This is a genomic window from Clostridium sp. CM039 (assembly GCF_055081075.1).
The window spans coordinates 980,415-1,038,085 of record NZ_CM143649.1 but is presented as its reverse complement, the minus strand read 5'-3'; the positions used below and the strand labels follow the sequence as shown (position 1 = coordinate 1,038,085).

At 30.8% G+C, this 57,671-nt stretch carries 62 protein-coding genes, 1 rRNA gene, 1 riboswitch and 1 other annotated feature (1 of these 65 only partly in view); of the genes, 43 read left to right on the top strand and 20 right to left on the bottom strand.

Going from position 1 to position 57,671, the window contains the following annotated elements; genetic code table 11:
- Positions 1-27 precede the first annotated feature (27 nt).
- From ACWJJ2_RS04950 to ACWJJ2_RS04940, 3 genes are all read left to right on the top strand, one after another.
- The gene (locus ACWJJ2_RS04950) at positions 28-312 is read left to right on the top strand and encodes a putative quinol monooxygenase (protein ID WP_216304033.1); all 285 of its coding nucleotides are present in this window, start codon (positions 28-30) and stop codon (positions 310-312) included.
- A 42-nt stretch (positions 313-354) separates the two neighbouring features.
- Positions 355-990: a flavodoxin family protein gene (locus ACWJJ2_RS04945; RefSeq protein WP_216304032.1), complete on the top strand. Its 636-nt coding sequence runs from the start codon at positions 355-357 to the stop codon at positions 988-990.
- Between the two features lie 197 nt (positions 991-1,187).
- The gene (locus ACWJJ2_RS04940; RefSeq protein ID WP_258280693.1) at positions 1,188-1,322 is read left to right on the top strand and encodes a hypothetical protein; all 135 of its coding nucleotides are present in this window, start codon (positions 1,188-1,190) and stop codon (positions 1,320-1,322) included.
- A gap of 34 nt (positions 1,323-1,356) precedes the next feature.
- Here ACWJJ2_RS04940 and hydE read toward each other — a convergent pair whose 3' ends face one another.
- Positions 1,357-2,400 carry a [FeFe] hydrogenase H-cluster radical SAM maturase HydE gene (gene hydE / locus ACWJJ2_RS04935; RefSeq protein WP_216304031.1) on the bottom strand — a complete coding sequence of 348 codons (1,044 nt, stop codon included), beginning with the start codon at positions 2,398-2,400 and terminating at the stop codon, positions 1,357-1,359.
- 315 nt (positions 2,401-2,715) lie between these two features.
- On the opposite strand from hydE, the gene ACWJJ2_RS04930 reads away from it, so the two are divergent.
- Complete coding sequence (locus ACWJJ2_RS04930; RefSeq protein ID WP_165414326.1) at positions 2,716-2,946, top strand: glutaredoxin family protein; 231 nt, start codon at positions 2,716-2,718, stop codon at positions 2,944-2,946.
- Positions 2,947-3,359: 413 nt separating this feature from the next.
- Positions 3,360-4,877, top strand: a 16S ribosomal RNA gene (locus tag ACWJJ2_RS04925).
- Positions 4,878-5,204: 327 nt separating this feature from the next.
- On the opposite strand, the gene ACWJJ2_RS04920 is transcribed toward ACWJJ2_RS04925, so the two are convergent.
- Both ACWJJ2_RS04920 and ACWJJ2_RS04915 read right to left on the bottom strand, forming a co-directional pair.
- Positions 5,205-5,294 carry a hypothetical protein gene (locus ACWJJ2_RS04920; RefSeq protein ID WP_253198288.1) on the bottom strand — a complete coding sequence of 30 codons (90 nt, stop codon included), beginning with the start codon at positions 5,292-5,294 and terminating at the stop codon, positions 5,205-5,207.
- Positions 5,255-5,428 carry a hypothetical protein gene (locus tag ACWJJ2_RS04915; RefSeq protein ID WP_253198291.1) on the bottom strand — a complete coding sequence of 58 codons (174 nt, stop codon included), beginning with the start codon at positions 5,426-5,428 and terminating at the stop codon, positions 5,255-5,257. The genes ACWJJ2_RS04920 and ACWJJ2_RS04915 overlap by 40 nt, the downstream gene beginning before the upstream one ends.
- A 196-nt stretch (positions 5,429-5,624) precedes the next feature.
- Here ACWJJ2_RS04915 and ACWJJ2_RS04910 point away from each other — a divergent pair, with 196 nt between their 5' ends.
- Positions 5,625-5,765 (top strand): hypothetical protein, encoded by a 141-nt coding sequence (locus ACWJJ2_RS04910; RefSeq protein ID WP_216304289.1) that lies wholly within the window; start codon positions 5,625-5,627, stop codon positions 5,763-5,765.
- Between the two features lie 113 nt (positions 5,766-5,878).
- Here the strand turns inward: ACWJJ2_RS04910 and ACWJJ2_RS04905 are convergent, their stop codons facing one another.
- The 5 genes from ACWJJ2_RS04905 to ACWJJ2_RS04885 all read right to left on the bottom strand — a co-directional run bounded on the left by ACWJJ2_RS04905 (position 5,879) and on the right by ACWJJ2_RS04885 (position 11,727).
- Positions 5,879-6,391: a tryptophan transporter gene (locus tag ACWJJ2_RS04905; protein WP_462953934.1), complete on the bottom strand. Its 513-nt coding sequence runs from the start codon at positions 6,389-6,391 to the stop codon at positions 5,879-5,881.
- A gap of 280 nt (positions 6,392-6,671) precedes the next feature.
- Positions 6,672-6,922, bottom strand: a binding site (T-box leader).
- A gap of 161 nt (positions 6,923-7,083) precedes the next feature.
- Positions 7,084-8,046, bottom strand: coding sequence for a UV DNA damage repair endonuclease UvsE (gene uvsE, locus ACWJJ2_RS04900; protein ID WP_216304291.1), 963 nt, complete (start codon positions 8,044-8,046; stop codon positions 7,084-7,086).
- Between the two features lie 910 nt (positions 8,047-8,956).
- Positions 8,957-10,201, bottom strand: coding sequence for a HAMP domain-containing sensor histidine kinase (locus ACWJJ2_RS04895; protein WP_462953933.1), 1,245 nt, complete (start codon positions 10,199-10,201; stop codon positions 8,957-8,959).
- 229 nt (positions 10,202-10,430) lie between these two features.
- Positions 10,431-11,114, bottom strand: coding sequence for a response regulator transcription factor (locus ACWJJ2_RS04890; RefSeq protein ID WP_216304293.1), 684 nt, complete (start codon positions 11,112-11,114; stop codon positions 10,431-10,433).
- A 151-nt stretch (positions 11,115-11,265) separates the two neighbouring features.
- On the bottom strand, positions 11,266-11,727 hold the full coding sequence (locus ACWJJ2_RS04885) for a DUF4342 domain-containing protein (protein WP_216304294.1): 462 nt from the start codon (positions 11,725-11,727) through the stop codon (positions 11,266-11,268).
- 188 nt (positions 11,728-11,915) lie between these two features.
- Here ACWJJ2_RS04885 and ACWJJ2_RS04880 point away from each other — a divergent pair, with 188 nt between their 5' ends.
- From ACWJJ2_RS04880 to ACWJJ2_RS04830, 11 genes are all read left to right on the top strand, one after another.
- Positions 11,916-12,977 carry a CdaR family transcriptional regulator gene (locus ACWJJ2_RS04880; protein WP_216304295.1) on the top strand — a complete coding sequence of 354 codons (1,062 nt, stop codon included), beginning with the start codon at positions 11,916-11,918 and terminating at the stop codon, positions 12,975-12,977.
- A gap of 109 nt (positions 12,978-13,086) precedes the next feature.
- A complete protein-coding gene (locus ACWJJ2_RS04875; RefSeq protein ID WP_462953932.1) occupies positions 13,087-14,337 on the top strand; it encodes a GntP family permease in 1,251 nt (416 codons plus the stop codon).
- Positions 14,338-14,425: 88 nt separating this feature from the next.
- On the top strand, positions 14,426-15,559 hold the full coding sequence (locus ACWJJ2_RS04870; RefSeq protein ID WP_220287656.1) for a glycerate kinase: 1,134 nt from the start codon (positions 14,426-14,428) through the stop codon (positions 15,557-15,559).
- A gap of 373 nt (positions 15,560-15,932) precedes the next feature.
- On the top strand, positions 15,933-16,304 hold the full coding sequence (locus tag ACWJJ2_RS04865; protein ID WP_462953931.1) for a hypothetical protein: 372 nt from the start codon (positions 15,933-15,935) through the stop codon (positions 16,302-16,304).
- A 218-nt stretch (positions 16,305-16,522) separates the two neighbouring features.
- Complete coding sequence (locus ACWJJ2_RS04860) at positions 16,523-17,968, top strand: DEAD/DEAH box helicase (protein WP_165413493.1); 1,446 nt, start codon at positions 16,523-16,525, stop codon at positions 17,966-17,968.
- Positions 17,969-18,118: 150 nt separating this feature from the next.
- Positions 18,119-18,310 (top strand): transposase, encoded by a 192-nt coding sequence (locus ACWJJ2_RS04855; RefSeq protein WP_462953930.1) that lies wholly within the window; start codon positions 18,119-18,121, stop codon positions 18,308-18,310.
- Positions 18,311-18,703: 393 nt separating this feature from the next.
- Positions 18,704-19,030, top strand: coding sequence for a hypothetical protein (locus ACWJJ2_RS04850; RefSeq protein ID WP_165413495.1), 327 nt, complete (start codon positions 18,704-18,706; stop codon positions 19,028-19,030).
- 290 nt (positions 19,031-19,320) lie between these two features.
- Positions 19,321-19,743: a DMT family transporter gene (locus ACWJJ2_RS04845; protein WP_165413496.1), complete on the top strand. Its 423-nt coding sequence runs from the start codon at positions 19,321-19,323 to the stop codon at positions 19,741-19,743.
- A gap of 17 nt (positions 19,744-19,760) precedes the next feature.
- Positions 19,761-20,210: a DMT family transporter gene (locus ACWJJ2_RS04840; protein ID WP_165413497.1), complete on the top strand. Its 450-nt coding sequence runs from the start codon at positions 19,761-19,763 to the stop codon at positions 20,208-20,210.
- Between the two features lie 345 nt (positions 20,211-20,555).
- Entirely contained in the window at positions 20,556-21,731 is a 1,176-nt protein-coding gene (locus ACWJJ2_RS04835) for a DegT/DnrJ/EryC1/StrS family aminotransferase (protein ID WP_220319767.1), read from the top strand.
- A 48-nt stretch (positions 21,732-21,779) separates the two neighbouring features.
- Positions 21,780-22,901 carry a DegT/DnrJ/EryC1/StrS family aminotransferase gene (locus ACWJJ2_RS04830; RefSeq protein ID WP_220319759.1) on the top strand — a complete coding sequence of 374 codons (1,122 nt, stop codon included), beginning with the start codon at positions 21,780-21,782 and terminating at the stop codon, positions 22,899-22,901.
- 151 nt (positions 22,902-23,052) lie between these two features.
- On the opposite strand, the gene ACWJJ2_RS04825 is transcribed toward ACWJJ2_RS04830, so the two are convergent.
- Positions 23,053-23,229 carry a hypothetical protein gene (locus ACWJJ2_RS04825; RefSeq protein WP_220319758.1) on the bottom strand — a complete coding sequence of 59 codons (177 nt, stop codon included), beginning with the start codon at positions 23,227-23,229 and terminating at the stop codon, positions 23,053-23,055.
- 329 nt (positions 23,230-23,558) lie between these two features.
- On the opposite strand from ACWJJ2_RS04825, the gene ACWJJ2_RS04820 reads away from it, so the two are divergent.
- The 10 genes from ACWJJ2_RS04820 (at position 23,559) to ACWJJ2_RS04775 (ending at position 32,032) form a co-directional block, all read left to right on the top strand.
- On the top strand, positions 23,559-23,891 hold the full coding sequence (locus tag ACWJJ2_RS04820) for a PadR family transcriptional regulator (protein WP_216304302.1): 333 nt from the start codon (positions 23,559-23,561) through the stop codon (positions 23,889-23,891).
- Positions 23,888-24,280, top strand: a complete 393-nt coding sequence (locus ACWJJ2_RS04815) for an HAAS signaling domain-containing protein (protein WP_462953929.1) — start codon at positions 23,888-23,890, stop codon at positions 24,278-24,280. The genes ACWJJ2_RS04820 and ACWJJ2_RS04815 overlap by 4 nt, the downstream gene beginning before the upstream one ends.
- Positions 24,276-24,875: a DUF4097 family beta strand repeat-containing protein gene (locus tag ACWJJ2_RS04810; protein ID WP_462954312.1), complete on the top strand. Its 600-nt coding sequence runs from the start codon at positions 24,276-24,278 to the stop codon at positions 24,873-24,875. Before ACWJJ2_RS04815 ends, ACWJJ2_RS04810 begins: the two co-directional genes overlap by 5 nt.
- 251 nt (positions 24,876-25,126) lie before the next feature.
- Entirely contained in the window at positions 25,127-25,498 is a 372-nt protein-coding gene (locus ACWJJ2_RS04805; RefSeq protein ID WP_462953928.1) for a GntR family transcriptional regulator, read from the top strand.
- Positions 25,499-25,569: 71 nt separating this feature from the next.
- The gene (locus ACWJJ2_RS04800; protein WP_216304306.1) at positions 25,570-25,938 is read left to right on the top strand and encodes a hypothetical protein; all 369 of its coding nucleotides are present in this window, start codon (positions 25,570-25,572) and stop codon (positions 25,936-25,938) included.
- Between the two features lie 341 nt (positions 25,939-26,279).
- Positions 26,280-28,268: a hypothetical protein gene (locus tag ACWJJ2_RS04795; protein ID WP_462953927.1), complete on the top strand. Its 1,989-nt coding sequence runs from the start codon at positions 26,280-26,282 to the stop codon at positions 28,266-28,268.
- On the top strand, positions 28,249-30,477 hold the full coding sequence (locus ACWJJ2_RS04790) for an ATP-dependent helicase (protein WP_462953926.1): 2,229 nt from the start codon (positions 28,249-28,251) through the stop codon (positions 30,475-30,477). Before ACWJJ2_RS04795 ends, ACWJJ2_RS04790 begins: the two co-directional genes overlap by 20 nt.
- Positions 30,471-31,211 (top strand): PD-(D/E)XK nuclease family protein, encoded by a 741-nt coding sequence (locus tag ACWJJ2_RS04785; protein ID WP_462953925.1) that lies wholly within the window; start codon positions 30,471-30,473, stop codon positions 31,209-31,211. Before ACWJJ2_RS04790 ends, ACWJJ2_RS04785 begins: the two co-directional genes overlap by 7 nt.
- Positions 31,212-31,428: 217 nt before the next feature.
- Positions 31,429-31,785 carry a PadR family transcriptional regulator gene (locus ACWJJ2_RS04780; RefSeq protein ID WP_216303591.1) on the top strand — a complete coding sequence of 119 codons (357 nt, stop codon included), beginning with the start codon at positions 31,429-31,431 and terminating at the stop codon, positions 31,783-31,785.
- Positions 31,769-32,032, top strand: coding sequence for a DUF2812 domain-containing protein (locus ACWJJ2_RS04775; protein ID WP_216303590.1), 264 nt, complete (start codon positions 31,769-31,771; stop codon positions 32,030-32,032). Before ACWJJ2_RS04780 ends, ACWJJ2_RS04775 begins: the two co-directional genes overlap by 17 nt.
- 428 nt (positions 32,033-32,460) lie before the next feature.
- Here the strand turns inward: ACWJJ2_RS04775 and ACWJJ2_RS04770 are convergent, their stop codons facing one another.
- The 6 genes from ACWJJ2_RS04770 to sigY form a co-directional block, all read right to left on the bottom strand.
- Positions 32,461-33,216 carry a hypothetical protein gene (locus tag ACWJJ2_RS04770; RefSeq protein ID WP_216303589.1) on the bottom strand — a complete coding sequence of 252 codons (756 nt, stop codon included), beginning with the start codon at positions 33,214-33,216 and terminating at the stop codon, positions 32,461-32,463.
- The gene (locus ACWJJ2_RS04765; RefSeq protein ID WP_216303597.1) at positions 33,203-34,129 is read right to left on the bottom strand and encodes an ABC transporter ATP-binding protein; all 927 of its coding nucleotides are present in this window, start codon (positions 34,127-34,129) and stop codon (positions 33,203-33,205) included. The genes ACWJJ2_RS04770 and ACWJJ2_RS04765 overlap by 14 nt, the downstream gene beginning before the upstream one ends.
- 1 nt (position 34,130) lies before the next feature.
- Positions 34,131-34,337 carry a PLDc N-terminal domain-containing protein gene (locus tag ACWJJ2_RS04760; RefSeq protein WP_216303588.1) on the bottom strand — a complete coding sequence of 69 codons (207 nt, stop codon included), beginning with the start codon at positions 34,335-34,337 and terminating at the stop codon, positions 34,131-34,133.
- Between the two features lie 536 nt (positions 34,338-34,873).
- Positions 34,874-35,080, bottom strand: coding sequence for a hypothetical protein (locus ACWJJ2_RS04755; RefSeq protein WP_216303587.1), 207 nt, complete (start codon positions 35,078-35,080; stop codon positions 34,874-34,876).
- Complete coding sequence (locus ACWJJ2_RS04750; RefSeq protein ID WP_216303586.1) at positions 35,080-35,487, bottom strand: hypothetical protein; 408 nt, start codon at positions 35,485-35,487, stop codon at positions 35,080-35,082. Before ACWJJ2_RS04750 ends, ACWJJ2_RS04755 begins: the two co-directional genes overlap by 1 nt.
- Positions 35,488-36,018 carry an RNA polymerase sigma factor SigY gene (gene sigY / locus ACWJJ2_RS04745; RefSeq protein ID WP_216303585.1) on the bottom strand — a complete coding sequence of 177 codons (531 nt, stop codon included), beginning with the start codon at positions 36,016-36,018 and terminating at the stop codon, positions 35,488-35,490.
- A gap of 659 nt (positions 36,019-36,677) precedes the next feature.
- On the opposite strand from sigY, the gene ACWJJ2_RS04740 reads away from it, so the two are divergent.
- Together ACWJJ2_RS04740 and ACWJJ2_RS04735 are read left to right on the top strand one after the other, a co-directional pair.
- The gene (locus tag ACWJJ2_RS04740) at positions 36,678-36,788 is read left to right on the top strand and encodes a TraX family protein (protein WP_216303584.1); all 111 of its coding nucleotides are present in this window, start codon (positions 36,678-36,680) and stop codon (positions 36,786-36,788) included.
- Between the two features lie 65 nt (positions 36,789-36,853).
- Positions 36,854-37,300, top strand: coding sequence for a GNAT family N-acetyltransferase (locus tag ACWJJ2_RS04735; protein ID WP_220286794.1), 447 nt, complete (start codon positions 36,854-36,856; stop codon positions 37,298-37,300).
- Between the two features lie 109 nt (positions 37,301-37,409).
- On the opposite strand, the gene pdaA is transcribed toward ACWJJ2_RS04735, so the two are convergent.
- Positions 37,410-38,303, bottom strand: coding sequence for a delta-lactam-biosynthetic de-N-acetylase (gene pdaA, locus ACWJJ2_RS04730; protein WP_462953924.1), 894 nt, complete (start codon positions 38,301-38,303; stop codon positions 37,410-37,412).
- Positions 38,304-38,542: 239 nt separating this feature from the next.
- On the opposite strand from pdaA, the gene ACWJJ2_RS04725 reads away from it, so the two are divergent.
- Entirely contained in the window at positions 38,543-40,045 is a 1,503-nt protein-coding gene (locus ACWJJ2_RS04725) for a LexA family protein (RefSeq protein ID WP_462953923.1), read from the top strand.
- Between the two features lie 25 nt (positions 40,046-40,070).
- Positions 40,071-40,613 carry a phosphodiesterase gene (gene yfcE / locus ACWJJ2_RS04720; protein WP_216303595.1) on the top strand — a complete coding sequence of 181 codons (543 nt, stop codon included), beginning with the start codon at positions 40,071-40,073 and terminating at the stop codon, positions 40,611-40,613.
- Between the two features lie 36 nt (positions 40,614-40,649).
- On the opposite strand, the gene ACWJJ2_RS04715 is transcribed toward yfcE, so the two are convergent.
- Positions 40,650-41,486 (bottom strand): hypothetical protein, encoded by an 837-nt coding sequence (locus tag ACWJJ2_RS04715; RefSeq protein ID WP_462953922.1) that lies wholly within the window; start codon positions 41,484-41,486, stop codon positions 40,650-40,652.
- A 335-nt stretch (positions 41,487-41,821) separates the two neighbouring features.
- Between ACWJJ2_RS04715 and ACWJJ2_RS04710 the strand changes: the two genes are divergently transcribed.
- Positions 41,822-42,679: a DegV family protein gene (locus ACWJJ2_RS04710; protein ID WP_216303580.1), complete on the top strand. Its 858-nt coding sequence runs from the start codon at positions 41,822-41,824 to the stop codon at positions 42,677-42,679.
- Positions 42,680-42,782: 103 nt separating this feature from the next.
- On the opposite strand, the gene ACWJJ2_RS04705 is transcribed toward ACWJJ2_RS04710, so the two are convergent.
- Positions 42,783-43,664, bottom strand: coding sequence for an FUSC family protein (locus tag ACWJJ2_RS04705; RefSeq protein WP_462953921.1), 882 nt, complete (start codon positions 43,662-43,664; stop codon positions 42,783-42,785).
- Positions 43,665-43,906: 242 nt separating this feature from the next.
- Here ACWJJ2_RS04705 and ACWJJ2_RS04700 point away from each other — a divergent pair, with 242 nt between their 5' ends.
- The 8 genes from ACWJJ2_RS04700 (at position 43,907) to argH (ending at position 53,940) form a co-directional block, all read left to right on the top strand.
- A complete protein-coding gene (locus ACWJJ2_RS04700; RefSeq protein ID WP_268064151.1) occupies positions 43,907-44,059 on the top strand; it encodes a hypothetical protein in 153 nt (50 codons plus the stop codon).
- Positions 44,060-44,391: 332 nt separating this feature from the next.
- Positions 44,392-45,438: a carbamoyl phosphate synthase small subunit gene (locus tag ACWJJ2_RS04695; RefSeq protein WP_216303578.1), complete on the top strand. Its 1,047-nt coding sequence runs from the start codon at positions 44,392-44,394 to the stop codon at positions 45,436-45,438.
- 101 nt (positions 45,439-45,539) lie between these two features.
- Positions 45,540-48,746, top strand: a complete 3,207-nt coding sequence (carB, locus tag ACWJJ2_RS04690; protein ID WP_462953920.1) for a carbamoyl-phosphate synthase large subunit — start codon at positions 45,540-45,542, stop codon at positions 48,744-48,746.
- Between the two features lie 312 nt (positions 48,747-49,058).
- Positions 49,059-49,850 (top strand): ABC transporter substrate-binding protein, encoded by a 792-nt coding sequence (locus ACWJJ2_RS04685; protein WP_462953919.1) that lies wholly within the window; start codon positions 49,059-49,061, stop codon positions 49,848-49,850.
- Between the two features lie 14 nt (positions 49,851-49,864).
- Positions 49,865-50,512 carry an amino acid ABC transporter permease gene (locus ACWJJ2_RS04680; RefSeq protein ID WP_462953918.1) on the top strand — a complete coding sequence of 216 codons (648 nt, stop codon included), beginning with the start codon at positions 49,865-49,867 and terminating at the stop codon, positions 50,510-50,512.
- A 15-nt stretch (positions 50,513-50,527) separates the two neighbouring features.
- Positions 50,528-51,259 carry an amino acid ABC transporter ATP-binding protein gene (locus tag ACWJJ2_RS04675; protein ID WP_462953917.1) on the top strand — a complete coding sequence of 244 codons (732 nt, stop codon included), beginning with the start codon at positions 50,528-50,530 and terminating at the stop codon, positions 51,257-51,259.
- Positions 51,260-51,382: 123 nt separating this feature from the next.
- Positions 51,383-52,585, top strand: coding sequence for an argininosuccinate synthase (locus ACWJJ2_RS04670; RefSeq protein ID WP_220286799.1), 1,203 nt, complete (start codon positions 51,383-51,385; stop codon positions 52,583-52,585).
- A gap of 41 nt (positions 52,586-52,626) precedes the next feature.
- Entirely contained in the window at positions 52,627-53,940 is a 1,314-nt protein-coding gene (gene argH, locus ACWJJ2_RS04665; RefSeq protein ID WP_462953916.1) for an argininosuccinate lyase, read from the top strand.
- A gap of 144 nt (positions 53,941-54,084) precedes the next feature.
- On the opposite strand, the gene ACWJJ2_RS04660 is transcribed toward argH, so the two are convergent.
- Positions 54,085-54,945, bottom strand: a complete 861-nt coding sequence (locus ACWJJ2_RS04660; RefSeq protein WP_462953915.1) for an SDR family oxidoreductase — start codon at positions 54,943-54,945, stop codon at positions 54,085-54,087.
- Between the two features lie 216 nt (positions 54,946-55,161).
- Positions 55,162-56,172, bottom strand: coding sequence for a patatin-like phospholipase family protein (locus ACWJJ2_RS04655; protein ID WP_216303574.1), 1,011 nt, complete (start codon positions 56,170-56,172; stop codon positions 55,162-55,164).
- Positions 56,173-56,306: 134 nt separating this feature from the next.
- Here ACWJJ2_RS04655 and ACWJJ2_RS04650 point away from each other — a divergent pair, with 134 nt between their 5' ends.
- The 3 genes from ACWJJ2_RS04650 to ACWJJ2_RS04640 all read left to right on the top strand — a co-directional run.
- Entirely contained in the window at positions 56,307-56,606 is a 300-nt protein-coding gene (locus ACWJJ2_RS04650; protein ID WP_462953914.1) for a hypothetical protein, read from the top strand.
- Between the two features lie 87 nt (positions 56,607-56,693).
- Positions 56,694-56,803, top strand: a riboswitch (TPP riboswitch).
- Positions 56,804-56,915: 112 nt separating this feature from the next.
- The gene (locus ACWJJ2_RS04645; RefSeq protein WP_216303572.1) at positions 56,916-57,206 is read left to right on the top strand and encodes a thiamine-binding protein; all 291 of its coding nucleotides are present in this window, start codon (positions 56,916-56,918) and stop codon (positions 57,204-57,206) included.
- Positions 57,178-57,671, top strand: partial view of an ABC transporter permease gene (locus ACWJJ2_RS04640; protein ID WP_462953913.1) — the 5' portion only. It continues 283 nt past the right edge of the window; the window shows 494 of its 777 coding nt (coding positions 1-494); its start codon is at positions 57,178-57,180; its stop codon lies beyond the right edge, outside the window. The genes ACWJJ2_RS04645 and ACWJJ2_RS04640 overlap by 29 nt, the downstream gene beginning before the upstream one ends.

Here is a 57,671-nt window from a genome sequence, read left to right as displayed (position 1 = left end):
TATAATACTAAGGAGTGTGAAAATTTAATGATTACTATAGTCGCAAAAAATTCAATTAAACAAGCCAAAGTAGAAGAATTCAAGCGTTTAGCAGAAAAACTTATAAAAGAAAGCAGAAAAGAAAAAGGAAATATATCGTACAATTTATATCAAGACGCTAACAAATGTAATGTATTAACATTTATAGAAGAGTGGGAAAATGAAGATGTAATTAAGAGTCATAACATCTCAGAACATTTCACTAGCATTGTTCCCCAATTTGAAGATTTACAAGAAAGTCAGTCAGAGGTTAATTTATATAAATTGATATAACAAAATATTTTATTCGGAGAATAAAATTAGGAGGTAGAATAAATGAAAGTTGTAGCTATTAATGGTAGTCCCAATAAAGAAGGAAATACTTATCATGCAATAAAAATGGTTGCAAATGAACTTGAAAAAGAAGGAATAGAAACGGAAATCATTCATGTAGGTGGCAAGTCAATTAGGGGATGTACTGCTTGTAATCAATGTGCAAAAAATAAAAATGAAAAATGTGTGCTTCCAGGTGATGATGTTAACGAGTGGATTCAAAAAATGAATGGAGCAGATGGAATAATTTTAGGATCTCCTGTACACTACGCATCAATTGGAGGAACTATGAAATCATTTCTAGATAGAGCTTTCTATGTTGCGGGTAATAATGAGGGAATGCTAAGACATAAAGTTGGTGTTTCCGTTATTGCTGTAAGGCGTTCTGGTGGAATTCCAACTTTTAATCAGATAAACAATTATATTAATTATTCGGAAATGTTAATGCCAACTTCGAATTATTGGAATGTTATTCACGGTACAAGCCCCGGTGAGGCATTACAAGATGAAGAAGGGGTGCAAATTATGAGAGTGCTTGGGAAGAATATGGCATGGCTTATGAAATTAGTTGAAAATGGAAAAGAAAATATTAAAGCGCCAGAAAGAGAAGAAAAAATATTCATGAACTTTATTCGCTAATAGAGTGTTCTATAAGATGGAAAAGAACTGCTTAATTTAAATTGAGCAGTTCTTTTCCATTTTGTTTACAGAATTAGATCTATTACTCCATTTACTAATTTTGAAGTTGTTTTAATATATTGAAGTTTTAAAAATCAAAAGTATAGAATAAAAACTACCTTTCTAGGATAATATAATCTTAGAAAGGGGAGTTTTTAATGCCAAATAAAGCTACAAAAATGAATATACAGCATGATTTAAATAAAAAACATAATAAGCCTGGAATTGTGGATGCAGAAGGCGAACCAGTCAATAATAAACCAATAAAAGAAGCTAAAAAAACATTTCGTTAAAAAAAGGGCCTTAGGGCTCTTTTGCATTGTAAAATTACTTAGTAGGTTGATCTCCTCTAAAACCATAATTAGTTGAAATCGTTCTTCCAATACTATTAACCTTACCGGTTATGCATCCACGACAATGAGCGGGAGTATCCCCAGTACATATTTTACCTGGGTACAGTGCATAATGCTTTCTGTATTCGCCTTCTGTAACATTAGGCATAACTACATTGGCGCCGCTTTGCAGAGCCATTAGTCTTCCATTTTTGTTTAAGGACTCCATAGCAGTTGTCGCAGGTATGTTAATGTCTGGTAGGAGCAAACGTGTTATAGCCATAACTTTAAGGGCCATAGTTAGCTCCTTACCCTTGGCAGTTGCAAGTGGGGTGTCTTCATTTGGAATAAAAGGACCTATGCCTAGCATGTCAGCATTTATTTCTTTGAAAAATAATATATCATTCGCATAGGACTCTATAGTTTGGTTTGGGAGACCAACCATAACACCAGTTCCAACTTCATAGCCTAATTCTTTTAATATCGTTAAGCAATTCAGTCTGTTTTCGTGGCTCATGCCTGGGTCTATATCTTCATATAGGTTTTTATCCGTTGTCTCAATTCTTAAAAGATACCTATCAGCACCAGCGTCTCTAAAAGCTTTATATTCATCATAAGTTTTTTCACCTATACTTAAAGTTAGAGCTAAATCTAAAGCCTTTATTCCCTTTATTATTCTGATAATTCTATCTCTTGTGTAATAATCATCTTCACCACCTTGAAGTACTATAGTTTTATAGCCAAATGACTTAGCTTTAGTGGCAAAGTCTAAAATTTGTTCCTGCGTTAATCTGTATCTAACTAAATTTTTATTATCTCGTCTTAGTCCGCAGTAATGACAATTTCTTTTGCATATATTCGTAAATTCAATAAGTCCTCTAAGATGAACTTCATCCCCTAAATATTTTTTTCGAACTTCATCAGCTGCATTAAATAGTTCTTGGTCTATATCATTGCAACTCAAAAGAGCAATGATTTCTTCTTTACACAATTTATGCTCTGTTTTTGCCATGTTTATTATTTCTAATAATTTCATCATTATCGGTTATCTCCTTATATTTATTATTGTAGTTATCTAGAATATAAAATAATTATAAATTATTTTGTCACTAACATATAGTGTTAAGACTATCATAATATTATAAATAATATATGTAAATATAAAAGAAGAAAACATATTAATAAATTTAGACCATACTAGTTAAATAAGAATTATTATTAATACGATTTAGTAGTTATTGTAAAAAAACAGCATCTAATATTATTGACTTAAGAAAAGAAAGGTGCTACTATAAAAATAAGTTTAATTATATGCAATTTAAGTTAAAAAACAAGAATAAAGGAGAGGTTATTTATGAATAAAGTTGAGATTTATACAAGCAATGCTTGTGGATTTTGTCATATGGCTAAGGAGTTTTTCGAAGAAAATAATATTGTATATATAGAGCATAATATTTCTGAAAATTTAGAAGCAAAAAAAGCGCTTATAAAAAAAGGCTATAGGTCTGTACCGGTAATAGATATAAATGGAGAAGAAATGGTTGGGTTTGATAAGGAAAAAGTAGTTGCTAAACTAGGCCTATAAAAGTAATAAAATATATATGTTACAAAAAGAAGCTGATAGGCTTCTTTTTTTGTAGCAATTACTTCTAGGGGAGATGACAATTATCAATTGTTATTATTTCACTTATAAAAGTATGGGATTTACTTATAAAATGTTGCTAAACATCTAAAAACAAATAAAAGTGTTGACATGTACAATTTTAACTGATAGAATAGTAAATGTAGTCACTTGTTGACGAATGTATAACGTAAATTGGTCTTTGAAAATTAAACAGAGAAATAGGTAAAGATAGCGAAATAATATTTCGTTAAACCAGTTAATTACTTTAGTATAAAGTAAAATTTAGTCATAAGACTAAAAGTATGTAATGAGCTTGCGTAACAACTTAACAGTTGTCGCAGATTAATCATTTCAACTAAAAAAGTGTAAACTTTTAAATTGAGAGTTTGATCCTGGCTCAGGACGAACGCTGGCGGCGTGCCTAACACATGCAAGTCGAGCGATGAAACCTTTCGGGGTGGATTAGCGGCGGACGGGTGAGTAACACGTGGGTAACCTGCCTCAAAGAGGGGAATAGCCTCCCGAAAGGGAGATTAATACCGCATAATATGTTTTGGTCGCATGATCGAAACATCAAAGGATTTTTCTTCGGAAAATTCCACTTTGAGATGGACCCGCGGCGCATTAGCTAGTTGGTGAGGTAACGGCTCACCAAGGCGACGATGCGTAGCCGACCTGAGAGGGTGATCGGCCACATTGGAACTGAGACACGGTCCAGACTCCTACGGGAGGCAGCAGTGGGGAATATTGCGCAATGGGGGAAACCCTGACGCAGCAACGCCGCGTGAATGATGAAGGCCTTCGGGTTGTAAAGTTCTGTCTTCTGGGACGATAATGACGGTACCAGAGGAGGAAGCCACGGCTAACTACGTGCCAGCAGCCGCGGTAATACGTAGGTGGCAAGCGTTGTCCGGATTTACTGGGCGTAAAGGATGCGTAGGCGGACATTTAAGTCAGATGTGAAATACCCGAGCTTAACTTGGGTGCTGCATTTGAAACTGGGTGTCTAGAGTGCAGGAGAGGTAAGTGGAATTCCTAGTGTAGCGGTGAAATGCGTAGAGATTAGGAAGAACACCAGTGGCGAAGGCGACTTACTGGACTGTAACTGACGCTGAGGCATGAAAGCGTGGGGAGCAAACAGGATTAGATACCCTGGTAGTCCACGCCGTAAACGATGAATACTAGGTGTCGGGGGTCGAACCTCGGTGCCGCCGTTAACACATTAAGTATTCCGCCTGGGGAGTACGATCGCAAGATTAAAACTCAAAGGAATTGACGGGGGCCCGCACAAGCAGCGGAGCATGTGGTTTAATTCGAAGCAACGCGAAGAACCTTACCTAGACTTGACATCCCCTGCATAACCCAGAGATGGGCGAAGTCCTTCGGGACAGGGTGACAGGTGGTGCATGGTTGTCGTCAGCTCGTGTCGTGAGATGTTGGGTTAAGTCCCGCAACGAGCGCAACCCTTATCATTAGTTGCTACCATTAAGTTGAGCACTCTAGTGAGACTGCCCGGGTTAACCGGGAGGAAGGTGGGGATGACGTCAAATCATCATGCCCCTTATGTCTAGGGCTACACACGTGCTACAATGGTGAGTACAAAGAGATGCAAGACCGCAAGGTGGAGCCAAACTCAAAAACTCATCCCAGTTCGGATTGTAGGCTGCAACTCGCCTACATGAAGCCGGAGTTGCTAGTAATCGCGAATCAGCATGTCGCGGTGAATACGTTCCCGGGCCTTGTACACACCGCCCGTCACACCATGAGAGTTGGTAACACCCGAAGTCCGTGAGGTAACCGTAAGGAGCCAGCGGCCGAAGGTGGGATTGATGATTGGGGTGAAGTCGTAACAAGGTAGCCGTAGGAGAACCTGCGGCTGGATCACCTCCTTTCTAGGGAGTAGATGTATTGATTTCGGTCGATGCAATAGAAGAATGTTAATTTGTTCTTCAAAAATATCTATTGTAATTAATCGTACCTAATTCTCTGTTTAATTTTGAGAGACTAATAGTCTAAAAATGTAATGAACAATTATAAAAGCGCTATTTGGTGTTTATAGTTGCTCATTACATTTTTTTGATTAGGTTAATAATATGTAATGAGTACGCGAAGTATAACTTTAACACTTATATGAAAAAAACATTAAACATAAAAAAGCAAACTTTCACAAGATAGTGGAAGTTTTTTTTTATGTTTAATAAATACTCAAAATAGATTCATTAGTAATCAAGGGTTAAATTGCCTACGGAAGTAGCTACTGTCTTTGAAGTTAACCACTCATTTGTTGCAGTACTATCATAAAAATACAAGGCTCCTTTAGTTGGGTCTGTTCCTTTTGAAGCTTCAGATGCTGCTGTGAACTTTGAACCCTATTTACGGCTACAGCTCCAGGTGTGCTCTTCGTAATGCTTTGTAGAGTGCCTTGTGGTGCTAACTTGTCCACTTGATGGGATGCTTGAAATTGTAAGTGCGTCCCTAGGGTAAATAGTATCGTTCCATTTATCATTTGCACTAATACTAATTTAAAAAAATTTACTTAAAAACATATAATTAATGTATTTTTGTAAATACTATATGTAGAATAGTTAGAAAATACAATAAATGTTTAGATATCAAAATAAGCAAAAGGAGATGTTATTTTGGGTAACGATAAGAATAGAGAAGTGAGAAAAGAAAAGCAAAGTGAGGATAAAAAAACTTTTACGAGTGAAGTTCAAGAATTCCATAAACCAGAGGATTATGAAGATGCTTTTAAAGGATACTATCCAAAACAAAAATAAGTCATAGTATCTTTAAAGTTTCAATAAAATGGAAAATAAGTTCTTAAGGTGAAATAAAACAATATATATTTTAGATTAAAGAATCAAGATCTTAGAGCTTGATTCTTTAATTTTTAATAGTTTATAAATAAATTCTTAATTGCTGGGTTACTTATAATAAGTTTATGTAGGGAAAACCCGATAAAAGAATTAATCACTGAAGTAGGAAGCACTATGGATACGAAGAGGATTAAAAAAGGTGCAGGTAAAGCAAATAGAATAAGAGCTGAACCAAGAAAAATACTTCCACTTATTATAGTTCCAAGAAAATAAATGCACCCTAATTTAAGAGGAGAATTAGGATTGAGATACTTATATAACCCGTATATAATTATTGAAGTTATAACCTTATCTATAATGTTAGGAAGTTGGCCGCCTGGAAAAGTCGTAGATAAGGCACCTAAAATACCTGCTACTATTCCTGTAATAATGGTTATCTTAAGATCTTTAGTTAATGTTAGGGACAAAATCATAAATACTAATAAAAAATCTGGTTTCATTCCTAAAAAGATACCTGGAACAATTTGATGCAATATAAGACCGATTGCAAGTAATAGAGACGTTATTATTAGTTTATTTGTTTTCATAAAAAAAGCTCCTTTTCAAAATAATTTAGAGTTAAATCATCACCTACGGTGTTGCACAGCTTCGAAGAAGATGAATTGAAGACTTCAGAACGAGATTTATACTCCCTATACAGTTTTATTTTTGTTATAGTATAGAACGCCCACTCATAGGAGTGGGATACTTTCCTTCTGAAATGTCGTTAAATGGTTTATTATTATTTTAAAAGCAAATATCTTTCAGAACATCAAATTAACCACCACCTTTACTTTATTATTTAAAATAAAAAAAACCTTCGCCCTGTATTAGGGCGAAGGATATTCGCTGTACCACCTAAATTATGCTACAAAAAAACTAAACATATCTTATAATTCGAGCACTGAAATGCTCTAGCCCTTTTAACAGTGGGCGTCCGGTAACTACTACTCTCAAAATTTGATTTCGGGTTACTTCTAGCAGGTCCATTCACTAAAGTTATCAATACTGAGATTACACTATCCTCAGCTCTCTGAATTTGCATGACTTTAACTACTATTCCTGTTCAACGAATTTATTATTATAATAATAGCATTAAAATTATTAAATGTAAACAATTTTTTCATTAAGAATTATTTACATTTGATAAGAAACGACTAAGATATGTAAATAATTTTACATAAAGAGAAGACTTCAACAATATTTCTATTGTTAAAATCTTCTCTTTTATAAATCTGTTTTATTGAAATTCTAAAGTACTATTATCAAGCCAAGTCCACTCAGGTTTAAAAACTCTTACATCCTCTAAAAGTTGATTGAAAGCCAAATCTGCTTGTTTTGCCTCTAATAGTATATCTAAGTCTATTCCTAAAGGAATACATTTTTCAATAAACTCGATGAATGATGCTGCATCAATGTTATCAGCATGCTTTTTATCTTTTTCACTAGTTTTTGGGCTTGAAAAATGTACTTTTGGTGCTAAAGGCTCACCTTCCCAAGTAGAAAATATATCTTTCAACATAGGTTCTAGTTCATCACCACCGTTGTTGCAGTTATGATGATGTACATCTAGTACCATAGGCACATTTATTTCTTTGCATATGTTTAATACTTCTTTAGTAGTAAAGCTTTTATCATCATTTTCAAATACTAATAACTCAGTTATTTCCTTTGGTAAGTTATTGAAATTCTTAAAGAATCTTTCTGTAGCAGCGAGCTTTCCGCCTTCTTTACCACCAATGTGTAATACCATTTTTCCTAAGGGATAGTTAATATCCTTAAAAAGATTGGCGTGGAATTGTAGATTTTTTGCAGTAGCTTTTATTACTTCTTCCTTAGAACTATTTATGACATTAGATTCATCAGGATGAGTATCTACTCTTAAATTGTTGTTGTTAATAAAATTTCCAAGCCATTCAAAATCCATTTTTAAAATTCTTCTAAATTCCCAATCTGTAACTTCAGGATGAGTTGCTAAAGGGATTAAAGCAGAAGTTATTCTATAAAAATGGACATTGTTTTTTACAACGTATTCTAGAATTTTATGCAAATCATTAACGTTTGATACAGCTACCTTTTGTAGCTTTTCAAGCTTATCTCTAGCCGTCGATTGTTTGGTATATGTAGAAAAAGTTACTGTGCTAGCAGAAGTTATCTTTGCTGACTTTAAGGCAGTAGCCACGTAGCCTAATCTTATTTGCATAATATCACTCCTCATATAATATAGTTATAAATTTGAATATAAATTAAAACATCTCTACTAACCGATATTTTTTAATATATTTTAATAAGCATAATTTTATAGCAATAAAAGTACAATAGCGAAGATAATTTACTATTGTAAAAACGTATTAAGTAAAGGTTTAAAAATTTGCTAATGAGATAAATCCCATATTTCAAAAGTTATAAACAATATTTAAACGTTCCTTAAAAACATCTTATTAAATAAATATAATATCTGAATAGATTTAATAATAAACTCAAATTTAATCATATCACATAATCATAGTGTATGTAAAACAATATAAACTATGATTTAATAAATATTTGTATATTTTAGAGAATTTCATTATAAAAAAGATAAAAACACAAATGTAAGAGAATTTATTTTATGAAATTTTAAAATTATGGTTTTTTATAAAAAGCATATAAAACACTAAGCTAAATGAAAAAAGATAACACTTTGTTTAAAAGATAACATACTTTCATTTTGGCATAAATTAATAATGATGAAAAAAATTTGATGTTATTTAGAATAAAACCCATATATATAATCGTTTTCAGAGAATTTTAAAGTATTGTAGGAGACTAATTGATACTAAAGCATAATAGAATGGTAAAAAAATCATAAAAACTATTTACAACTATCATAAAATTGTGATATAATTAACATGCAAACAAGAACCCAAACATTTATAAGTAAGATCTGAAGATTTAGTGATGAATTGAAGAGTTAACTCATTTAAAAAAATTAATTAATCAGATAAACTTTAAAAGCCAATCTTGAGGAGTTTATTACAACTAATATACAAAAAAAGCAGCAGTACATGAAAGTGAACTACTGCTTTTTGAATTATACAATTAATTGTAGTAATTATCATCTCTTTTTTATGTTATAATTTATTCTTTATTGGAAGTCCAATCCTTATAGTTGTCCCCATTTTAGGTTTGCTTTCTACTATAATGGAGCCGTTATGTTCACCAATAATCCATTTCGCAATAGATAAGCCAAGGCCTGTTCCGCCACTTTCTTTTGCTCTTGATTTATCACATCTATAAAATCTATTAAAAATATAGGGGAGATCTTCTTTAAAAATACCTATTCCCGTATCTATAATTTCAATTACTAAATTATTTTTTCTAATATAGCTATTTAACTTAATACTTCCACCACTTTGAGTATACTTTATGCTATTATCAATGAAAATTCGTAATGCTTGTTTTAATAATTTTTTATCTGCATAAATAATTACAGTTTCATTAATATCAGTTGAAATTTCATGATGGCCATCAATTAGTTTTGTTTCTTTTACGATTTCAAATACTAATTGATCGAAATAAAATTCTTGTTTGGAAAGTCTTTGAGTATTTTTGTCACTTCTTGCAAGGAAGAGAAGTTTTTCTACTAATTGCTGCATATTTTCAGACTCGCTTTTAATAGCGATTATAGATTCGTCGAGTACCGCTTTGTCATCTTTTCCCCAACGGGACAACATATTTGCATAGCCTTTTATAACGGCTATGGGAGTTCTGAGTTCATGGGAGGCGTCTGATACAAATTGATTTTGCATTTCATAGGAAATTTGAATGCGATCCAGCATTTCATTAAAGTTTTCGGCTAGCTGTTTTAACTCATCGTGAGAATTGCTAACGTTTAGCCTCTTTTCCAAGGCATTAATTGAAATAGATTTTGTGGTTTCTGTCATATTTTTTATAGGCAGAAGCATTTTTTTACTTGCTTTAGAGCCAATACCTAATGTAATAATTAAAGAGAATATATTTATTATGAAAATAATAAATGCAAAAACATCCCAATATTTGTTTTCATTTTCTAGATTTTTAGAAAGTTGAAGGAAAAATATTTTATTGTTCTGGTCTAACTTAGTAGTAACAAAAACAAGTTGTTGATTTGTTTCATTTGTAGCTGGGTTAGGTGAGCTATCTTTATTAAAATATACATTTTTTTTATCCTTTTCAGTAGTTAAAAGAAGACTTTCTTTTTCATCAAAAATACTGAAGGTTACATATTTTATATTAGAAAAAATATCAACATTAATGTCCTGAGGGTCTTTGTTTAATTTAGCATATTTAATAGCTACTGCACTATATTTAGTAAGTTCACCCTTAGCTTCATTCAATAGATAGAATCTAAAGCCTATAATTAAACCAACACTTAAAAGTAACAGTGTAATAGAAAAAATGAGAGTATAGACTGCAGTCATCTTAAAACTAATTGAAAATCTTAGCAGTTTATGTATTATGCGAGATAATTTTTTCAATAATGTTGGCATAAACAAAAGGATTATTCTAATTAACTTAAAAATTAACCGTAATGATTGTAATAAGAGCTTAAGGATAGATTTTAAATTATTCATCTTTTAAAACATATCCCACCCCTCGCACCGTATGAATAAACTTCAAGTTAAACTTATCATCTATTTTACTTCTTAAATATCTAATATATACATCTACTACATTAGTATCACCCATATATTCATATCCCCATACAATATCTATGATTTTATTTCTTGTAAGAACAATATTTTTATTATCCATTAGGTACTTAAGTAAATCAAATTCTGTCTTAGTTAGTTCTATAGAGTTATCCTTAAATGTAACCACATGTTGATCTAAGTCTATGGTCAATTCTCCAATAGACAATATATTTCTGCTTTCATTGAATACAAGTGTTTTTTTTAATGCTGTTCTTATTCTTGCAAGTAATTCTTCAATAGCGAAAGGCTTAGTCATATAGTCATCGGCACCTATGTCAAGGCCCATAACTTTATCCATTATTTCATCTTTCGCAGTAAGCATTATAATAGGAACTGAGGACACTTGCCTAAGTCTTCTTAATACCTCAAGGCCATTTAAGGAAGGCAACATAACATCAAGGATTACGAGATCAAAAAAATCATTAATGGCCTTATCTAAACCCTCACGTCCGTCATGACATTGCTCAACAATATAACCCTCATACTTTAATTCTAACTCAAGAAACCGTGCTATTTTTATTTCATCCTCAATTATTAAAATCTTTTGCCCACTCATATATAGACTGTACCTCCAAAATATATTATATTAATAGCTTTATTATATATTATTTCATATATAATTACAGACAATTAACTACATATTTTAAATTTTTTAAAAAACCTACATTGATAAGGTGTAGGTTTTTAGTATTTTATTTTCGTGTGCCTTATTCAGTTTTCATTTCTTCGGTAATTTTTGTAGTCACCTTATTAACAGCAACAGACATCTTATCAAAAATCTTGTTTGCTTCTGAATCTTCATTGTTTTTCTTTTGAATTCTTATTTTATGATTAGTTGCTAAGGCTAATATTAATGCTCCAATTACTAGGGGGAAAGCTACTATAGTTATTATAATGGCTAGTGTTACACAGATATTTAATACTACAGCATCATCTTTTTTAACTATTAGCTTTGTTTCATTGGCTTTTTTAATAAGATTTTTTACCTCTTTAAAAAAAATGCTTTCACTGCAAGGATTCTCCTCCGCTTTAATTTTGTTTTGCTTTTCAAGATATACTAAAGCTTCAATAAGGTCTCCGGCACTTTGCTCTAAGGCGTTTTTAGCATCCTCATAACTTACATTAGCTCTTTTTCTTAATTCATCAATTTGTTCTAAATTTATTGACATTTTAATTCCTCCTCGTTTTTATTTGTTTTCTATGTTTTCATTATAAGATTGGAGGATTAAAGATTTATTAGTAGAACGTTAAAATTACATTAGAAATTTAAATTTTAGGTCTTGATTTTAGAATAACATTGAAAATTGGTGTAAAATATTAATATCAGTATATATTTTAAGAATGGAGTGATAAACATATGATTACGCTGACAGAGCAACAAGCACAAAGTATAGTGGATAGAATGATGAATGTAATACCATATAACGTAAATATAATGAATGATAAGGGAATGATTATTGGAAGTGGAGATAAAAATAGACTTTATAAGTTGCATGAGGGAGCTATGGAAGCTATATCTAATAAAAAGATGATTGCAATTTCAGAAGGTGGATTATGTACAAAACCAGGAGTAAATACGCCAATAATTTTTCAAGACAAAATCATTGGCGTTATAGGGATTACAGGTGTACCAAAGGAGGTTCGCCCTTTTGTTGAGTTGGTTAGAATAACTGCGGAACTTCTAGTAAATCAGGAGTACGTTTTATGTCAAAGAAAAATTAATGAACAGCTAAAAGAGGAGTTTTTATATGAATTAATTTATCTAAACAATGACTATAGTCAGGATTTTAAAGAAAGAGGAGATTCTTTGGGAATTGATGTATCTATTCCAAGGGTAGCTGTGGTTTTAACTTTTAGAGAGGACTACATGGGGAAAGTAAAGAGTAAATTAATGAATTTTTTAAGGAATGATGAATTTTATTTGAAATTAAATCCATCTACTATAGTAACTTTTATGTATTACGATAGTTTTGTTACTAAGAGATTAGAAAGGTTCTTATGCAAAGAAGAGGACTGTTGCTTTCAAATAGGAATAGGATATAGTGAAAATATTTTCGGTACATCATTTAAGCAAGCAACGAAGGCACTTGGAATTGGGAAAAAAATTGAAAGCAAAAGAAAAATTTATTTATACAAAGATATAGCCTTTATTTCATTGTTATCAAGTTTTAAAGGAAATAATGATATGAAAAAAATAATCGAGAATTTAGAAGCTGAGAATCAATTAAACTTACTATCGACATTAAGTACTTATATAAATATGAATGGACAAGTAAATAAAAGTTCTGAGGAACTTCATATTCATAGAAATACATTGAATTATAGGTTAGATAAAGTTGAAGAAGTTACTGGGAAAAACCCCAAAAACTTTATTGACTTGTTCCAATTATATACTGCGTATATCTTATCCAAACTATAATTGTTCATATGCACAAAAATTATAGTTTGATTATTAAACAAATGCCTAATGTTTATTTTTTTGAATTCGTTTACAATATAAAAAAGAGAACAACAGAGGAGGAGTTAATATGCAAGTAACCGCATTAGGCGCAATTATTGCACTTATATTAGCAATTTTTTTAATAATTAAAAAAGTTCATCCAGCATATGCCCTTATATTAGGTGCATTAATAGGTGGTTTAGTAGGTGGAGTAGGACTAACAAACACTGTAGTATTTATGATTGATGGTGCAAAAGGTATAATGCCGGCAATCCTTAGAATACTTACTGCCGGAGTTTTAGCAGGAGTCCTTATAGAATCTGGTGCTGCTGCAAAGATTGCAGAAACTATTGTAGATAAAATAGGAGAAAATAATTCTCTAGTAGCACTAGCACTCGCAACTTTAGTACTGACATCTGTAGGAGTTTTTGTAGACGTAGCAGTTATTACAGTAGCACCAATAGCGATGTCTATTGCCATTCGTGCTAATTTATCTAAATCATCGATTCTTATTGCTATGATAGGTGGGGGAAAAGCAGGAAATATTATGTCTCCTAATCCTAATGCTATAGCAGCAGCGGATGCATTTAAAGTGCCATTAACATCAGTTATGGCAGCAGGTATAGTGCCAGCAGTATTTGGCCTTATTGTTACATGCATAATAGCGAAAAAGCTAATTAAAAAAGGAAATTTTGTTGAAAAAGGCGAAGTTGATTGTGAAGTTGAGCAAAAACCAAGCTTTTTATCAGCAATTGCTGGACCAATAGTTGCTATAGTATTACTTTCTCTTAGACCTTTATTCAAAATTAGTATAGATCCACTAATAGCATTACCAATCGGAGGGACCGTTGGAGCTCTTGCTATGGGAAAAATAAAAAACTTAAATAAATACTCAATTGTTGGGTTAACAAAAATGAGTGGAGTAGCTATTTTACTTATTGGTACAGGAACGCTTGCAGGAATTATAGCTAATTCTGGGTTAAAAGATGTAATTGTGCAAGGACTTAGTGCTTCAGGCCTTCCTGCATATGCATTAGCGCCTATAGCAGGAATATTAATGTCTGCGGCTACAGCATCAACTACATCTGGTACTGCAGTAGCAAGTACAGTATTTGGTGGAACTATATTAGAACTAGGAATCTCACCTCTTTCAGCAGCGGCAATGATTCATAGTGGAGCAACAGTTTTAGATCATCTTCCACACGGGAGTTTTTTTCATGCAACAGGTGGAAGTATATTTATGGATATGAAGGGAAGATTAAAACTTATACCATATGAATCATTAGTAGGTTTAACTATGACTTTAGTGTCAACTATAATATTTGGAATAATGAAATAGAGCTCTAAGTAATTGATTATAACAATTAATAATAAAGAATATCTCACAGGTTTAAATTAGTAATTCACTTTGGAAAGGATAGATATATATGAAATTTGTGTTAGCACCAGATTCATTTAAGGAAAGTATGACAGCAAAAGAAGTAGCGGAGGCCATGGAGAGAGGAATCAAAAAAATCATTCCACATGCGGAATGTGTGAAGGTTCCAATGGCTGACGGTGGAGAAGGAACGGTGCAGTCTCTTGTAGATGCAACAGAAGGTGAACTATACAAAACGCTGGTTAAAGGACCCCTTGGTGATGAAGTTCTAGCTACATTTGGAGTGCTTGGAGATAAAAAAACAGCAGTAATTGAGATGGCTAGCGCCAGTGGGTTGCATCTTGTGCCTAGGGAAAAAAGAAACCCTCTTTTGACTACAACTTATGGTACGGGAGAATTGATTAAAGCGGCTCTTGATGCAGGTGTTAACCATCTGATTATAGGAATAGGCGGTAGTGCCACAAATGACGGCGGTGCGGGAATGATACAAGCACTTGGTGGAAAGCTCTTAACAAAGGATAATGAAGAGATTAATTTAGGCGGTGGATATTTAAATCTTCTTCATAAGATAGATTTAAATGGACTAGATAAGAGGATAAAAGATACTAAGATTGAAGTAGCCTGTGATGTTACTAATCCTTTAACAGGCAAAAATGGTGCTTCTTATATTTTTGGACCACAAAAGGGTGCAACAGGTGAAATAGTTAAAATTTTAGATGATAATTTAAGTCATTATGCAAAAATTATAAAAGAACAGTTAGGCTTAGATATTGAAAGTATTCCTGGAGCAGGAGCAGCGGGGGGACTAGGTGCAGGGCTTCTTGCTTTCTTCTGCGCAGAACTTAAAAGGGGAATAGATTTAGTTACGAAGCATACTAATCTCAAAGAAAAAATGCAAGATGCAGATTATGTATTTACTGGAGAAGGAAGCATAGATGGACAAACACTTTATGGAAAAGCACCTCTTGGAGTGGCTTTAATAGCTAAAGAATATAATATACCTGTTATTGCATTTGCAGGACGAATAGGTGATGGAGCAGAGGCTTTATATGCACATGGAATAAATTCAATAATAGGCATATTATCAGAAGCTGAAACAATTGATAAGGCACTTGAAAAAGGTCCGGAAAATATTGAAAGAGCTAGTGAAAATGTAGTTAGAATTATTTTACTTAATAAGTAAGCTACTCTTAACAAAATAGTAATTAATAACTCCTTAAGGGTTTATTAATTACTATTTTGTTGTTTTTTAAGAAAAATTTTCTTAAAAATTGTAATTTTTATTAACCAATATCTGCACCAGTGAATATAGTATAGTATAATAAAAAATATGAATTATATAGTATATTTAGCTCATTAATAAAACAAATTGTAAATTTATAATAAAGACAAATTCAACTATGAATCCGATTTATTAGTACATATATCAACGCATAAAAATTATGTCCACAATATATTTTAGTGATATATGTATCTATAAAAGTATGAATAACTTATAAATCGGTATCTGTGTGTATCGTCTTATTCTAAATTTATACAAAAAGGAGTTTTATAAAATGAGTAGAGATGAAAATAATTGTAAATCAGGTTGTTCAAATAATAATAATAACTGTGAATGTGAATTATGTCATTCTATTAATGCAGAACCAGTAAATATAGAAAAACATGGTGCAAAATTATTAACTGTAAGAATACAAGTAAATAACGTATGCTTTGGCAAAACAGTAGCTGTTGCATGTATTATATATGATAATGCTGGTAGAATAATCACTTTTAGAGGGTTTACTACAATATTATGTAAAGAGGATGAATGCAATCAATGTGGTACGATTAGACGTAAACTTGTGTTTGTACTTCCAGATGATATTGAAGAGCCAGAAGAAGTAGACGTACGTATTGCAGCTAATTATTTATTTCCATGTGAGTAAAATAACTATGTAACTACAAAAAGAGATAATGAAGATTTAATCTTCATTATCTCTTTTTTTATTAAAACTAGTCGCATGCAAATAAATAAATTTGTCGAATATTAAAACTTATAATAGAAATTATAAGCTTAAACATGGTATAATATAAACTTATGAGTTGAAAATATATTTAAGTTATACTTAAAAATTATATATGGAACAAAAGAAAGGAAGTTAAAATGAGTAACATAAAATTTGAGGAATTTAATATTAGTGAAGAAATATTAAAAGCAATTAATAATTTAGGATATAAAAATCCTTCAGAGGTTCAGGCTGCGGTAATACCTATAGCCCTAAAAGGTAATGATATCATAGTAAAATCACAAACAGGTAGTGGGAAAACAGCTGCTTTTGCTATTCCACTTTGTGAAAGTGCAGATATAGAGGAAACAGAGCCTCAAGCATTAGTATTAACACCTACTAGAGAACTAGCTCTTCAATTGAGCCAGGATATAACACAAATAGGTAGATATAAGAAAATTAGAGCCGTAGCTGTTTTTGGTAAACAACCTATAGAAATGCAAAAGAAACAGTTAAAGCAAAGAGTGCACGTAGTAGTAGGTACGCCAGGAAGAACCTTAGATCATATTGAAAGAGGAACTATTAATTTAGACAAGATAAAATATTTAATATTAGACGAAGCAGATGAAATGCTTAGCATGGGATTTATAGAACAAGTAGAAGAGGTTATCAAAGCTGTTCCTAAAAATAGAGTTACTATGTTATTTTCAGCTACAATACCAGAATCTATTGAAGCAATTTGCATGAAATACATGGTGAATCCTGTTAAAATAGAAATAAACCCTGAAAAATTAACCGTTGAAAAAATTGATCAAGTTTGCTATGAAGTAGAGGAAGATAAGAAGCTCAGTTTGCTTAAGAGAACGCTTTATGTTGAAAATCCAGATTCATGTATAGTATTTTGTAGAACAAAAGAAAATGTTGATGCAATAACAAATCAAATGAAAAATCGCCATTATTCATGTATTAAGATACATGGAGGGTTACTTCAAAATGATAGATTAGATGCTATGGAAAGATTTAAAAAAGGTGAATTTAGATTTCTAGTGGCTACGGATGTTGCTGCTAGAGGTATTGATGTAGAAGATATAACTCATATTATAAATTATGATTTACCCTTAGAAAAAGAAAATTACGTGCATAGAATAGGAAGAACAGGACGTGCAGGCAAAAAGGGAAAAGCTATAACTTTTACAACGCGTCATGAAAAAAGATTTTTACAAAACATAGAAAACTATATTGGTATGGAGATACCTAAAAAACCAATTCCATCAAAGGAAGAGTCTGAGCCATATAGGGAAGCATTTTATGAAAAAAATGATGCCAAGCCTATTATTAAAAAGACTAAAGCATCTAATTTTAGTAGCGATATAATGAAAATATATATCAGTGCAGGTAAAAGGAAAAAAATAAGAAATGTAGATATTGTAGGAACTATTTGCAATATTGAGGGTGTTAGTGTTGAGGATATAGGTATTATAGATATTCAAGATAGTTTCTCTCATGTAGATATCATGGCTGGAAAAGGCAAGTTAGTATTAGAAGCCCTTAAAAACGGGACAATAAAGGGAAAAACAATTAGGGTAGAAAAAGCAAACAAATAGTACTTAATACTATAGAATGCAAAATGAGGTAGATAATCTAATTATCCACCTCATTTTTATATTAAATCATCTCCTGCGGAGCTGAAGTATTAACGACTTCAGAAGGATATTTATACTCCCACTGAAGTTTTCTGTTTGATAGCGTATAAAATGGCTGAAGATAATGGATTTACTGTAGTTTTAATGAGTGGTGACTTAGACCATATTCATTTATTAATAGAATTCATTACTCAACAATATATTCCTGATATAATGAAAGCATTAAAAGGAGTATCGGCTAGATTATTAATTAAAGAATATGGAATAATACTAAAGAAGAAATTATGTGGAGGCCATTTATGAAGACCTTCATATTTCGCTGCAACAGTAAGTGAGATATAGAAGAAGTTTGCTAATATAATATAAACAAAGCGGGTAGGAAGTATCCGAAATTTAACACCCATGGAGTTAGTAGGTAACGAGGACAATGATGTGGGAAAATCTAAGAGCAATCTTAGAAGCATGTGACTTCAGTCATGTGAGCTTCACGCGATAATATATATCTTAATGTTATAGATTAAACATAGAGTTATAAAATTGTTTTTAAATACAATTTAAATACTCTTTAATATGTGTTAAAATATAAAAGTTGTGGGAAAGATTTCGTCAAGGTAACTTAAAAAAAACAAACAACTAGGTAATATTAAGTATTATATAAATTATCAATAATATTACTTGTTAAAAAGGAGAGCTATAATGAAAACATTTCAAGATTTAGTAAATGAGACTTTAGATGTTCAAGATTTAGAGGAATTAGAATCAGCAGCAGATTTATTTCAATTTGGTATTGAAAAAGGATATTATAATAAGCGCCAAGCAGATCAATTTAACATTACATATTGGAAAATGAAAAATAAGTGCTTAGCTTATGAAGTTGCCAAAGAAATAAAAGGTAATAAATTAGATATAATTACCATGGTTACTAGTGCCCCAACTGAAATAAAAGACAATATGCGTGAGCTTATAAATTATGTAAATGGGAGAGTTAAGGCATTAAAGGGTAAAATGAATGGGAATAGATAGCATTGCTATTTTATAAATAATAATGAACTAATTGAAGTTAAGTTAATAATCATCTGTGCAACTCCATTTGGGAATAAAAGGTATATAATATTATAAGTGAATAAGCTTATAGGAATATATGCAAGAAGGGTATATATTTATATATAAATATATACCCTTTATTCGTATAAATCCCCTGCAAGTTTTTCTAATGCACTTGTATTTAGATTGGAAATGGTGTGTTTTTTTTAATTTCTATGGTAACCTTATAAAAGGGACATATGAACAAATTAAAGAGTGGAGGAAATTAAATGTATAAAGCATCTGCGGTATTTATAGGTATATTAATTGCTATAATGGTGACTTTTAATGGGATTTTAGCAAATTATACAGATCAGTATGTATCAATATTAATAATTCACATAGTTGGACTTATTGCTGTTATTACTGTTTTATTATTTAAAAAAGAAAAGTTTAAGATTCCCAAAAACATTCCATTATATTTGTTTAGCGGTGGATTCATAGGAGTTTTTATGGTGTTTTTAAATAGTTTATGCTTCAATTTACTTGGCGCTTCTCTAACTTTATCATTAGGTATATTTGGACAATTAGTATTAGCCTGCTTTATAGACCATTATGGCCTATTTGGTTTAAATATTTATAAGTTTAAAAAGAAAAAAGTTGTCGGTTTTTTTATAATATTTTTAGGGCTAGTCACAATGATAATATATTAAATAGGAGATGGGGAAGTATGTTGTATATAATTTTAGCAATTTTATGTGGCTGTATTACTATAATATCCATGATTGTAAATTCACATCTAGCTAAAGAAATAGGGATTTTTCAAGGAACCCTTATAAACTATATTGTAGGATTATTAAGTACCATATTACTTATAGTTATAGTGAAAACCACTGTAAACACATCACTTAGTAGTTACACTACAATACCAGCATGGGCTTTTTTAGGGGGGTTACTAGGAGTAATAGTTGTTGCAAGTTCGAACATTGTAATTCCTAAAATTCCTACTATTTATACTACTTTGCTGATATTTATGGGTCAGCTTTTTACTGGTATACTTATTGATTATTTCAGAATGGGTTTTATTTCAAAAGGGAAAATTATTGGTGGCTTATTAATTCTATTTGGGCTAATATATAATTCTAATGTTGACAGGAAAGAATTGATTGGAAAATGTTAACGATATTTTAATTCAGATTATAAGAACATGAGCAACTCCGCAGGAAATGCTTTAATATTGTAGCTGCAAAAGTGATGATTTAATGAAAACTAAGTGATTATGGAAGATAAATTCATAATCACTTAGTTTTTTTATTGGTAGTAATGTATAATAATTTTTAAAAGGTTGTTGTAATATTTAAGGATTACTGCAGTACTATGATAAAATAGATTTAACGACATTTAGTAAGTATATTGATTTATATCTGCAAATTTTTGTGAATAAATTATAGATTTAAGTAAAAATAAATTAGAATAGTTAAACATTAAAATAAAATTTAATTTGAAGGGTAGGATATGAATGAAAATAAGGAATATTCCTTTTTCACCTCCAGACATAACTGATACAGAAAAAAAGCTTGTAATGGAGGTGCTAGATTCAGGGTGGATTACAAGTGGGCCTAAGGCTATGGAATTTGAAGATCAAATTGCTAAGTATTGTCATGCAAATAATGCAGTAGCACTTTCAAGTGCAAGTGCAGGCTTAGAACTTATATTAAAGGTTTATAACATTTGCGAGGGTGACGAAGTTATTACAACACCTTATACATATACAGCTACAGCAAGTGTAATAATCCATAGGGGAGTTAAGCCAACTTTTGTAGATGTTAAAGAAGGCAGTTTTTTAATAGATGAGCAAAAATTAGGTATGACAATTACACCTAAAACGAAAGCTATAATAACTGTGGATTTTGCAGGGGTTCCTGTAGATTATGATGCTATAAAAGAAGTACTTAGGGAAAAAAATAGAGAAGATATTATATTTATATCAGATTCAGCTCACTCATTTGGAGCAATATACAAAGGAAACAAAGTTGGAACACAGGCTGATTTTAATGTTTTTTCGTTCCATGCGGTGAAGAATTTAACAACATCAGAGGGGGGAGCAATTGTTTTTAATGATAATAAATTTAAGGGGAAGGAAGATTTATTGCGAGAGTTTAAAATAACGTCTTATCAAGGTCAGTCAAAGGATACATTTGCTAAGATGAAAGCAGGAGCTTGGAAATATGATATTATAACAGATGGGATGAAATGTAATATGACAGATATTAGTGCAGCTATAGGGATTTCACAACTTCAAAGATATGAAGGAATGATTGAGCAAAGAAGAGATATTTTTAATGTGTATACCAAAGCTCTTGAAACTAAACAGTGGGCGATTATTCCTTTTATAAAGGATGAAAATAGAGAGACATCATATCATCTATATCCTTTAAGAGTAAAAGGAATTAATGATATGCAAAGAGATGAGGTAATCCAAAAACTTGCAGATATAAGCATAGCTACAAATGTTCACTTTACACCTTTGCCAATGTTTACACTTTATAAGAATCTTGGGTATTCTATAAAGGATTATCCAAATGCATATAATCAATATGCAAATGAAATAACACTTCCAGTATACTCAACGCTTAAGTTAGAAGATGCAGAGTATGTGGTGCAAAAAGTAATAAGATGCGTAGAAGAGATAATGGGATAAAGCTCAAATTTAACTGACATTGCCAACTATATAAAAGGAGGTCCTATTATGAAGGTTAAATTTTATACATCTACAAGAGAATATACTAATAAAAAGTCGGAATTTAACAATGCTGTTCTAGGAGTTATGGAAAGAGGAATATCGATGCTAGGCACAGAGGTAACTGACTTCGAAGAAGCAGTTAGAAAATTTACTGGAGCTAAATATGCAATTGGTGTTGCATCGGGTACAGATGCCTTAGTAATGGCTTCTGATATACTAGGTTTTAAAGATGGGAAAGAAGTAATAACTTCACCTTTTACTTTCTTAGCTTCTACATCTTGCATTGCAAAGCATAGGGCAAAACCTGTATTTGTAGATATTGATGAAGAAACTTTTAGTATAGATGTAGGCAAAATAGAAGAAGAAATAACAAAGGATACCGTAGGGATTATTCCAATTCATTTATTTTCACAAATGGGTGATATGGATAAAATTATGGACATAGCCAGTAGAAATAATTTGAAGGTTTTAGAAGACGCTGCGGAATCGTTTGGTATGAGATGGAAAGGGAATGGATCAGACTTTAGACATGCAGGTACAATAGGAGACTTTGGTGTTTTCTCATTCTTTCCTACCAAGACTTTAGGAGCTTATGGCGACGCTGGTATGATAGTAACTAACGATGAAAACTTAGCACGTATTACTAAAATGTACAGGGTTCATGGGGCTTCTAAGAAGTATCATTATGATTACATTGGATATAATTCAAGATTGGATTCAATTCAAGCGGCTATATTACAAGTGAAAATGAAATATATAAACGAAGCAATTCAAAAGAGAAATCATATTGCAAAATTATATATAGATAGATTACAAGATTGTGAGTTTATTAAAATACCTAAAATTAAAGGAAATCTAAAGCCGGTGTATTATGTATTTAATATATTAGCCGAAAGAAGAGATGAACTTTGCGAATATCTAAAAGTTAATGAAATAGGAAATAGTATTTATTATCCAATACCTCTTCATCTTCAAAAATGTTTTGAATACTTAGGATATAAAAAAGGCGATTTCCCAGTATCTGAAAGAATAGCAAATGATATCATTGCACTTCCTATATACCCAGAGATAACTGAGGAAGAAGTAGAATTTGTTTGTGAAACTATTAAGAAATTCTATAAAAAGTAAAGGAATTCCATATTACATTAATATGCATAGAATAGATATAACAATCATTGCATAAACCAAAAATATAAATATACGTTAGTTGAAATATAGTAAAAAAGAACATTCCATAATTAGTTGGACTAATTATGGAATGTTCTTTTGTTTTAAATAATTATGGTGATATGGACGGTTCATGTAAGTGTGATTTTAAATTTTTAATGTAAGCTCTTACCTTAAAAATTTCTACTGCTGTAAGTAATGTTGGTGGTCCTAGTTTAGATAAAAAATTAATGACTTCTGTACTTTCTTGTACAGTGTCTTTAGCATATACATAATCTGGTTTTAGCAATATACAGCCTATTATACAACCTATTATGGCTGGGTATGTGTTAAATTTAATATCTTTTAGTTTTGCTTTGAAGATAGCATTATTAATTCCATCTACTAAGGCTTTTCTGGGGTGACATGAATTTATTGTTTTAAATATAATAATAACCCCCTTAAAAACTATATATACTAATTATAGTATATGAAACTTAGGGGTAAGTGATATAGGTAGGAGATAATTTAATATGTACTAAGTATAAAACGGTAACGAACTTTAATCAGTATCTTGCAATGTACAATAGCATGTGCTAGTATATAATAAAGGTAAATAATCTAAGAGAAGGTGAATTAATGAATGTACAATTTAAAAAAGGCGTTCTTGAATTATGTGTATTATCTGTACTTGATGGCAGAGATTGCTACGGATATGAGCTTGTAAATGAAATTTCACAAGATATAGATATATCTGAAGGAACAATATATCCTTTGCTTAGGAGATTAAAAAGTGATGGATTTGTAACTACTTATCTTCAAGAATCACAAGAAGGGCCACCAAGGAAGTATTACAGCATTACGACACTGGGTAAGAATACAAAAGAAGAGCTAAAAGATGAGTGGTTGGATTTTGTAATCACAGTGAGCAAAGTTTTAAAGATAGAACAGAAAAAGGAGATGAGGATATGAATAAAAATGAATTTATGAAAGAACTTTCAAGAAATTTATCTAATCTTCGCGAAGAAGAAAAACAAGATATTTTAACTGATTATGATGAATATTTTACCATAGGAGCAGAAAAAGGAAGAAGTGAAGAAGACATAGCCATATCTCTTGGAGAGCCTAGAACTATTGCAAAACAGTTAAGAGCAAATTATATGATTGAGAAAGCACAAAATACAAAATCTTCAGGAAATATTGGTAGAGCTATAATTGCAGCAGTCGGTTTAGGTTTTTTTAATATAATATTGTTAGGACCTTTTATAGGTATTGTTGGGGTGCTCATAGGATTGTATGCAACGGCGTTTGGATTTACTATAAGTGGAATAGTGGTAGTTTTAGGCACATGTTTTAATTAAATATCCAGGTAAAATTTTTGGTATAAATATAAACACAAAAATAAATTTAGATATATATGTTCCGGAAAACTATAAAAAGGATTTAAAAATAAATACAACATCAGGGGATGTTATTATAGGAGACCTACGATTAGATAAATTTAAATTTGATACAATATCAGGAGATGCTAAGATAAACTTATTAACAGCTAATGAAACAATATTTGAGGGTACTTCCGGCAAAGTAAATGTAAAATCCTTATTAAGTAAGAAGAATGAATTTAAGACAACTTCAGGGGACACAAAAATAGAAAATATTACAGGAGATATATTAGGTCAATCAGTTTCAGGTTGGTTCAAGTTTAATTATAAAAACTTTAACAATGATATTAATATAGACTCTACTTCAGGAGATGTGGAATTAAAACTTCCTAAAAAATCAGAATTTAAATTAGACTTTGACAGTACATCAGGTGATCTTAGAAATGATTTTCCTATAACAGTGACAGGAGAAGCTGACAAGCATGAAATAAAAGGGGATGTAGGTAATGGAAATAAAATAATAAAAATAAATACAACTTCAGGTAATGCTACTATTAATGCTTCGGATGAGTAAAATTTATAAAAAAGGTTTCTGATAAATAAAACTAGAAAGCCACAAACCAGTAGGATAAATTATCCTACTGGTTTTTTATATTCTCACTATATCTAAAAATGTTAATATTGAAGCTCCGCAGGAGATGATTTAATTAGTACTTGACAGTATAAGTATATAGTATTATATTTATAGTGTACTACAACAAATAGTACACGCAGTACACATAGTGCAAATAGTGAAGAGTTAATTATTTGAGAGAAGGTGAAACCTTGATAAACATTGATAGCAGAAGCGGTAAACCTATTTATGAACAGATTATTGAGAGAATAAAGGAAAATATAATAAAAGGAATATTAGAACCGGGAGATAAATTGCCTTCTGTAAGGGAACTTGCATCGCTTATAACAATCAATCCTAATACTATAAGCAAAGCATATAATGAGCTAGAAAGAATGAAGGCAATTGAAGTTATAAGAGGAAAAGGAACATTTGTAGTAGAAAATTTCAAACCTATCATGAATGAAGAAAAGATGAGAGAAATAAAAGAACATATGAAGAAAATAATTATAGAGGCACATTATATAGGTGTTGATAAAGATACGTTAATAGATATACTAAATGAAATTTATAGCCAGTTTTAAAGACATTTTAGAAAAAAATATATTAATAGATGGTGAAGATATTTTAATTTTAATTTAAGGGGTGGTTTAAGTTGAAAAGAATACCATATATAATCTTACTGGGATGCATAATTGTTACCAACTTAATATCTGCTTGTGGTAAAAAAAATATGAAGAATAATCTCATTATAGGAAATAAAAGCTCCGAAATTATTAGTGATATAGTAATTCAAAGGGTTGATGAAGTTAATATTATAGCTAGTCATCTTAAGGCTAACCAGCATGGCTATTTTGATATGGGGGTACAAGAAAATTGTACTTATAAAGTGGAATTTGAAGATAAAAACAACAAGAGTACTCGTAGCAAAGAATTTACGTCAAATTTTAGTAGAGATCAAATAGCAAATATAAATATTTTAAAAGATAATAATGGAGAGTGGTCTGTTATTATAGAAAATTAATAAGATTAAATCATCTCCTGCGGAGCTGAAACATTAACGACTTCAGAAGGAGATTTATACTCCCACTGAAGTTTTCTATTTGTTAGGGTATGTAACTCCCGCTTATAGAAGTGGGAGACTTTCCTTCTGAAATGTCGTTAAACATCGAGAACAGAAATGTTCTCTTTTATTTTCTTTTTTGCTTTTGTTTAATTCATAATAAATATGGTAAAATATAAAATAATGGATTATATGGAGGTGATACTATTAAATATGCGGAAGTCTACAACAAAATAAATGGAAATAATTTTATCCACCGATGCATATTAGTTAAAGGGAAATCTGCTAGTGGTAAAACAACTATGGCAGTTTCTAAATATAAGAATATGATAGAAAATGAAAATATAAAAAGTTCAAATATATTATGCTTATTTATGAATAAATATCAAAATATAACATGGACAAGAGAGATGGATTTTAACATGACTAGTGAGATTCGAAAAAACTCTTACTATGGATTTATCAGAAAAGAACTATCACTTTATTGGCCATATGTAGTAGAAAATTGCAAGGAATTAAAAATTAGTTTGTTGAAACCTGAATTCGCATCTTTTGATGCTACAAATTATGCTATGAAAGCACTAGTGGAGCATTTTAGAAGGTCTAAAGGGTACTTTATAGATATTACATCAACTTCTTCTAAAATAGCTTCAGATTTGATTTCTAACATTAATAATGCTGCACTATCATTAGTGCCTTTTAATGAAATAGGAACTAGGCTATATAATTCATTAGAGGTAAAGGATTTTTGTGCAAAAGAAACATATAATCAATTGGATGAAGTAATTCAATATTATATCTCAAAATTATTGGGAAATGGTGTTGTAGATTATGGATTGTGTTTTTACTTGTATAATAAGTATTTACTTAAAGATGCAAGATACTTTAATATGAATAAAATAAAATATCTTATAGTAGACGATATAGATCAGGCTTCACCATCAGAGCTAGATCTGATATTTAAGCTTATTGATAATGTAGACAAGGCATACTTGTTTTACAACCCAAGCGGTGGATTTTGTAGTTATTATGGGGCTAATACTAATTATTTGAGACAAAAATTAAATATTGATTATGATGAAATTATTTTAGATGAGCATTTTTGCTGTAATGATGAATTTATTGATTTTTCGCGTGCGATAGAAAACCGAGCACATAATAATTACGAAGAGGAGAAAATAAGCGACAACCTACCAGCTTATTTAGATTTGACTTCACAGCTTCGATGCGAAATGGTTGAAAAAATATCATTTAAAATTGAAGAATTAATAAATCATGGAGTTAAGCCTAAGGATATAGCTGTAATATGTCCATTTAATGATTTTGTCATTTCTCATGAACTACAGAAAAAAACAAAAGAATTAGGTATATCAGTCATGGAGACTTCTAAAAAATATAGATTTATTGACAATGAATATTTACAGCCATTAATTATATTAGCAGTATTGTGTAATTCTTTTACAAGCATAAAGTTAACAAGTGAAGATTATAAAAACTTTTTTTCTTTTATGTTACAGCTAGATATAATCAGGAGCTCGCTACTTTCTGATTTAGTAAATTCGAGTGGAGAGATGCGAGATATTAATAAAGCAATCCAAGATAGAGTAGGCATTGAGGTCGCAAGTAATTATAATGAATTAAAAAAATGGATAAGTGATTATAAAGAAAGTAACCTTACACGCAATATACCACTAGGAGAATTTTTTAGAAAAGCATTCTTAGAAGTTCTTATAACAATACCTAAAGTTAAACAACATGTAGGTGACTATATAAGTATAGATGAAAACTGTGAAAGCTTCGTAAATACTTTAGATAAATTACAATTTAAAGGGAAGTCATCTGAGGAGAGATTTATAGAATTTATAAGGCGTGATGGAAAAGATTTTTATTCGTTGAATGATATTCAAGAAATGCTATTACAAGAGAATAGTATAGTTTTCACATCGCCATATACATATTTAACTTCAAATTTAAGTAGCGTGGTTCAGATATGGGCAGATATTAACAGTAATATGTGGTGTTCAAGAAATATAAAGGAATTATCAAATTATTACGTGTTAAGAAGTAATTGGAATATTAATGATATCTATACGCAGGAAACAGAAAACAATAATATATATAGAATTTTAATGTCCGTTGTTGATGGCCTTTTAAGAAAATGTAGGGGCGAATTATACATATATGGCAGTGAGTATTCTCTAAATGGATATGAACAACAAAGTATATTTGCGGATATCCTTGCAGAAATCTTAAGTGGAAGAGGTGAAAATTATGATAGGGGATATGAGTAATGAAGAGGTAAAAATAAGTTATAGGGATGATCAATTGCCTATAATGGAATATAGAGGAGGAACCATGGCGGTTCCAGCAGTTCCAGGAGCAGGGAAAACCTTCATAATATGTAATCTAGTATGTGAACTTATAGAAGATAAAATTCATAAACCTGGGAAAATACTTATAGTTACTTTTATGAATAGTGCAGTGAATAACTTTAAACATAGAATTTCAATAGTTTTACAAAATAAGGGAATAACAGCGAGTAATGATTATGAAGTTATGACTATTCATAGTTTAGCACTAAAGATTTTAAAAGATAGACCGGATGTAGTGGGAGTTAATGAAGAATTTAAAATATTAGATGATGTAAATAAAAGCTTATATTTAAATAAGTGCATTATGCATTGGAGAAGAAACGGTGGAGAAAATATATTTAAGGCTATGATATTAGATAAATCCCTAAATAAATACGCAGGAAAACAAAATGATTGGTGGAATGATTTTTTCATGACGGTGGATACAATTATTGGGGAGTTAAAGATAAATGATATTTCTCCAGAAAAGTTAAAAGATGAAGTGAAAAATTTAAACCAAGGCAGTATTTTAAAGCATATATCTGAAATTTATGATTCATACACTAAAACTCTAAAAAGAGAGGGCTATATAGATTATAACGATTTGCTAATTCTTGCATATAAGCTTCTGAAAACTGATGATGTGCTTCGCGAAAAATTAAATGTAAAATATACTTTTGTATTTGAAGATGAGTGCCAAGACTCTAATTTAATTCAGGGAAGAATATTGGGTTTAATTTCTGAAAAAAACGGAAACTTAGTTAGGGTAGGGGATGTTAATCAAAGCATAACAGGTACATTTACATCTTCAGATCCAAAATTTTTCAGAGAATTTTGTGAAAATGCAAATAAAAAGTTTGAAATGTATATGGCAGGACGTAGCACAAAACATATTATTGATTTAGCAAACGAATTAGTTCGACATATCAATAATCATCATGGTGAAGAAAAATGTAGGTGTGCATTAGTAAATCAAGAAATTAAAACGGTACCAGAGTTTTTTAAAATAAAAAAGCAGGATGTGGACATTTACGGAATAAGCACTATGGTTTGTAGTTCAAATCAGGATGAAATTAATAAAGCTACTAAGCTAACAATGAAATTCAAAGAAAAATATCCTAATAAAACCTGTGCCATATTAGTTCCGTATAATAATCAAGTTAAAGAAATAGCGGATAAACTTAGAGAGTTAAATATTGAGTGTGATGAATTGTCAAATAAATCAGATAAAAGATGTAAGGCTGCATTTACATTAGGATATATATTGCAGTTTATTTCAGAGCCACATGATAGTTTTAAATTCAAAGATTTAGTAAAGAATGTGTTTATAGAAGAAAACAACGAAGAAAGTGAAAGGTTGTTTGATTTCATACAAGATTATAAAGTAGAAAAGCTAATGTATCCCAATGGAGGAGTCATAGATCATAAAGATGTTCCTCGCGAAATATTAGGTTCAGAGGTCTATCAAAAATTTATAAAGTGCATGCAGCAGATTAAAATAATATTTCAATATCCTCAAACACATTTAGATAGACTGATTTTGCATATTAGTGATGTTTTAAATTTCAGTCTTGAGGATAGAGCGATGGCAGATGCAGTTGCATCGTATATTAGATTTCTATCAAAAGATGAAAGTGACTTTTGTTTAAAGCATATAGTGGATCAGTTGCTAGATGAAAAAAATGGTATATTAAGTCATATTTCAGGTATAATTTATGACCTAGAAGGATATGAACCTTCCTCAGATAGAATAACAGTTTCTACTTGTCATAAAGCAAAAGGACTGGAATGGGATTGTGTATTTATATTAAGCATCACATCTTACCAATACCCATATATGACAACGGATAAATTTAGGGAGTACTATTACTTGAAACAACAATTTAAAAACCCTACAGTTCTTTGTAAAGCTGAAATTGCAAAAATTCTTGGTAATAATATTTGCGAAGATCCAATTGGGGAAGCGAAAATACAGATAATAAATGAAAAAATAAGGCTCTTATACGTAGGAATAACAAGAGCTAAAGAATATTTAATTTTAATGGCATCTAAGTGTAATGAAGGTAAATGGAATGAAAGTAAACCTTCAAAGTACTTTTATGTGCTTCAAGACTACATAAACAGCCAAAGGGGCGATGGTAAATGTTAGATATTAGAAAATTAAATCACGTTTACTATAGTCAAAATTTATTAAACACTTTTGATAAATGCCCTTTAAGATTCAAAATCAAGTATTTAGATAATGTTAAGTGGAAAAAGGATTCAATAGATAATGAGGATTATTATGAAAATATGAATATGGGACTCGATTTTCATCTCATTTGTGAAAGATATTTTTCAAATATTCCTGCTGGTATTGATAATAGCAATATCGATTTAATGAATTCGTTCAATTCATTAAAGGGAAAATTTACTCTTTTAGATGAAAATATATATTTTACTGAATATGAAATAAAAATGAGAAAAGATAACATCAGGATTCAGGCAAAGTATGATTTGATAATTATTAAGCCAAATAACAAAATAGAAATATGGGACTGGAAGACCGAAAATAGAAAACTTGACTATAAAGAAGTGTGTAAAAGAATGCAAACTATTGTTTATATGTATATATTGGGTGAGAGTTCTTTGAAAATATTTGATAAAGATATACCCCTAGAAAATATAAGTATGAATTTTTGGCAGCCTCAGTTTAAAGATGATATTATTACTATTAATTATTCAAAGAGTAATCATAAAATTCACGAAGATAAAATTATGGAGATTACGCATTCATTAGACAATTATGATTTTAGTTTGGATTTTAATAGTGAACTATATAGCGCGCAGTGCAAATATTGTGAATTCGGTGGATGTAACCAGGTTTGTGATGCTTTTATATAAAGGTTTTAGGTAAATAGAAAGTATGTATAAACCCTTGATTTTCAAGGGTTTATTTTTATCCCTATTTATATGCTAACTAGGATGTACTAACTAATATATAACTAAGAAAAAAAATATTTTTATGAAATATTGACAATTTTACTTAAATAGAATATTATATCATTAAAAGATATATCATTTAATGATATATGTAATGACAAATGAAGGGAGGAAGAAAATGGCTAGGGGAAAAGCTTTAGACGAGGATATATTAACGGATTCTACCTACTGTATTTTACTCACCTTAGTAAGACCTATGCATGGATATGGGATAATGCAGGAGATTGAAAGATTTTCAAAAGGCGAAATGTTAATAGGTCCAGCAAGTCTTTATACAATTATAAAAAAATTGCAAAATGCAGATTTAATCCAATTAGTAGATGATGATGAAGAGAGACGTAAAACCTATACACTGACTTTTAAGGGGAAAGAAATATTAAAAAAAGACATTAAGAGAAGAATAACGATGGTAAGACATGGAGAGGAAGCTTTAAAACATTTAGAGGGGGATGATACTGATGGAAAAGAAGAATAGGTATATTTTGAATATGGGATTTGCCTTTGACGAAGATAGAGCTATGAAAAAATTGTGTCAAAGGGCAAAAGAAGGTTGGATTCTTAAGGAAATGTCCGGGTTTAGGTATAAATTAGTAAAAGGTGAACCAAGAGAAATAGTTTATTCCATGGATTACAAAGAATTAAGTGAAAACGATAATGAGTATTTTGAATTTAGAGGAGATTGCCCTAATAAGTGCACCAAGAACTGCGGCTATTGTCATTGACACTAAAGGGGTTATAAATATAGCGATAAGCCACATCCCATAAAATATCATTTGGGGACACGATAACAAACAATAAGCAACCCCCATTTGAAGCATAATAACAAGGGAAAAAATCACATTCATTCCATACATCAATAAAAATCTGCTTGTGATTACCGAGGATGTTTGAACATCATTACCATCAACAAAAATTTCACCTTCTTCAAAATCAAGTACCACTGCAATCGCTTTTATCATTGTACTCTTTCAAGCTCTATTGTGACCAATAAATTCATAAATATCTCCAGGTTCCACTGTAAGATTAAAATGATCAACAGCTCTTTTTTCGCCTTTATATATCTTTGAAAAATTTTTAATTACTAACATGGCAATTCCCCTTCTTACCTATAAATTTTAAAATGTTTTTACTTGTTTTCATAAAAAAACCATTAAATTACTTCAACTTTGCTCATGTTAAAGATAGAGGCTATTATAAATATTACACTACAAAAAATTGAAAATCCTATAGTATATAAATAGCTATCTAATGTAAATAAATTTGCTCCTTCCACTAATTTGTATGGCATAAGCTTTCCAATTGTATTCAAATTTACAAGTGCAGCATTCAAAAAAGTTATCATAAGCGTTATAAAACCTACTGTTACACCTTTTTTCACAAAGCTGCTAAAAAGTGTCACCAAGGCAATATTAAAAAAATAGTATACAGACATTAGAATAGCCGAGTTCATTACACCTGATAAAGCAACTTTTTCTCCTTTAAATAAAATACTTCCATAGTAAAAACAAGTCAAAAATCCTATGAAGGTCAATATGGTTACCACAATAGTATAATGAATTATTTTAGCAAGCACTATACCAACTGGATTACTTCCCTTAGAATATGGAAACACGAGTTTTTCGCCATTTATCTCATCATTTAAAGTACTTGCCAATGTGAATATTATGAATAAGTTTCCAATTTGAAAAAGATCTTTAATATAATTATTAATCGCACTCTTAGGAGTAGCAATAAAAAGTGAACTTAAATCTCCTTGTAATTGCTTTTCTAATATTTTTGGAAGTAATTTTAACATAAATGGATCTAAAATAGCGAATGCAATTATTCCTACAGCAAGTATTATATATTTAAATTGTCTTTTGGATTCCATTATTTCTTTCTTAAAATACGCCTTAAAGGTTGTCATTTTTATTCACCAGCCTTATAAAAATATCTTCAAGATTACTTTTTCTTAAATTATAAGATAAAATATTATTTTCTCCCTTAACAAGTAGTTTTAAAAGTTCAGATTTAGCAACATCTAAATTATTAACATAGATAGAGGCCTTATTTTCATTTATCAAAACTTTTTCCACCCACTTAAAGTTTAAAAGAATTTTATCTAAGTTTACACAGTGTTTTTCAAACTCAATATCGAATATAGGTTGAATATACTTACTCTTTAAACTCTCTAAATTATCAGATATGAGTATTTGCCCCTTATCCAAAATACTTACCTCGTCACAAATCCTTTCTATATCACTCAAAATATGAGTTGAGATAAAAACAGTGGTTCCATTTGACCTCAAGTCTTTTATAAACTCTAGTATTTCCATTCTTCCCTCAGGATCTAGTGCAGATGTGGGTTCATCTAAAAAAACTATTTCTGGTTTATTAAATAGTGCCACTGCAATTCCTAATCGCTGCTTCATTCCACCTGAATATTGCCCTATTTTTCTCTTTGCTACCTCAGTAAGCTTAACAATTTCTAAAATCTCTACAGTTCGCTCCCTTATGTTTTTCTCTGTCATATTAGCTATTTCGCCAATAAAATGCAGATACTCATTAGCGCTCATGTAATTATAAAACACTGGATTTTGTGGAAGATATCCTACTTTCCTTAATAATTGCCTTTTATTTTTCTTGAAATCCCCTCCATCTAAATGTATCTCTCCACCATTAAAATCAATTAACCCTGAAAGTATATTCATGGTTGTAGTTTTACCTGCTCCATTAGGACCTAGAAATCCGTATATGGTTCCCTTTTTTATTTCAAAGGATATATCTTTTAGAACTTCAAAGTCTCCATATTTTTTGTTGATATTTACCACTTTAAGCATCTTAATCACGCTCTCTTCCTATTAATAAAAAGGATATGCCACCTATTAATTGGATAAAAATTATAACTAAAGCCCATGCCCACTTAGGTAAAAATTTTACCCTGTCTCGTGTTAATCTATATAAGCAGAAACCAACAAGAACTATCTCTATTATAATTACAGGTGCAAGTAATTTTATTATCTCGAGTAGCGCCATTCCGTCAAACATATTCGATTCCCCCTTTTTATATTTTCATAACTTTAACGCAATAAAAATAAAAAAGTTCATTTTATTTTTATATTAGGAAACAGATTGCGTAAGTGGATGTGGATGAGAATGTAAAAACACTTATTTAAATGATAAAACACATGAAAGTAATAACAGCTTAAATCCAAAGTATATGTACCACATCCTCAGCCTACCAAAAGACTTTCTTTGTGAAGCGGATTGAGAGTTATTATTTTCCTTATATGCCATCCATCTTAGATACATATTAGGATAATTGCATAATAGTATGAACTTTCTCCGGAAGTGATTTGAAATAAGATGTGCAGAAACATTGAAAGTTGATTTTAAAATTCTTGTTTTGCTAATATAAAATCCTCGTGAGCCCGACTGGAAGGAAGGCTAGCGAACCGCCTGTAAGTCGAATGTGAGTGTTAGAGGATTTTATATTTGCCAAACAATAGAATTTCTTAATCAACTTTCACGTTTCAAGCTCTTATTTCAAGTCACGCAGGAGAAAGTTCATAGGTCTTGCACTCTTATTTTTTATTTTTTAATATTACTCGTGTTACCAGTAGATAAATAAGGAGATTACCTGGTGTATTAATCAGTGCAAAAATCCCCCAAAGCCAATAGTATTTTTCTTTACGCCTTCTTGCATCACAAAATACCCAAGCTCCTTGAATTAATAATATAGGAATAGCTATTGCAAGCACTATAGTTAGTTTGTTATTTAAAATCACCATTAACCTTCACTTTCCCTTCTTTTGATTGCTAAAACAGGTATTATTATCCAAGGAATAATGGTAATAATAAAAATCTGTGAAATAATTAGTAGTTTAGTACCTAAGAAAATGGTGGCTATAGCATACACAGAAAGAATTATAAAGGATGTTAATATAAAAAGAATAAATTCTTTTCTAGCATTACTATTGCCTCGTATACACACTCCTTGCTCTATTATACTTAAGGTATCTATATCAAAATCAAATATATCTTCATTTAAAACATCCATTTTTTTAGCTGTGGAATTAAGGACACTTTTAAATTCTTTATCTTCGTCACTATACTTTATATTTTTAAAAACGGTGTCTTGAACTTCATTGTAAAATTCATCAATTAAAGAGTTTTTAATCTTATCAGAATCCTTCATTTATATAATCTCCTTCCTTTCAATTTCACTTATTATATATTTCACTGCATTATGAAGCCTTGACCTAACCGTTCCAAGGCGGCATCCTAAAATTTCTGATATTTCCTCATATTTGTAACCATAATAATGCTTTAAAATAAATACAGCCCTTTTCTCATAGGGTAACTTTAAAATTATTTTCATTATCTCTTTGTACTCGTAATTTGCGATCACAATGTCCTCTACTTGTTTGCTTTTATCATCCACACATTCCTCTATTAGTCCAAAGGATTTATTCTTTCTTAAATAATCCCTGTAAACATTAGTGGCTATTTTTATGAGCCAGGTAGAAAACTTTGCTCTAGGCTCAAACTTATTTATATTAATCACAGCTTTAAGCAATGCATCCTGAATAATATCCTGTGCTAAGTGTGGGTCTCCTACCATTTTAACAGTGTAGCCTTTTAAAATATTGTAATTATCTTTTAAAAGAGAATTTAGCGCGCTTTTATTTCCATCCTTAGCTTTATTAATAAGTTCTAGTTCATCCAATAATAATCACTCCTAGCAATCCTTTAACGCAAATATTGATTAATAAGTTCACTATATTTATTATAATCTATAATTATTAATTTATTTTGCTGTTTTCCTATTTTCTTTTAATATGCTCAGCCTTTAATTCCTGTTATTGAAAAGTATTTAAATAAAAGCATTACTAAAAACCAATAGTTTTGTAAATAAAGGTATTACTGATAATAAAATACTAAAATAGAGTCTTTTTAATAACGATAAGCATAGTCTTTATAATAACAACTATTTTTAAGAGGAACAAAGTTGAGGTAAGTTTATTGGTATTCGATCTAAATAAAAAAGGAGGTATATATTATGTCAGACAAGGGCAAAAGTAAGGGTGCTTCAACCAAAAATAATGGCAAGAAAAGTGATAAAAAGAATCAAAAAAATAAGGGGCCTAAAAAGTAAATGACCTAAAAAGCAAAAAAAATCCTGAGCTCAAAAAGAGTTCAGGATTTTTAGCATTAACAATACTATTAGTGTTAAAAACATAGTAATGCAAAAACATGAAATAAATGGTATCATATTATAAATACAATTAAATGAAAACCTAATTATGGGGGTAATTCTTAGTTACGACAATAGAGCTAGTTTGGTTTAATCAAGCATTATCCCTATTAGCGTTAATTTTTATATTTATGTATAACGATAAGAAGGGTAAAGACTTAAAATACTTTTTTTATGCTTTTTATCCAGTGCATTTATTAGTAATAGGATTAATAAGGATCCTTCGTAAAACGTTATTGTAATATCAATAATGAATACACAGAGAAATTATTAGAAGATAACATTAAGAAAAGGAGATTTAAGTAGTATGAAATGGGAAATAAAAAAATTTAATGAACTAAATGGTGAGGAAGTATATGAAATTTTAAAACTTAGAAGTGAAGTCTTTGTTATAGAGCAGCAATGTATCTATGAGGAGTGTGATGGTAAAGATAATAATTCTTATCATTTATTTGCAAAAGAAAATGGGAAAATCATTGTTTACTTAAGGATTTTAGAAAAAGGTATTTCTTATAATGAAATATCTATAGGACGGGTATTAACTGATAAAAAACATCGTGGTAAAGGTTTAGCAAAGCAAATGATGATAAGAGCAATAGAATTTATCGAGAATAATTTAAATGAGAAGGTAATTAGGATTGGCGCACAGGAGTATTTGGTAAATTTCTATGAGGGTTTAGGGTTTGTGAGGGTTTCTGAGGTATATTTGGAAGATAACATTCCACATATAGAAATGTTATATAAAAATCTTTAATTATATATTAGCATCAGATTCATCTTTACGGTTTTTTTTACAAAAAACAAATTAAACCCTGTCTAATATAGATAGGGTTTAATTTAAGCTATAGAAAATATATAATTTTTTAATGTTTAGCAGGCAATTCATCTAAGCTTTTTAGTTCATAGCCTTTGCTTTCCCATTCGGTAATTACATCATCTAATATTTCAGCATTGGTTTTTGACACTGCATGTAGTAACATAATTCCACCGTTGTGGGTTCTTTGCATAATACGTTTTTTTGCAGCTTCATGGGATGGTTGATTGTCTGTAAGCCAATCCATATAAGCGAAACTCCAAAATATGGTTTTATATCCGTAGTTTTGAGTATATTGTAAGGATAACTCACTATATTTCCCCATCGGAGGTCTAAAATACTTAGACATCTTTTTATGAGTAATATTTTCAAATGCTTCTTCTACATCAGATAATTCTTTATTGAATTTATCTTCATCCTTTATAGAAGCCATTGAAGGGTGGTGATTACTATGGTTGCATACTAAGTGCCCCTCGTCTACCATTCTTTTAATTAATTCTGGGTTAGAAGTAATATAGGGTTTTACAACGAAAAATGCTGCTTTTACATTATGTTTTTTTAAAACATTTAAAATTGGAGCAGTATATCCAGCTTCATAACCCTCATCAAAAGTTAGATATAATATCTTTTTCGATGTATCTCCTAAATGATAACATCCATACTTTGATATAAAGCCTTTGGTTTCTTTAGGACCCTCAGGTGGATTATTGTCATTACGTGGTTGGAAATACCAATTATATTCTTTGGCGCTTAATCCAGTAGAGGGCGTAGTAATACTAAAGACACTTTTGAAAAAATTTACTATGGTAGGTGTTTTTGAACCTTGATTATTATAATATCCATTGTTTGAGTCTTTAATTGAAATATTGCCTAAATCTTTGCTATAAGCAACACTTGAAAAAGAGTTAACAAAAAACATTGAAGAAACAATAATACTTAACATCTTTCCTTTCAGAACAATCACCTCTAGTTTATTTTATTTAGATAGATTAATATATAACTTAGTATGCTCAGTAGATGTGTGTAGATATTCTTGAATCTAATGTTACATAATTAGTAATTTTTATTAATATTCCCATAAATATATTTTCACAACATTTTGAATTTACAATTTCATAAAAATTTTACTTTAAGGTTATTATTATTGTATACTATTAGTATGTCTACAGTGGAGGCGATTAAATGGAATTAAGTTTAGAGCAACAAAAAATGATTCATAGCAAACCCTCAAGATATAGCTTAATTAGAGGAATTCAAGGTTCAGGTAAAACGACAGCGGCCATTTATAGAAGCCTTTATTTAAAAAATAACTATTGTTTATATGAAGAGGATAAAATATTAATGTTAGCATCTAAGGATGAAGACATAAATTATATTGAAAATATATATAACAGAGCAGAAGAAGAAACTAGGTTAGATTATTTAAGTCTATTTTCTAATAATGAAAGAAACTTTCATGTGGTTACATTAGAAAGTATTTTACATAGATATTTTATTAAATATAAAAACAAACATAAATTAAAAAATAAAATAATTGTAGATAATGATAAAAAGAATAGCATTATGAAAGATTGTATCTTAGAAATTAAAAATATTTATCCAAGACTAAGAATATTACATACAGATTATGCTCAATTTTTTATAGAAGAAGTAAAGTGGATAAAAAGTTGCAATTACTTAAAAGCTGATTTGTACTTGCAAGTAAATAGAAGAGGAAGAAAATGCGAAAAAGGACAAGGGCCTCAAAGAATTCTTAAAAATTCAACTGCTAGGAAAGCAATATTTCAACTTATGATCACGTATAATGAAAAGCTTAAATCAGAGGGTTTAGTTGACAATGAAGATATTAATATATATGCTCTGCGAATGGCACAAACTACTACAGTGGGCAGGTATTCTCATATCATAATTGACAAAAGTAATAATTTAACTAAGATACAAGTGGATTTTATTAATGCATTATTTAATGAAAAATCTTATTCGAACATGGTGTTTCTTCTTGATGTGGATAGAACGCACTATACTAATTCATGGATGGTGAAAGGCAAAAGAGTTAATACTAAACCGCTAGGAGAAAAAGGAAAGTCTTATTCATTCAAAAAATACTATAAAACACAAGAAAAGCTCCAAAAAAAGTGTGATGAAATAACAAGCAAAAACTTGAATATTAATTCACTTGAGAACTTTAAGTATTGTGATATAAGACATAACAGAGCATATGAGTTTATGAGGGATTATAGTAGAAGATCAGATATTATAGTAAATGATGAAAAAGGCAACTATGAGTATATAAATGAGGAATTATTGGAGCTACCCGTGTATAGTGATATAGCAGCAGGCGAACCTATGCTTATTAATTCTGAAATGGAAGGTAAATTTTATATCCCGAAATATTGGTTAAAGGGAGTAAAAAACCCATTCATTTTAAAGGTTAAAGGTGACAGTATGATTGGGGCTCACATTAATAATGGAGATTATGTAGTAATACGGCAGGAACAAGCTGCAAATAATAAGGATATCGTAGCAGTTGACATAGGCGGAAATGCTACTTTAAAGAGACTTTCTATAAACAAAGATAGAATATTACTTATGCCAGAGAATGAAAAATATCAGCCTATTGTAGTAGATAGTGAAGATACATACATTTTAGGAGTAGCTATAGGAATTATAAAGCATGAAAATTAATCTATTTGAAAGGAGCTAAGTTATGATGAAGATATTTTTTATTTCCGATATCCATGGTTCTTTATACTATCTTAAAAAGGCTATAGAGCGGTATAAAGAAGAGGGAGCGGGTTATATAGTGCTTTTAGGAGATGTGTTATATCATGGCCCAAGAAATCAATTGCCAAAGGATTACAATCCACAATTAGTAGCTAGTCTCTTAAACGAATATAAAGACAAAATAATAGCTGTTAGAGGGAACTGTGATAGTGAGGTGGATCAAATGATTATTGAGTATCCTATGATGTCTGATTATTCTATAATATTATGCAATAATAGAAGATTATTTTTGACTCATGGGCACATATATAATGAGGATAATTTGCCCGAACTAAGTGAAAATGATGTCTTGGTATTTGGACACACGCATGTCCCTGTAGCTAAAAAACACAATAAAATATATGTGTTAAATCCTGGCTCGGTATCTTTACCTAAGGAAAATAACCCTAATTCTTATGCAATACTCAAAGATGATTTATTTCAAATAAAAGATTTAGATGGCGCTGTTATAAAAGAAATAAAATTATAAAAAATAATACCTCAGGGTGCCCTGAGGTATTATTTTTTATTTTCTAAGAAAAAAGCTAAATTGATCCTTTGTTGTAGTTGTAACAGATAGATTTCGTTTATGAAGTATACTATCAAATACTTCAAGTTGACCATCACATACATAGGCATAATCAGTTTCACCATCTTTTACCCAACCCATAAATACATAGGCATGGGAAGGCGTACCAGGACTTTCTGGCATATCTGTAGTGAAACATATATCACCTTTTTTTAATTTAGTGAAGTCAGTATTCTTTTTCCAGTCCATAGAAGTTAAAGATTCCATTAATCCCTTTACTGTTGTTGTATTCGCAGGGATAGCAATGGAATTAATTCTCAAAATCTCTGATAAGAGACATACAGTAACACCCTTTTGATTTCCACTATTTAAAGTAATTGCTTTTTTTAGGACAGATGTTCTATTTGCGTCTATTTTTAAATATTCATAAATTTTAGTTGAAGTTACGGTAGGGTTAATGGTGTCAGGTTTAGTAGTTTCAGTAACTTCAGGAGCTTTAGTAGATGGGCTAGCATCGGGATTTTTTTGGACTGATTTAATGGTAGCTACATCTGCTTTGGGTTTCATGAATGAGGTGTTCATAAAAATAGAAAATATAATTATAGATACTATAACTATACCAAGTCCTAAAACAACCGCATTGTTCTTAAACTCGTTTTTGTCTGCTAACTCATGCATTTCTTTTATGTATTTTTCACTTTCCTCATCATCTTTTAACTTAGCAACTTCACTATTGTCAGTTTCAGAGTCAGGTTTTTCAGGAATATTTTTGTTTGAATACAAATTATTTATAATTTCATTATTTTCATTGTTTACTAGGTCCTCTTTATTCATATTTTTCTGCTTGTCAATATAGGTAGAAATTTATCGGTTAACCTATATTTTTGCAGCACCTCCCTTTATTTTATATTGATTATATCAAAGCTTTAATTTTAAAAATTATTTATCAACTGACACAGTTTACTAAATTATTTACACCACCTACTTTTTATATTATAATTATAACATATTAAGAGGTATTTGAGTGCTATTTGTAGGAGTTTAAAGTAATTTAATATTTTGTGAAATATATTACAGTTATTGTGTTTATAATGTAATATAAAGATTGATTTTGTTTAGAACAAGACTGTAGTATAATATAATTAAAATTAATAAGTGAGGGATGTATAATGGCGGTAAAAATAGTCACTGATAGTACCTCATATATAAGTGAGGATTTAAGGAAAAAATATGATATTTCGATAGTTTCATTAAGTGTTATTTTTGGAAATAAGGAGTTCAAAGAAACCCTTATTGAAAATGAAAGTTTTTACGAAAAACTTGATAAGAACTTAAGTATTCCTACTTCATCACAACCATCGCTTGTGGAAATGTACAATATGATAGAAAATCAGGTAAGAGATAATAATGAAGTGGTTGGTGTTTTCCTTTCTTCAGACATGAGTGGAACTTATTCAAATGCATGCCTTGCAAAGAGTATGATTCTTGAAAACTACCCAAATGCACTAATTGAGATTATAGATTCTAGATCCAATTGCATGCAATTAGGATTTGCAGCCTTAACAGCGGCGATTGCGTCGCAACAAGGAAAATCAATAAATGAAGTAGTTGATATAGTAAAAAACAATATAAAGAGAAGTAGATTTCTGTTTATTCCTGATAATTTAGAGTATCTAAAAAAAGGTGGCAGAATAGGTGGTGCAAGTGCACTGTTAGGTACTATTTTTCAAATCAAACCTATTCTTACCGTAGTGGATGGAAAAACAGGATTATTTAATAAAGTAAGGACTAAAAAACGTGCAATACAAACTATGATTGATAAATTCATCGAGGACATAACAAAACATGGACTTGGAGAGGTAATGATTCATCACATAAATGATGTTGAAGGAGCACTGGCTTTTGCAAAAAAAGTCGAAGAATGTATAGGAAAAAAAGTAGACATAGCTCCAATTGGACCTGTAATAGGAACTCATGTTGGACCTGGTGCATTAGGTATTGTGTATTATACAAAGACAGATTTATAAATTAAGCAAAGCCGTATTGTGGATATATAGTACGGCTTTGCTTATAAAATAATTTGTATAAAACACGAAATACACTCAGTAAGTTATGTTTTTAAGTAGTTTTTTAGTATATTTTTTTTGAAATAGTTAAAGTTTCAATTAAATTTTGAAGGTGAAAGTTAAATACTATATTTATATCATTACTAATGTACGGGTAACTAAACATATTTTCATTAAATAATTCATTTATTCTAATACAGTTACTCTCGTTGATATAACAATTAGAATGAGAAGGCGTAAAGGTTAAAGACTTAAGTATAACTAGGTGATTATAAGCAGTTTTAGAAGTATCTATGACTTTGTTAATTTTAAGTATATGGTGGCTTTCAACATTCTCACTTTGTATTTCACTTAAGTATGAGTCTAATGATTTTTCCAATTTGGATATTTGGATGTTTAAACTAGAAAGATTAATATCTGTATTGAAATTAATCATCTCTTTAGAAATTATAAAAACATTATGGGTTAGATTTTCTGCATCCCTATGTAAGTTATCTAAGTATTTACGATGGAATATAAGATAGTTTACTGAAACTGATACAAAAATACCGATAAGAGTTTCTTCAACCCTACTTAAACTATAAAATAGAGGAGTGCCTTGTTTAAGATTCGTCATTATTGCTAAAAAAACTACGCATGCAATTATAATAGACTTTTTTCTATTAAGAAGATTCAAAGAATAAATTACAAATACTATTCCAATGCTGGTAAGAAATACATTGTTAGGACTTATAAGTGTGAATATTAACCCCCAAATTGCACCTACAATAGTACCAATCATTCTGTTTTTACCAGCAGTAAAGGAATCATGTATAGCACTTTGCATTGTTATTACAGCAGCTATACATGCATAAAAGGGAAATGTATTATGAAAAGCTCTTAGTATAATTATACATAAAAAAACTGAAATTGCAGTCTTTATATTTCTCATTCCTATTTTTTGCACACTGTTGCCTCCTGTTTTATTCTGTAGGGTGGATATAGTTTAGTGAATTAGAATTAGTGATAGATGTATAGAATAACTTATAAAGTATGAATAAACTTGCAACCTAAAATTACATTTATACATTGACAAATAATAAAATTTAAATTAAAATAGAAAGAAATTATAAAACATAAAAATTACAAATAAAAGTAAAGTACACTTTTAAATTAGTCCTGTGAGACTAGGAAGGAGTATAGATAATTATGGCATGTGTTTTTTGTTCTGTCAATTTTGAATTTAATACTATTAAATATAATACAATTAATAATATTCAGAATAATGCTATAGATTTATTTTCTATTTTGTTAATAAATGCTATTAATATATTAATAAAGGATAACGGAGAGATTATTTAAATAATCTCTCTGTTATCCTTTATTTTATTGAAAAAACATAATGATTTTTTTAATAAAAATGAGCAAAACCAATTAATTTGGAAAGTACTTGATTTTTATTGTGCATAAATATTATGCTAAATGAATAATAAAATAAGAAAAAACATTGCATTATTATAAAAAACAATATATAATAAATAGAATTAAGCCTGTACGTATGAGGAATATGGCTAAAAATAAATTTAAAAACATATATATTAGAAAAACATATAATATTCATAAAAATGAATAATTATTCATAAATGTCTTTTATTAATTGGAGAAAGTTTTTAGTTTACTAAGGAGGATTTAGTATGAAGGGTAAGTTGATTTTAGAGAATGGAATAATATTTGAAGGGGATATATTTGGGTGTTTAGAAGAAAATGTTGGGGAAGTAGTTTTTAATACGGGTATGACTGGATATGAAGAAGTTTTAACGGACCCATCTTATTATGGACAAATAGTGACAATGACGTATCCGCTCATCGGGAATTATGGAATTAATTTGGAGGATGTAGAGTCGAAGTATCCGAAGGTAAAGGGGTTCATTGTTAGAGAAAAATGTGATTATCCTAATAACTTTAGATGTGAAATGGATTTGGAAGCATACTTTAAACAAAATAAAATAATAGGACTCGAAGGGATTGATACAAGGGCATTAACGAAAATACTTAGAAATAACGGGACCATGAAAGGTATTATTGCTACAAAGGAACTTACTAAAATTGAAATAAATCAAAAATTTGCGAGTTTTAATAATAACGATGCGGTGATGAAAGTTACAACGAAAGAGCGCTACACGATTGAGGGCACAGGACGACATGTGGCTATTATAGATTTTGGAATAAAGGAAAATATACTTCGCTCGTTTATTGCGAGAAATTGCAAATTAACAATATTTCCTGCATGCGAGAAATCGGAAGAAATATTAAAGGTTAACCCTGATCTAGTATTTTTATCGAATGGACCTGGGGACCCGGAGGATTTGCAAGAAGTGATCAAGACGTTGGGAGAGATTATAGGTAAAAAACCTGTAGTTGGAATTTGCCTAGGGCATCAACTTTTAGCGTTAGCCCTTGGCGGGAAAACTGAAAAACTTAAGTTTGGTCATAGAGGGTGTAATCATCCAGTTAAAGATGTAGAAGAGAATAAGGTTTATATTACATCGCAAAATCACGGATATTATGTGAGTGAACTGCCGGAAGATATGGAGGTTACGCATGTAAGTGTAAATGACGGAACGATAGAAGGAATGAGACATAAGAAACTACCGATACTTAGCGTGCAGTTCCATCCGGAGGCTTGTCCGGGGCCTAAAGATATAGATGCTATTTTTGATAAATTTCTGTCACTGATATAGGGTAGATATTTAAAACTGAAAGTTGAGAAGGAAAGTTAAGAACTAATGAAATTAGGATTGTGAATAGAATTTAAGAAGAAATAACATATAGGGGGATTCATATGCCATTAGATAAAAGCATTAAAAAAGTATTAGTAGTTGGGTCGGGGCCGATAATAATAGGGCAAGCAGCGGAATTTGATTATTCTGGAACACAAGCTTGTCAAGCGTTAAAAGAGGAAGGCGTAGAGGTTGTACTTGTGAATAGTAATCCGGCAACTATAATGACTGATAAAGAAGTTGCTGATAAAGTTTATATAGAACCTTTAACTATAGAATTTTTGGAGAAGGTTATTGATAAGGAGAGGCCGGACAGTTTACTTGCGGGTATGGGTGGGCAAACGGGACTTAATTTAGCGGTTGAACTATTTGATAATGGAATTTTAGAAAAATATAATGTGAGAGTAATTGGAACCTCGATAGAAGCGATAAAAAAAGGTGAAGATAGAGAACTTTTTAGAAATCTTATGCAGGAAATTGATCAACCGGTAGTGGAAAGTGCGATTGCTACAGATATAGCAGGAGGACTAAGATTTGCGAGTGAAATGGGATATCCCGTAATTGTAAGACCGGCATATACTATGGGAGGAAGTGGGGGTGGAATTGCAGAATCAGAGGAGCAACTACTTGAAATCCTAGAACTGGGATTGCAGTTAAGCTCTATAGGGCAAGTTCTTTTAGAAAAGAGTATTAAAGGGTGGAAAGAAATAGAGTATGAAGTTATGAGGGACGGAAATGGCAATTGCATCACCATATGTAATATGGAAAATGTAGATCCTGTAGGAGTACATACTGGAGATAGTATTGTTGTAGCGCCAAGCCAAACTCTTTCTGATAGAGAATACCAGATGCTTAGAAGTGCATCTATTGATATTATAAACAGTGTAGGAATAGAAGGCGGATGCAATGTGCAACTTGCGCTTGATCCCAAAAGCTTTGAGTACGCAGTTATAGAAATTAATCCGAGGGTGAGTAGGTCGTCTGCGCTAGCTTCGAAGGCTACAGGATATCCTATTGCCAAAGTAGCGGCGAAAATAGCACTAGGATATGCACTAGATGAGATAAAAAATGCAGTAACGCAAAAAACCTATGCCTGTTTTGAACCTTCGCTAGACTACGTGGTAGTTAAAATTCCTAGATGGCCTTTTGATAAGTTTGAGGGTGCGAATAGGGTTTTGGGTACGAAGATGATGGCTACAGGTGAAATAATGTCAATTGGAAGCAATTTTGAGGCAGCACTATTAAAAGGAATTCGCTCTTTAGAAATAGGAAAGTATTCATTACAATACGACTGCCTAGCGCGAAAAAGTTTAAGCGAATTAAAGAAAAGAGTGATGACTCCTGATGATGAGAGGATATTTCATTTGGCTGAAATGCTTAGGCGTGATTATATGGTGGAAAAGGTTTCGGAAATTACAGGAATAGATAAATTCTTTGTAAATAAAATTAAGTGGATAGTGGATGAAGAGGAAAAGATTAAAAAAACGTCAGTGCAAGATATGAATAAAGATTGGTTGCTTTTGTTAAAGAAAAAGGGATTTTCAGATAAAGGCATTGCGGATTTATTAGAGGTGAATCCCAATGTAATTTACGAACTGAGAAATATATGGGATATCAAACCTGTCTATAAGATGGTAGATACATGCGGAGGGGAATTTGAAGCATTATCACCATATTACTACTCGACTTATGATGAATATGATGAGGTAGAGATAAGTGATAGAAAGAAGGTTATGGTAATAGGATCGGGGCCTATAAGGATAGGGCAGGGCATTGAGTTTGACTATGCATCTGTTCATAGTGTAATTGCTCTTAGAAAGCTGGGGATTGAAACTATAATAGTAAATAACAATCCGGAAACAGTAAGTACGGACTTTAATATTTCGGACAAATTATATTTTGAACCATTAACAGAAGAAGAGGTATTTAATATTGTTGAAAAAGAAAATCCTGATGGGGTTATACTTCAATTTGGAGGTCAGACCGCTATTAAACTCGCTAAATTCTTAAAGGAAAAAAATATACCTATATATGGAACTAAGCCTGAACAAATGGACGTAGCTGAGGATAGAGAAAAATTCGATGCACTTTTGGAAGAGCTAAATATAAATAGACCAAAGGGAAAAGCTGTTTGGAATTTAAAACAAGGATTAGAAGAGGCTGAAAGCATAGGTTATCCGGTTTTGGTTAGGCCGTCGTATGTATTAGGTGGACGAGGAATGGAAATAACTTATTCGGAAAAAGAATTGGAGCATTATTTAAAGAATGCATTTGAGAAAGATAATAAAAATCCTGTTTTAATAGATAGGTATTTATTGGGTAGAGAAATAGAAGTCGATGCTATTTGTGACGGTGAGGAAATATTAATACCGGGCATTATGGAACACTTAGAGAGAGCTGGAGTTCACTCTGGAGACAGTATTACAATATATCCAAGTCGAAATATATCATATGATATAAAAGAAAAGATATTAGAATACACTAAGAAGTTAGCAATAGGACTCGAAGTGATAGGCATGATTAATATTCAATTTATAGAATTTAAAAGTGAATTGTATATAATAGAGGCTAATCCAAGAGCTAGCCGAACGGTTCCGTACATTAGTAAGGTTAGCAAAGTACCAATTGTAGAGCTTGCCACAAGAGTAATGTTAGGAGAAAAATTAAAAAATTTAGGGTATGGTAGTGGAGTTTATAAAGAGGCGGAGTTGGTGTCAGTTAAGGTTCCGGTATTTTCAACTCAAAAACTTCCGGAGGTAGAGGTATGCCTTGGGCCAGAAATGAGATCCACAGGAGAGGTGCTGGGAATAGGAAGAAATTTTGAAGAAGCTCTATATAAAGGGTTTGTAGCGTCTGGAATGAAGGTTGAAAAAGAAAAAGGAGTTATCTTGGCAACGATAAATCAGCAGGATTACGAAGAATTTTTGCATATTGCAAAGGTGTTTAATGAATTGAATTATAAATTTATAGCGACGAAAGGTACGGCTAAGTTATTAAGAAATAATGGAATTGATGCCTTAGATGTTAAAAAAATTACGGATGGAGCCCCTAATATCATTGATGTGATAAAGAAAAGGCAGGTTGACTTAGTGATAAATACACCTACTAAGGGAAATGATTCGAAAACAGATGGGTTTAGAATTAGAAGAACAGCTATAGAAAATAACATTGCTGTTATTACTTCATTAGATACTGCGAAGGCTTTAGTAGAGATTATGAAGAAAAATATTGTGAGTGTAAATTTAGAGGTATTTAATATTGCGGATTAGTAGATTTTATTAAAAAAATATTGAATTATAAATTAAAACTGCCCTTAGCTTATGATTAAGCTAAGGGTAGTTTTAAACCTCATCTTGGTTTGCTTTATGTATAAATATTATAATAAATGAATAATTAATAAGAAAAAAGCATTGCATTAATATAAAAAACCATATATAATAAATAAAAACAAGCCAGCAACATCAATAACAGAAGCTATAAAATACCAAAAATAAAAAAACGTAAGAAGATACACTGTGCATAAAAAAGTGTATAAATATTCACAAAGCTATTATAGTATATTATAACGGGGAGTGGTACAAATGAAAAAAATAATGTCAATTATATTAACGATTTCTATGTCGGGTGTATTACTTGTGGGATGTGGGCAAAAACAGGAAAAACTTAATTCGCTAGAAGCGGTTAAGACGGCGGGCAAATTAACTATAGGATTAGATGATTCTTATCCACCAATGGAGTTTAGAGATTCTAAAAATAATTTAGTAGGCTTTGATGTAGATTTGGGTAATGAAGTAGCGAAAAAATTAGGTGTAAAAGCAGAATATACTTCTAATGACTTTAATGGAATGGTTTTAGCACTTTCCTCATCAAAATTTAATATTATACTCTCAGCTATGAGTATTACAGATGAAAGAAAAAAGAGTATAGATTTTTCAGACACTTATGTAATGGGTGGTCAGGTTGCGGCTATAAAACAGGGGAATACAAAAATAAAAAGCATAGCAGATTTAAAAGGTAAAATAGTGGCTTGTCAGCTGGGATCTACAGGAGACGCTGCAGCTTCTGTAATGAAAGGGTTAAAAGAAGTTAAAAAGTATGACAAAATAACAGAAGCTTTTCAGGAATTGTCAATTGGAAGAGTAGATGCGGTAGTTATGGATGCTCAAGTTGGTGGATATTATGTAGCAAAAAAGCCGGGTCAATATGAGGTCTTAACAGAAAAAATTAGTGAAGAACCTATGGGAATTGGATTTAAGAAAGAGGATAAAGAATTAAAAGCAGCGGTGCAAAAGGCACTTAATGAACTAAAAGCTGATGGAACTCTTTCTAAGCTTTCGATGAAATGGTTCGGATTTGACGTATATAAGAAATAGCTAGGGGGATAAGAATGGATATAAATGTTTTAAAAGAAATGTTTCCTGTGTTATTAAAAGGAAGTATATTGACTATAGAATTAACTATAATATCGGTGGTATTTGGAACTTTAATAGGGATAGTTACAGCATTACTTAAATTATCAAAAAACAAACTGATGGTTGGTGTAGCGGGATTTTATACATGGATATTTAGAGGGACACCTATGCTTCTTCAATTAATTGCTTTTTATTATGTGTTGCCATTTTTAGGTGTTCAGCTTTCTCCCTTCCTAACTGCAATAATAGGACTTAGTTTGAATTCAGGGGCTTACATGGCAGAAATAATAAGAGGTGGAATACTTTCAGTAGACAAAGGACAGTTTGAAGCTTGCAAGTCATTAGGGTTTACTTATTTGGATACTATGAAAAGAGTAATACTACCTCAAACATTTAAAATAATTATCCCGTCAGTTGGTAATGAGTTTATAACAATGCTTAAGGATACATCTTTAGTGTCAACTATTACTATGTCGGAAGTTATGAGAAAAGCACAGATTTTATCTGCATCAACTTTTAGACCAATGGAAGCTTTTTTTATAGCAGGATGTTTGTATCTTTTAATGACAACAATTTTCACTACAGTTTTTTCGCATTATGAAAAAAAACTGTCAGTATATTAATAGAGGTGAGAAGAAATGTATATGATAGAAACTAAAAATTTAACTAAAAAATTTGGCTCGTTAACAGTATTTGAAAATTTAAATGTAACAGTTAAAAAAGGAGAAGTGCTAGTTATAATAGGACCTTCTGGTTCAGGAAAAAGCACATTTTTAAGGTGTTTAAATCATCTTGAGCAGCCTAATATGGGAGAAGTTTTCATTGAAGGAGAAAAGCTGGATGTTAAAAATAAAAAGCATATGAGAAACAACATTGAAAAAGTAGGAATGGTATTCCAAAACTTTAATTTGTTCCATCATATGACTGTACTACAAAATGTTATAGAGGCTCCAATTACCGTTAAGAATGAAAATAGAGAGGAAGTATTAAAGAGAGCGGAGGGAATTATAGAGAAGGTAGGTCTTAGAGAAAAAGTAGATGATTATCCGTCGAAGTTATCGGGAGGACAAAAACAGAGAGTGGCTATAGCGAGAGCTTTAGCTATGAGACCTGACATAATACTCTTTGATGAACCTACATCATCTTTAGATCCGGAGCTTGTTGGAGAGGTGTTAGGAGTAATGAAGGGCCTTGCAAAAGAAGGAATGACTATGGTTGTCGTAACTCATGAAATGGGGTTTGCTCAGGAAGTGGCAGATAGAGTGATTTTCATGGATGTAGGAAAAATAGTAGAAGAGGGAACACCAAAAGAAATTTTTAATAATCCTAAAGAGCAACGAACTAAGGAATTTTTAAATAAAATACTTTAGAGTAGCACCTATGTAATAACTAATATTCAGTTTCAAATTATTAAATATAATTATTTAAAAAAAATTGTTAAAATAAAAAATATATTAAAACATAAAAGAACAAAATCGAAGGGGGATATTAAAATGAAAGAAAAAGTAGTTTTAGCGTATTCAGGAGGATTAGATACCTCTATAATAATAACTTGGATTAAGGAAAACTATGATATGGACGTTGTAGCAGCTTGCATTAATATTGGTCAAGAAGATGATATGAAGGCAATTGAGAAAAAGGCTATAAGTTCAGGCGCGCAAAAAATATATATTGAGAATGTAACAGCTGAATTCATAAAAGATTACGTATTTAAAGGAGTTAAAGCAAATGCTGCATATGAAGGAACATATTTATTGGGTACAGCATTTGCAAGACCATTAATAGCTAAAAAACTTGTTGAAATCGCTCATAAAGAAGGGGCAAAATATATATGTCACGGATGTACTGGGAAAGGAAATGATCAAGTTAGATTTGAAGTTGGGATAACAGCCATTGATCCTTCTATAAAGGTTATTGCTCCTTGGAGAATTTGGGATATAAAATCAAGAGAAGATGCTATAGATTATGCTAATGATAGAGGCATAGAAATATCAGTTACCAAGGAAAAAATCTATTCAGTAGATCAGAACTTGTGGCATGCAAGTCATGAAGGCGGAGATATTGAAGAATTAAATAATGAGCATAAAAGAGATATGTATCTTATGGTTACACCTCCAGAAAAAGCTAAGGATGAACCTACTTATGTAGAGATATATTTTGAAAAGGGAATTGCGACCAAAATTGACGGAATTGAACTTGAGCCAATTGATATTGTTTCAACATTAAATAAAATTGGTGGAGAAAATGGAATTGGAGTTATAGATATAGTAGAGAATAGACTTGTGGGGATGAAATCAAGAGGAATATATGAGACTCCTGGTGGGACTGTACTTTATGCAGCACACAAAGAACTAGAGGAAATAACTTTAGACAAGGATACACTCCACTTTAAATACTTAGTATCACAAAAATATGGGGAATTAGTATATAATGGACTTTGGTTTAGCGCTATGAGAGAAGCCCTTGATGCATTTGTGGATAAGACTCAAGAAACAGTAACAGGGACGGTTAAACTAAAACTTTATAAGGGAAACATCATGTCAGCAGGTAAAGAATCACCTAATGCTCTTTACGACGCGGGTATATCTTCGTTTGGAGCAAGTGATTTATATGATCATAAGGATGCAGAAGGATTTATAAACTTATTTTCATTGCCAAGCAAAATTAAAGCATATAAAAATTTAAACAATAGCTAAGAAAAATTATAAAATTTATGAAGGAAGAGCGGGTGATATATATGAAACTTTGGGGTGGAAGATTTAAGGAAAAAGAAAGCAAGCTTATGGAGGACTTTAATAGTTCTCTAAGTTTTGATAAAAGATTATATTATGAAGATATTATGGGTAGCATAGCCCATGTTAAAATGCTTGCTAAATGTAGTATTTTAACAAATGAGGAAAGTGTGACTATAGTTAATGGTCTGAATTCTATTCTTTCAGATATTCAAGAAGGCAAACTTAAAACTGAAGGTGATTATGAAGATATTCACAGTTTTATGGAAATACAGCTTACAAAACTTGTAGGGGATGTAGGTAAAAAACTCCATACAGCTAGAAGTCGAAATGATCAGGTTGCAGTAGATATGAGATTATATTCAAAATACAAAGCATTGGATGTTATTGATAACTTAGATGTTATTTTAAACACTATTGAAAAAGTTGGGAATGATAATGCGGTTATAATGCCAGGGTATACACATATGCAAAGAGCACAAGTAGTGACATTTAAACAGCACATTATGGCGTACTTTAATATGTTTCGTCGCGATAAGAAAAGGATTATAAGCGCTACAGAGATTATGGATGAAAATCCTCTTGGATGCTGTGCACTAGCGGGAACAACATATGATACAGACAGGAAGTTTACAACAAGCGAGCTAGGGTTTAAAAAACCTACAGATAATTTTATGGATGGAGTAAGTGATAGAGATTATTTATTAGAACTTTTATCCGATTTTTCTATAATAATGATGCATCTTAGTAGATTAAGTGAGGAGTTCATTTTATGGAGTACTAAAGAATTTAATTTCATTGAAATTAGCGATGAATTCTCCACGGGCAGTAGTATAATGCCACAGAAAAGAAATCCAGATGCAGCAGAATTAATAAGAGGGAAAACTGGAAGAGTATATGGAGATTTAATGAGTCTGCTTACCACTATGAAAGGAATACCACTTGCCTATAATAAAGATATGCAAGAAGATAAAGAACCTTTCTTTGATGCAGTTGACACAGTTTTAAAATGCTTAAAGGTTATGAATGAAATGTTAAGTACTTTAAAAATTAAAAAAGATAATATGTATAACGCAGTTAAAAGAGGTTTTCTAAATGCTACGGAAGCTGCAGATTATCTTGTAAGCAAAGGGGCAGCCTTTAGAGATGCTCATGGTGTTATAGGCGCTATAGTTATAAATTGTGAAAAAAAACATAAGGCTATAGAAGATTTAAGTTTAGAAGAACTTAAAAGTTTTAGCGATTTATTTCAAAATGATGTGTATGAATTTATAGATTATGAAAAGACTTTAAGCCGCGGTATAAAAAAAGAAATGTAAAGGCCGCCTTAGAGGTGGCAGAATACCCCCTTTAAATATAAGGCACGTAACAGGTAAATCCCCACCTGTTACGTGCTTTTTAGTAGATAAAGCTACTTTAGTAGATAATGCTACTTTAGTAGATAAAGCTACTTTAGTAGACAATTAATAGTTGAAATCTTTAAGGCACTTTTTAATGCCATCTTCAGTTTTAGGCATAACAATATCATAATTCTTCAATTTGCTATTACTTATTCGTAAGTCCCTTGGATGTTCTTTGTATTTTTCGGTATCTTTTTCTAAATAATTACCTGCTTTATGATTTAAGCCAATTTCTTTTAATATGAGCAAAGCTATATCATAAGTGCTTAAGTTATTTTCGCTTCCAGTGTGATAAGTTCCGTATGGAAGAGTAAAAATCTTATCAAAATTTGCTATTATATCATAAACATAGGTCATTCCTCTAAATTCATTTGAGGGTAATTTCATTTTTTTATCCTTTAAAATAGAAGATACAACATTCCATAGTATATTAGAATTTACCCTGCAATTTTTTTCTGGAAATCCAAATAACCAAGTAAGTCTTAAAATCCATAGTTCATCAATAATTCCTTTTAATTCGTTTTCAGCTTTAAGTTTATGTTTCCCATAAATGGTATTTGGAGTTGGAATGTGATTTTCATTATATGGTCCTGATTCGAAATTGCCATTAAAAATTTGTTCAGAACTTAAATATATTAATTTAGATTTTGTTAAACTACAGGCTTTAGCAATGTTAATTGAACCTTTTACATTTATTTCATAAGATAGTTCTGGGTTTCGTTCACACAAACCTGTATCAGCAATAGCAGCGGTATGTATCACGTAATCAGGTTTGGATTTCTGTATAATTTCTAAGGCTTTACTCACGTCTGTTATATCTAACTCTGCATGTCCTAATGGGATTATTTCGTATTTATCTTTATAATATGTGTAATATCTTGATGCTAAGAAACCATTAGAGCCGGTTAATAATACTTTTTTCATTGAACTCACCTCATTTTTTTTTCTTAATATTATAATATCACATTATTTGAACTGTGACTAAATTTGTGAACTAAGAAAAAAACACCTAAGCTTAATAATAATAATAATAATAATTATTAAGCTTAGTGCACTTTTAGATTCTTAGTATTGTTCAATAAATAAATGCAAGATGGTGTATATATGAATAAAAAGATTTAGTGTTTTTAGCAACGATTATTATTTAAAAGAATTACTTCTAAAGATTCTATGCTTTTTATAATTATCTTCCCAATTTTTAAGAAATTCTTTTGCACAAACTTCACCAGAATTATATAACTCCATAATTTTTTTATTCCCAATATTAAAATCTGTGGTTTTAATATCAAGGGTATCGATTTTTACAGTACGCAAGAAATCCATTTCGCTTATATGAATATCATCTTGTGCTTCTAACATAGTCTCAATAATTGAGCTAGTAAAATTTAAGATATTTGTGATTTTATGTTCTCGTATTTCTTTGTTCCCTCCGAGTTTAAAACCGATGGTTGGCCAGAGAGGAACACCATTCACATCAAAAATCCAAACTGGATAATTGCTTAAAACACCACCATCAACAATGAGAGACTTTTTATTAGTCTTTATATTATATAAGTTTACAGGGTGGAAAAAATAGGGGATAGATATGCTCATTCTTATTGCCAAACTTACTTCAAGTTCATCAGGATTTATCCCGTATCCCGCAATATCCTCTGGTAGTATTAGCATCTTTCCACAGCTAATATCAGTTGCTATAATATGCAGTTTGTATTTTCTTTTATACTTATTATTATTTAAAAGAATACCCTTTTCTCCTGGAATAATCAAATCTCCAAAGGTTATTTTTTTCCTATTTGTAAGCTTAAGTTTATGCGATAGAACTTCGTCAATCCAATTTTTTATATAGTCACCTTTATAAATGCCTTTTTTAAAAAGTAGATTGTAAGCATCAGAGAATATAGGCATATTAAAATGACTTTTATCAGCAAATTTTGTGTAGTCTAGATTTAGCATTAATTTTTTTATCTCGTCAGCTGGGTAGCCTACCGCAACTAGTGCAGCTATAATAGATCCGGCAGAGTTTCCTGAAATATTTTTCCATTGATATCCATTATCCTCAAATGTTTTTAAGGCACCTACAAGACCGATGCCCTTAACTCCGCCACCTTCAAACACAATATCTGCAAATCTTCTATTGTTGTATATATTCATATATATCACCCCTTTATGAGTAATATATGAATAAAAATATCTTCATGTCATATATTTAAAAAATAATATTAGTTACACTTTTTTTTGTTAAAAGAATATAATATATTACAACCATTTTATAAAAGAGGCAATGTATGAAAAAGTTAGAAGAATTCACGCCTTGTCAATTAGCCACATTAGCAACAGTAATAGGGATTATAATTGCTGGAAAACTTAATGTTGATCAACAAAATGTAATAGGTAATTTTTTAACGGGTTTGGCGCAGAGTATTTTGATAATTGCAGCTCAGTCTCAAAATCTTGAATCGCAGGATGGCAATCAATCTGGAGATAATGGAAACAGTAATTCTAAGGGCGATAATAAGGATTTACAAAAACAAATAGATGAACTAAAGGAAGATATTAAAAAGTTTGAAGATAATATGGATTGTTAAGAAAAACGCACTGAATAAAAGATGCGTTTTTTATGGTTTGACATTATAAGAATTTTTAGGTAGTATATACGTGTAAAGTAATTTAATATTAAAAACTAGGGGAGTCAATATTTTTGTCTGAGAGGAAACAGTTAAGTTTCGACCCTTATAACCTGAATTGGATAATGCCAGCGGAGGGAAAACATAATTTGCATTTAGGTTAAAATAAGAATATATAAATGGTGCAAAGTTATTCGATTATAGAACCCTTCGCTTAAAAATGAGCAAAGGGTTTATTTTACTTTAACAATATTATAAGGGGGAATTGAAATGTCAGTTGTAAATGTGAGTCTTCAAGTTATACCAGTGGTTGCGGAAGAAAAAATTTACCCAGTAGTAGATAAGGTTATAGAATATATTCAATCTAGTGGAGTGAAATATGAGGTAGGACCAATGGAAACCACTATGGAAGGTGAAATGGATGAGCTTTTAGATATAGTAAAAAAGGCCCAGGAAATTTGTGTAGTTCATGGAGCAAGTAGGGTTGTTTCTATAGTGAAAATCGATTATAAAGCTGAAGGCGTGACTATGAATGAAAAAACATATAAGTATAGAAAATAAACTTATTCCTATAGTTTTTCAATTAATAATTCTTTTTATATGGCAGATAGCTGTAGATAAATGGAGGGTTCCGCAATACATATTGCCTTCGCCAAAAGATATTATTAGTACCTTGGTGAATATAGTTCCAAGCATTACTAAGCATATTTATGCGACTTTATATGAAGCCTTGATTGGATTCGCAATATCAATTTTGATTGCGTTAATTTTAGCCATCTTAATGGATAATGTGAAAATCATTAAAAAATGCATATATCCAATTTTAGTAGTATCTCAAACTGTTCCAATTATTGCTCTAGCACCACTTTTCATAATATGGTTTGGTTTTGGAATATTGCCTAAGATTATTGTAGTAGTGTTAGTGTGCTTTTTCCCTATAGTTGTTAGTTTGATTGATGGATTAGAATCAGTAGACGCGGATATGGTAAACCTTTTAAAGACTATGGGAGCTAGTAAGTTTCAAAT

What these genes read in the sequence shown, in the direction of transcription:
- ACWJJ2_RS04760 (WP_216303588.1), bottom strand. Translation starts at nt 34,337, where the DNA reads ATGTTTGACGGAATGGCGCTACTCGAGATAATAAAATTACTTGCACCT.
- pdaA (WP_462953924.1), bottom strand. Translation starts at nt 38,303, where the DNA reads ATGTTAAGTATTATTGTTTCTTCAATGTTTTTTGTTAACTCTTTTTCA.
- ACWJJ2_RS04660 (WP_462953915.1), bottom strand. Translation starts at nt 54,945, where the DNA reads ATGAAAAAAGTATTATTAACCGGCTCTAATGGTTTCTTAGCATCAAGA.
- ACWJJ2_RS04950 (WP_216304033.1), top strand. Translation starts at nt 28, where the DNA reads ATGATTACTATAGTCGCAAAAAATTCAATTAAACAAGCCAAAGTAGAA.
- ACWJJ2_RS04740 (WP_216303584.1), top strand. Translation starts at nt 36,678, where the DNA reads ATGTATAACGATAAGAAGGGTAAAGACTTAAAATACTTTTTTTATGCT.
- hydE (WP_216304031.1), bottom strand. Translation starts at nt 2,400, where the DNA reads ATGATGAAATTATTAGAAATAATAAACATGGCAAAAACAGAGCATAAA.
- ACWJJ2_RS04840 (WP_165413497.1), top strand. Translation starts at nt 19,761, where the DNA reads ATGTTGTATATAATTTTAGCAATTTTATGTGGCTGTATTACTATAATA.
- ACWJJ2_RS04850 (WP_165413495.1), top strand. Translation starts at nt 18,704, where the DNA reads ATGAAAACATTTCAAGATTTAGTAAATGAGACTTTAGATGTTCAAGAT.
- ACWJJ2_RS04875 (WP_462953932.1), top strand. Translation starts at nt 13,087, where the DNA reads ATGCAAGTAACCGCATTAGGCGCAATTATTGCACTTATATTAGCAATT.
- ACWJJ2_RS04695 (WP_216303578.1), top strand. Translation starts at nt 44,392, where the DNA reads ATGAAGGGTAAGTTGATTTTAGAGAATGGAATAATATTTGAAGGGGAT.
- ACWJJ2_RS04755 (WP_216303587.1), bottom strand. Translation starts at nt 35,080, where the DNA reads ATGGTGATTTTAAATAACAAACTAACTATAGTGCTTGCAATAGCTATT.
- ACWJJ2_RS04675 (WP_462953917.1), top strand. Translation starts at nt 50,528, where the DNA reads ATGTATATGATAGAAACTAAAAATTTAACTAAAAAATTTGGCTCGTTA.
- ACWJJ2_RS04770 (WP_216303589.1), bottom strand. Translation starts at nt 33,216, where the DNA reads ATGACAACCTTTAAGGCGTATTTTAAGAAAGAAATAATGGAATCCAAA.
- ACWJJ2_RS04735 (WP_220286794.1), top strand. Translation starts at nt 36,854, where the DNA reads ATGAAATGGGAAATAAAAAAATTTAATGAACTAAATGGTGAGGAAGTA.
- ACWJJ2_RS04815 (WP_462953929.1), top strand. Translation starts at nt 23,888, where the DNA reads ATGAATAAAAATGAATTTATGAAAGAACTTTCAAGAAATTTATCTAAT.
- ACWJJ2_RS04700 (WP_268064151.1), top strand. Translation starts at nt 43,907, where the DNA reads ATGGCATGTGTTTTTTGTTCTGTCAATTTTGAATTTAATACTATTAAA.
- ACWJJ2_RS04780 (WP_216303591.1), top strand. Translation starts at nt 31,429, where the DNA reads ATGGCTAGGGGAAAAGCTTTAGACGAGGATATATTAACGGATTCTACC.
- ACWJJ2_RS04845 (WP_165413496.1), top strand. Translation starts at nt 19,321, where the DNA reads ATGTATAAAGCATCTGCGGTATTTATAGGTATATTAATTGCTATAATG.
- ACWJJ2_RS04885 (WP_216304294.1), bottom strand. Translation starts at nt 11,727, where the DNA reads ATGTCAATAAATTTAGAACAAATTGATGAATTAAGAAAAAGAGCTAAT.
- uvsE (WP_216304291.1), bottom strand. Translation starts at nt 8,046, where the DNA reads ATGCAAATAAGATTAGGCTACGTGGCTACTGCCTTAAAGTCAGCAAAG.
- ACWJJ2_RS04645 (WP_216303572.1), top strand. Translation starts at nt 56,916, where the DNA reads ATGTCAGTTGTAAATGTGAGTCTTCAAGTTATACCAGTGGTTGCGGAA.
- ACWJJ2_RS04685 (WP_462953919.1), top strand. Translation starts at nt 49,059, where the DNA reads ATGAAAAAAATAATGTCAATTATATTAACGATTTCTATGTCGGGTGTA.
- ACWJJ2_RS04830 (WP_220319759.1), top strand. Translation starts at nt 21,780, where the DNA reads ATGAAGGTTAAATTTTATACATCTACAAGAGAATATACTAATAAAAAG.
- ACWJJ2_RS04790 (WP_462953926.1), top strand. Translation starts at nt 28,249, where the DNA reads ATGATAGGGGATATGAGTAATGAAGAGGTAAAAATAAGTTATAGGGAT.
- ACWJJ2_RS04795 (WP_462953927.1), top strand. Translation starts at nt 26,280, where the DNA reads ATGGCAGTTTCTAAATATAAGAATATGATAGAAAATGAAAATATAAAA.
- ACWJJ2_RS04870 (WP_220287656.1), top strand. Translation starts at nt 14,426, where the DNA reads ATGAAATTTGTGTTAGCACCAGATTCATTTAAGGAAAGTATGACAGCA.
- yfcE (WP_216303595.1), top strand. Translation starts at nt 40,071, where the DNA reads ATGAAGATATTTTTTATTTCCGATATCCATGGTTCTTTATACTATCTT.
- ACWJJ2_RS04650 (WP_462953914.1), top strand. Translation starts at nt 56,307, where the DNA reads ATGAAAAAGTTAGAAGAATTCACGCCTTGTCAATTAGCCACATTAGCA.
- ACWJJ2_RS04905 (WP_462953934.1), bottom strand. Translation starts at nt 6,391, where the DNA reads ATGAAAACAAATAAACTAATAATAACGTCTCTATTACTTGCAATCGGT.
- ACWJJ2_RS04765 (WP_216303597.1), bottom strand. Translation starts at nt 34,129, where the DNA reads ATGCTTAAAGTGGTAAATATCAACAAAAAATATGGAGACTTTGAAGTT.
- ACWJJ2_RS04865 (WP_462953931.1), top strand. Translation starts at nt 15,933, where the DNA reads ATGAGTAGAGATGAAAATAATTGTAAATCAGGTTGTTCAAATAATAAT.
- ACWJJ2_RS04880 (WP_216304295.1), top strand. Translation starts at nt 11,916, where the DNA reads ATGATTACGCTGACAGAGCAACAAGCACAAAGTATAGTGGATAGAATG.
- ACWJJ2_RS04710 (WP_216303580.1), top strand. Translation starts at nt 41,822, where the DNA reads ATGGCGGTAAAAATAGTCACTGATAGTACCTCATATATAAGTGAGGAT.
- ACWJJ2_RS04945 (WP_216304032.1), top strand. Translation starts at nt 355, where the DNA reads ATGAAAGTTGTAGCTATTAATGGTAGTCCCAATAAAGAAGGAAATACT.
- ACWJJ2_RS04855 (WP_462953930.1), top strand. Translation starts at nt 18,119, where the DNA reads ATGGCTGAAGATAATGGATTTACTGTAGTTTTAATGAGTGGTGACTTA.
- ACWJJ2_RS04680 (WP_462953918.1), top strand. Translation starts at nt 49,865, where the DNA reads ATGGATATAAATGTTTTAAAAGAAATGTTTCCTGTGTTATTAAAAGGA.
- ACWJJ2_RS04940 (WP_258280693.1), top strand. Translation starts at nt 1,188, where the DNA reads ATGCCAAATAAAGCTACAAAAATGAATATACAGCATGATTTAAATAAA.
- ACWJJ2_RS04930 (WP_165414326.1), top strand. Translation starts at nt 2,716, where the DNA reads ATGAATAAAGTTGAGATTTATACAAGCAATGCTTGTGGATTTTGTCAT.
- argH (WP_462953916.1), top strand. Translation starts at nt 52,627, where the DNA reads ATGAAACTTTGGGGTGGAAGATTTAAGGAAAAAGAAAGCAAGCTTATG.
- ACWJJ2_RS04860 (WP_165413493.1), top strand. Translation starts at nt 16,523, where the DNA reads ATGAGTAACATAAAATTTGAGGAATTTAATATTAGTGAAGAAATATTA.
- ACWJJ2_RS04655 (WP_216303574.1), bottom strand. Translation starts at nt 56,172, where the DNA reads ATGAATATATACAACAATAGAAGATTTGCAGATATTGTGTTTGAAGGT.
- carB (WP_462953920.1), top strand. Translation starts at nt 45,540, where the DNA reads ATGCCATTAGATAAAAGCATTAAAAAAGTATTAGTAGTTGGGTCGGGG.
- ACWJJ2_RS04785 (WP_462953925.1), top strand. Translation starts at nt 30,471, where the DNA reads ATGTTAGATATTAGAAAATTAAATCACGTTTACTATAGTCAAAATTTA.
- ACWJJ2_RS04670 (WP_220286799.1), top strand. Translation starts at nt 51,383, where the DNA reads ATGAAAGAAAAAGTAGTTTTAGCGTATTCAGGAGGATTAGATACCTCT.
- ACWJJ2_RS04890 (WP_216304293.1), bottom strand. Translation starts at nt 11,114, where the DNA reads ATGAGTGGGCAAAAGATTTTAATAATTGAGGATGAAATAAAAATAGCA.
- ACWJJ2_RS04715 (WP_462953922.1), bottom strand. Translation starts at nt 41,486, where the DNA reads ATGAATAAAGAGGACCTAGTAAACAATGAAAATAATGAAATTATAAAT.
- ACWJJ2_RS04750 (WP_216303586.1), bottom strand. Translation starts at nt 35,487, where the DNA reads ATGAAGGATTCTGATAAGATTAAAAACTCTTTAATTGATGAATTTTAC.
- ACWJJ2_RS04820 (WP_216304302.1), top strand. Translation starts at nt 23,559, where the DNA reads ATGAATGTACAATTTAAAAAAGGCGTTCTTGAATTATGTGTATTATCT.
- ACWJJ2_RS04775 (WP_216303590.1), top strand. Translation starts at nt 31,769, where the DNA reads ATGGAAAAGAAGAATAGGTATATTTTGAATATGGGATTTGCCTTTGAC.
- ACWJJ2_RS04725 (WP_462953923.1), top strand. Translation starts at nt 38,543, where the DNA reads ATGGAATTAAGTTTAGAGCAACAAAAAATGATTCATAGCAAACCCTCA.